This is a genomic window from Amycolatopsis sp. NPDC114478 (assembly GCF_055633805.1).
Window position 1 is genome coordinate 170,467 of sequence record NZ_JBVKDO010000010.1, and the last position, 55,979, is coordinate 226,445.

Here is a 55,979-nt window from a genome sequence, read left to right on the forward strand (position 1 = left end):
TTCGATCTTCGGATTGATCATCGGCGTCGTCTGCTGCTACAAGGGCCTGCATACCGGCGGCGGGCCGATCGGGGTGGGGCGGGCGGTCAACCAGGCCGTGGTGATCGCGTTCGCCGCGATCTGGATATTCAACGCGGTCTTCACCGCGATCATGCTCGGTCTCAACCCCGAGATGCAGATCTACAAGTGACGAGGCGGGGAGAAGACACCGTGACCCGAGCTGCGCAGAACGGCGGAGTCGGCGAAAAGAAGCTGCCAGGTGCGCCGAAGCCCGCCGACGTCGAGATTTCGTTGAAGGGCATGGCGACTTCGGTCAAGTCCGCGGTCGAAACCGGCGGCGACATCGCAAGGTTTTCCGGCCGGACGATCCGTGCGTTGCCCGATCTCCGGCACTACGCCACCGAAGTCTTCCATCAGTGCGGCGTGCTCATCCTGTCCAGCGGGCTCGTCATCTGGCTCATGCAGTTCGTGATCGGGTACGAGTGCGGCCTCGAAGGCAACTACACGCTCAAGCAGATCGGCGTTCCCCTCTATTCGGGGATCTTCAACGCCTGGTGCGCGATCCGCGAGATGGCGCCGTACATGTGGGGCTACATCTTCGCGGCGAAAGTCGGCTGTGGTCTGGTCGCCGAGATCGGCTCGATGCGCATCTCCGACGAGATCGACGCGATGGAGGTCATGGGTGTCAAGTCGAGGAGCTACCTGGTCGGCAGCCGCATCGTCGCGGCCTGGATCGCGATGCCGTTCCTCTACGTGGTGGGCCTCGGAATCATGTACATCGGGGAGTTCCTCACCACCGTGAAGATGCTCGGCGGGGTTTCCCCCGGTGGTTACAACTTCATCTTCTGGCTCTACCAGAACCCGCAGGACCTGTTCTTCTCCCTGTGCAAGGTGATGGCCATGGGAACGGCGATCATCTTCGTCGGATGTTATTACGGCTACAACGCCAGTGGTGGGTCCGTCGGCGTGGGACGAAGTACGGCGAAGTCGATGATGCTGAACATGGTGCTGATACATATCATCGGTGTATTGGGGACCCAGCTCTTCTGGGGTCTGGCGCCGAATGCACCGATCGCCAACTGACCGGCCCGCCGTCCCTTCGTCCCGCGAGGAGAAATCTGTGTCCACATCGAACACCGCCGACGCACCCACGCGGATCCACACCCGCAGCGGCCACCTCTTGGCCGGCCCGGCTGACCGGACGCACTCGATGGAAGTGCGGAACGTCTCGAAGGCCTTCGGGAACTTCCACGTCATGCGCGGCATGAACATCAACTTCGTCGACGACGCCATCACGACGGTGCTCGGGCCGTCGGGTACCGGTAAGAGCGTGCTCCTGAAGCACCTCGTCGGGCTCTTGGAGCCCGATGAGGGCGAGATCGTCATCTTCGGTCAGGACCTGTGGAAGATCACCGAGCAGGAGCGCTACGACCTCCGCAAGCGCTTCGGTGTCCTGTTCCAGGACGGCGCCTTGTTCGGCTCTATGAACATCTACGACAATACCGCCTTCCCGCTGCGCAAGCACACGGACATGAGCGAGGCGGAAATCGAGCACATCGTGATGACCCGGCTGACGGAAGTCGGCTTGGAGCGGTCGATCACGAAACTCCCGAACGAGGTGTCGGGTGGTATGCGGAAGCGCGCCGGGTTCGCGCGGGCGCTCGTGCTCAACCCGGACATCGTGTTGTTCGACGAGCCGGACTCCGGTCTGGACCCCGTCCGCACCAGCCTGCTGAACGACCTCATCCTGGACATGCACCGCGAGCACAAGGGCACCTACCTGCTCGTCACGCATGACATCCGCACCGCGCGCAAGGTCAGCGACTACGTCGGCCTCATTTGGCAAGGGCAGGTCGTGCACTACGGCGAAGCCGAGGAGGCGTTCGCGTCCGACGACCCGTTCGTGCGGCAGTTCCTGGCTGGCGAATCCGCGGGCCCGCTGGGGATGGACTGACTCATGAAACGTGTGTTGACGGTCGGCGTCATCGTGGTGGCGGCCCTGGGCGTCGGGGCCACTGCCGTCGCCGCGATGAGAAGCGACGACTACGAAGTCGGCGTGATCCTCGACTCCGCGACGAACGTGGTGTCCGGGGGAACGGTGCAGGTCAACGGTTTCGAGGTCGGCAAGGTGTCCGACATCTCGGTCGAGGGCGGCAAGGCGAAGCTGGTGCTCGCGCTCGAAGGGGACCACGTTCCCCTCCACGACGGCGCGCAGGTGCGGATCGAGTGGAAGGCGGCGCTCGGCGAGCGGATGGTGAACATCACCGACGGACCGAGCGGGAACGCGGAGATCCCCGACCACGGGATGATCAAGGGCGACATGCCGGTGCCGATGGAGTTCGACCAGGTGCTGAACGCTCTGGATCCGCCGACCCGGGCCAAGCTCAGCGCGTTGATCAACCGGCTCGACAGCACGGTCAAGGGCAACGAGACCGACGTGAACCGGACGGTGCGCTCGGCCGGCCCCGCCGTGCAAGCGCTCGGTGAAGTGCTGCGGGGGCTCGGCAGCGACGGGCCGGCGATCAAGCAGATGGTCACCCAGCTCGACACCATGGTCGGAACCCTCGCTGGTCGTGAGGCCGACCTGCGCACGGTGATCGACCAGCTGTCGAAGACGACGTCGCTCACCGCGCAGCAGCACGAGGCCCTTGCCTCGGCGCTCAAGAAGCTGCCCGGCACCTTGCAAACCGCGGGCAAGACCTTGGGCGACGTGCCCGACGCGGTGGGGCAGGCGGTGCCGCTGCTGAAGGATCTCGATCCGGCGACGGCGAAGCTGCCGGACGTGAGCCGGAACCTCCGGCCGTTGCTGACCGACCTGCGCCCGCTGGTCGCCGAGTTGCGGCCGACCCTGGCCGACGCGCAGACCCTGCTGAACTACACGCCGGGACTGCTGGACACCGCGCACGCGACGGCGCCCGGCTTGAACTCGGCCGTGAGCAGCCTGATGCCCGCGTTGAGCTTCCTGCGCCCGTTCACACCGGAGGCGGTGGGCCTACTGTCCAACTGGGGTTCGGCGAGCGGCAACTACGACGCCAACGGCCACTACAGCCGCATCTACGTACAGGCCGGGGCGTCGAGCGTGAACGTCAATCCGGGCATCGTCCCGCCGGGCTTCACCAGCGACCCGACGCCGTTGCCGGGATCGCCGGTCGGTCAGCCCTGGACCGACGCGTTCGGAAGTGGGATCCGATGAGCAAGCACACGTCCCGGCCGTCATATCCGGTGTCTTACCGGCTCCGAGGTCTCGCCGTGGTCGTCGTCGCGTGCGTCGGCGTGACCGCCGGCGCCGTGGGCGCGAAAGACAAAGGACAACCCGGCGAGATCACGATCGTCGCCAAGTTCACCGACGCCAGTCCACTGATCCCGGGCAACGAGGTGAAGGTCGACGGCGTCAACGTCGGCCAAGTCGCGGCCATGACGGTGGACAGCGACAAGCACGCCGCGGTGGCGCTGAGCCTGGATCCCGCGGCGCTGCCGGTGCACACCGACGCCAAGGTCACGCTCAAGCCGGTCAGCATCCTCGGCGAGCGGTACCTCGACCTGGACCGCGGGACGCCCTCGGCGCCCGCGCTCCAGGACGGCGACGTCCTGCCGGTGCAGCAGACCAGCGTCTACACCGACCTCGACCAGGTGCTCAACACCATCGACGACCCCACCGGACAGTCGCTGGCGGCCTTGGTGACGGTGCTCGGCGAAGGCATGCGGGAGAATGGCCAGAACGCCGACGCGACCATTCAGGCGCTCGCTTCGTCGATGAAGGACACCGACGGGCTGGCGAAGGTCCTCAAGGAACAGAACGGCCTGCTCACCAGCGTGGTCGACAAGATCGAACCGGTGGCCCAGGCCCTGGCCGTGGACAACGGGGCGACCCTCGACGTACTCCTCTCGTCCGCGCAGACCGCCACTGAAGCCACCGCGAAGAACCGTGCCGCGCTCGAGTCGACCCTAAGCCAGCTGCCGGACACCCTCTCCGCAGCCCGGAAGACGCTCGGGCAGCTGACCGGTACCGCGCAGGCCACGACACCCGTCCTGCAGTCGATCAGGCCGACCACGGACAACCTGAGCGCCATCAGCGACGAGCTCAAGAAGTTCTCCGAGTCGCTCGACCCGGCGCTGGCGAGCGCGAAGCCGGTCCTGGACAAGGCGCAGGGCCTGCTCGACGAGGCTCGTCCGGTGGTCGACCAGCTCAAGACCGCCGGCCCGGACCTGCGGACCACGGTCGGCTCCGCCCGCCCGGTCGTCACCGACCTGACGAACAACTTCGGGAACGTGCTGAACTTCATCCGCAACTGGGCTCTGACCACCAACGGCGGCGACGGTGTATCCCACTACTTCCGGGCCATGCTCATCGTTAACCCCGACTTGCTGACGGGCCTCGTACCCGGCCTTAACGCACCCAACGGGGCTCCGACGCCCCCGCAGCAGGGTCCTCCGCAGGGTGACACCGGCACGCCGGCTCAAGGGGCGCCGCCGCTGCCGCTGCCGAGCCTCCCGGGACTCACCGGCTCAGGCGGAGTCCTCGGCGGGCTGCTGGCCACGGGACAGCAATCCGACGGCGGCGTGACCGGGCTCAGCCAGCAGCAGGAAAGCGGCGTTCTGCAGTTCCTAATCGGTGGAGGTCAGTGATGGCGAGCACGGTCGGCCGCAAGAGGAGGTCCCTGTTCATCGGGTTCGTCGTCCTCGCCCTCTTCGTGGCCTCGGTCGGTATCGCGATCACGGCGAGCGACGGCCTGCCGGGCAAGCCGACGACGGTCGTGAAGGCAGCCTTCGGCGACGTCGGTGCCCTGCGCAGCGGCGACGACATCCGCATCGGCGGTGTGCGGGTAGGCCAGGTCGGCGACATCAACCTGGTCGACAACCAGGCCGTCGTCGAGCTGAAGTTCGACGGCGACAAGCCGATCTACCGCAATTCCAAGGCCGTGACCGCATCGGTCGGCGCGCGATCGGCGCTGGGTCAGAAGTACGTCGACTTCACTCCGGGAACGCCCGACGCGGGCGAGGTGGGCGAAAACGACGTCATCCCCTCGGCGAAGACCGAGGGCGCGCAGGAGCTTTCCGACGTGCTGGCCGTCTTCGACGAGCCGACGCGGAAGGCCCTACAGGACACACTGCGCGAGACCGGCGGCGGCGTCGTCGGACACCAGCAGGACCTCCGTGACGCGCTCGGGGCCTTGCCCGAGGAGCTGCCTGACCTCGGAACCGTGGCCGGCGCGCTGGCCACCGACGACGGGAAGGATCTGACCAGGACGCTGCGTGCGCTGGACAACCTCAGCGGCCGCTTCACCAACCGCCAGCAGGAGATCTCCGCGCTGGTCGGGCAACTGAAGACCACGTTGGACGCGGTCGGCGTCGATGGCGGCAAGCCGCTGGCGGACGTCGTCGACAAAGGGCCGGACACGCTGGGGAAGGCACGCGGCGCACTGCAGTCGCTGCAGGCGCCGCTGGCCGATGCCCAGGCGGCGATGTCGTCGCTGAAGCCGGGCGCGGACGCGCTGGGCCAGGCGACCCCGGACGTCCGTGGGGTGCTGCGCGAGGGCGTTCCGCCCCTCGACAAGGTGCCGGGCGTCGCCGGGCAGGCCGAGCCCGCGGTCGGGGCGCTCACGCAGACCTTCTCCGACGCGAGGCCGCTGGCACCGGCGGTGCGCTCGGCCGTGGGCTCGGCGCACGTGCCGCTCGAGATCCTCGCGCCGTACTCGCCGGAGATCGCGTCCTGGTTCTCCTACGCGGCCAACGCTCTCGGCCAAGGAGACGCGGCGGGCCACTGGCTGCGCATCTACCCGTTGTTCAACACCGAGTCGCTGTCCGGCGCCTTGAGCGCGCTGAAGGACCCGGTCACCGCGCGCAACGCCTATCCCGCACCGGGACAGGCACCGCAGGACAAGAAGAGCTCTCTGCTGGGGCCGAGGTGAGGAAGATGGCTTTGCGTATCAAGAACCGGCGCCGACGTCCGAAGAGCAAGGGATCGCTCTTCAAGCTGGGCGCGGTGTTCGTCGTCGTGGCGCTCGTCGCCGGTCTCGCTCTCTTCAACAAGGACCGGATCCTCACCACGCTGCGACCGGGCACTGAGTTGACCATCAACTTCGCGCGTGACTACCGGCTCCAGCCCTTTGCCACGGAGGTCAAGGTCGCCGGCATCCCGGTCGGCAAGGTCGTGGATGTCCGGGAGGCGCAGGACGGCTCCGCCGACGTCACGGTGAAGGTCGACGACGACGTGCCCACCAAGCTGCGCACCGCCCCCTCGGCGGTGATCCGGGCGGCCACCGTGCTGGGCGGCAGGTATTACGTGGACCTCGTTCCCGGCGGCGAGAAGGGCGCGCCGGCCGGCGAAATCCCCAAGGACCGTACGCGGGTGCCGGTCGAACTCGACAAGGTCGTCGACGCGCTGCCGCCGAACACCCTGAACTCGTTGCAGAAGACGGTCGGGAGCCTGGACGCCGCGCTGGACGACGAAGGCCGCGCCGCGATCGACCAGCTCCTGGCCGACGCGCCGGGCACGCTGGACCCGGCCGGTGACGTCCTGCGCGCCGCGCAGGGCACCCGGCCGCGCCAGGACCTCACCGACGTGGTGAGCGGGCTCGAATCGGCTTCCTCCGCGCTGACGAAGGAGCCAGGACAGCTCGACTCCATCGTCCGGAACCTAGGCAAGGTCAGCACCGTGTTGGGGGACCGCGCGTCGGACCTGTCCCGCACGGTCTCCGGCCTGCCCGAGGCGCTGGACTCGACGAACGCCGGGCTCTCCCGGCTGGACGGCACGCTGGCGAAGATCAAGGACGTCGCCGAACCGGCCCGTCCGGTGGCCCGCGAGCTCGACACGGCCCTGCAGCACGCCGACCCGGTGCTGGCGAAGGCACGTCCGTTGGTGAACGACCTGAAGAACCTGCTGACCGACGCTCGGCCCGTCGTCCGTGACCTCGTACCGACCGCGCAGGGCCTGACCACGGTGCTCGACGACGTGCGCGGACCGGTACTCGACCGGGTGAACGGTCCGATCAAGTCGACGATCCTCTCGCCTTACCGCGGCACGGGACCGTACGCCGGCACATCCGGTGACCGGCCGCTTTACCAGGAACTCGGATACATGTTGTCCAACGTGGACAGGGCGTCGTCGATGACCGACGGCAACGGCGCGTCGATCGCGTTCGAACCCGGGGTCGGGCCCGGCAGCATCGGCGGTCTGCCGATCAGCCTCGAACAGCTCTTCGGCAACCTCATGAGGCTCGGACAGCAGCAGGAGGGGCGATGACCCGCGAGCAAGGCCGGATCAAGAAGACCTGGGAACGCGTCCGCAGCGAGCCGAAGCTCGGCCGGAACGTGCTCACGCTAGTGGTGCTGGTAGTGCTCGGACTGGCGGTCGGGGGCTACATCGTCAGCCAGCAGGGGGCCGGGACCACGACCTGGCCGTGGCAGGACAGGTTCATCATGAAGGCGGAGTTCGACAACGCTCCCGCCGTCAGCCCGGGCAATGGCCAGGAGGTTCGGATCGCCGGGGTGAAGGTCGGCCAGATCGACTCGGCGTCCGTCTCGGACGACGGCAAGGCGCTGCTCACCCTCTCGATCGACCCGCAGTACAAGGTGTACGACAACGCACGCACGGTGCTGCGCCCGAAGAGCCCGCTCAACGAGATGTACGTCGAAATCGACCCTGGCGGGCCGCCGGGGAAAGAAATCCCGCAGGACGGGACACTCCCGGCGAGCCACTCGCAGCGGCCGATCCAGGTCGATGAGGTGCTCGGGCACCTGGACGACAACACGTTGAACGCCCTGACGTCCTTGGTCAACGAGTCCGACGCGGCCTTGGCCCACGCACCGCAGTCGCTCGCGAGCGGCCTCTCGGCGACCGACCAGGTGGCGACCGACCTCAAGCCGGTCGTGACGGCGCTGCAGACCCGGAAGGACACGCTGGCGAAGCTGGTGACCGCGCTCGCCCAGATCTCCAAGTCCGTCGGCGGGAACGACGCGCGGCTGTCGTCACTGGCCAAGAGCCTGCAGGAGACGCTCGGAGCCGCCGGCGCGCAAAGCGGCCCGCTCGACGCGTCGCTGGCGCAGCTGCCCGACCTCACCCGTCAGCTCGACGAGGCGACGAGAAGTGTGGTCGGGCTGAGCGACCAGCTCGATCCGACGCTGGAAAACCTGCGCAAGGCCTCGGGTGAGCTGCCCGATTCCCTGTCGAAGCTGACGAAGGCCGTGGACCAGGCCGGCAACACGGTGGACCAGGCGACCCCGGTCGTGGCGAAGGCCAAGCCCGTCGTCGACGACCTGCGCCCGCTCGTCGGTGACCTCAACGGGACGCTGCCCGACTTGCACGAGATCACCGGCCGGCTCAACCCGATCACCGCGGCCGTCCTGCCCTACCTGAACGACCTCTCGGCCTTCGTCTACCAGACGAATTCCCTGACCAGCCTGCACGACGCCAACGGAGGGATCCTGCGCGGCCTGCTCGAGTTCACGCCGAGCAGCCTGGGGATCCCCGGTGTGGGCGCCACGTCCGGCCAGACTCCCCGCTAGGTGGCTGCCATGAGGATCTCTCATTCCGCGATGCCGGTGATCCGGCTGATCGTGCTCGTCGTGTTCGCCACCGCCTGCGCCGTGTTCTTCGGCTACCTCTGGGTGAACTCCGGCGGCAAGCTTCCCTTCAGCAGCTCCCGCTACACGCTCACGGCGACCTTCCCGCGCGTGGCGAACCTCGTGCCCGACTCCGACGTGATGATCAGCGGCGTCGCCGTCGGCAAGGTGGCCGAGATCAAGAACGAGGGCGGTCGCGCGCACGTGACCATGGAGCTCGATCAGCAGTACCCGCTGCACGGTGGGGTTACGGTCCAGGTTCGGAACAAGACGCTCGTGGAGGAGACCTTCCTCCAGCTGACCGACGGCGACGGTCCGGCGCTGGACAGCGGAGTGGTCCTGCCGGAGAACGCGGGCAAGCCCGCTGTCGGCCTGAACGATGTGCTGGCCAGCATCGACCCCTCGACCAGGCAGGCGCTGGCGAGCACGGTCCGCTCGCTCGGTGCGTCCACGAAGGACAGCCAGGACAGCATCTCCCGCGCCTTGAGCGGTCTCGGTGACCTCGGCCGTGAAGGGCAGGGTGCGCTGGCCGCGCTGTCCGCGCAGAGTGAGGACCTGAAGAAGCTCAGCGGGAACGCGGCCGACCTTCTCGCCGCTCTCGACACCAGGCAGGGGCAGATCGCGCAGCTGGTGCGTGACGCCGACACCCTGACGAAAACCACCGCGGACGGCGGCCAAGACCTTCAGACCGTCATGCGGGAGCTGCCGGGCGTCATGGACAAGGCCAAGAGCGCGAGCGACGGCCTGAACGAGCTGTCCGGTTCGCTCGCGCCGGTTGCGAAGAACCTCAACACCGCCGCCCCAGACCTGAGCAAGGCGCTGGAACAGCTGCCGCAGACCGCCGGCGACCTGCGCGGTCTGCTGCCCTCGCTCAACGGCGTGCTCGACCACGCGCCGGACACACTGGCGCGGGTGCCGGTGGTGGCCGCCGACGCCCACCAGCTGCTGCCGACGCTGAACGTCGCGCTCGGCGACGTCAACCCGATGCTGTCCTACCTGCAGCCGTACGGGCACGACGTCGCGGCGATGTTCACCAACATGGGTCAAGCCCTGTCGAGGGGCGACGACAACGGTACGGCCTTGCGCGTCTTCATCATCCTCAACGAGCAGAGCCTGCGCGGGAACCCGCTCAACCTCAACGACATCCCGCCCCTCGACAAGAGCAACCCGTACCCGGCACCCGGCCAGGCCTCGAACCCGGGGCCGTACCAGGGCGGCTCGTACCCACGGGTGGAGAAGGGAACGAAGTGATGGTGCGTCGGCCGTCGTTGCGCAAGCTGTCCCCGAGGTCCCTCCTCCGCGGAGGGGCGCGAAGGGTGCGCGCCCTTTGGCGACGGCCGACCAAGCGTGGTCTCTTCGTAGTACTGGGCGTGCTCGCGACGGCGGGCTTCGTGCTCGGCGGGCTCACGAAGGTGCGGGTCGAGACGAGCGTGGACTCGTTCCTGCCCACCGACGACCCGGTGGTGCGCCAGTTCGAGGCGGAGTCGGGCTCCTTCGGCGGCGACCCGATCGTCGTCCTGCTGGAGTCCGGGCAGCCGCGCGCCCAGCTCGACCAGCAGCACCTGCCGACGCTGCTGAACCTCGAAGGCCGGCTGTCGCGTCTCCCGGACGTCGCGGCCGCCTACGGCCCCGGGACGACCCTGAACCAGATCGCCGGGCGGACACAGGACCTCCTCGCGGAGCTGTCCGGACGCCGCGACGGCGTCCGGGCCCAAGCCCAGCAGGGCAAGACCGGCAAGGACGCGGAGAAGGCCGGCGACGCCGCGGTCGCCGCGTTCGACGCCCGGTACGGGCCGCTGCTGGTGCAGGGCATGCCGGCCGGCCTCCCGACCTTGCACAATCCGTCCTTCGTGAACACGGTCGTGTACACCGGTGCAGGCCAGCCTCGCCCGCAGTGGCGGTTCGTCGTGCCCTCCGACCGGTCGGCGGCAATCCTCGTGCGCCCGCGTGAGGGCCTGGACCAGCAGGGCACGGAACGGCTGGTTCAGGCGGTTCGTGACGCCGTCGCGATGACCAAGCCGGACGCGCAGCGGATCACGGTGTCCGGCGTCCCGGTCATCGCCGTGTCCCTGGGCGACCAGGTGCAACGCGAAATCCCATGGATCGGGGGGACCGCCCTGCTCGCGGTGGGTGCGTGCTTCCTGTTGATTCCCTGGACCCGGAAGCTGCGCCGCAGGCTGGTGCCGGTCATGACGACCGTCGTCGCGATCGGGCTGACGCTCGCCGTCTTCGGCTGGCTCGGGCGGCCGTTGTCGCTCGGCGTCGTCGCCTTCCTCCCCGTCCTGCTCGGCGTCGGGAGCTACTACCCGACCTACTTCGCCCAGCAGGCCAGACGCCGGGTGGTGCTGGTGGTCGCCACCGCCACCGCCGCGGCGTTCGCGATGCTGCTGCTGTCGCCGCTGCCGTTCGTCCGCGAACTCGGCTTCGCGCTTTCGATGGGTGTGCTCATCGCTGCGCTGGTCGGCATGCTCCTCATCCGTGGCCTCTCGTTCACCGCCGAACCGGACCGGCCACTCGATGAGATGGTCTCCCCGTCGCGCGCTGTGACGTCGCCTCGATGGGCCCGGGTCGCCGCCGGCGTCGTCGCGGGTGCGGTGGCGCTGGCCGGCTGGATGGCGCTCCCCCGGATCGAGCTGGAAAGCAACTTCCAGAGCTTCGCCACCGGACTGGACGCGCTCACCGACGCCCAGCACATCGAATCCGTCATCGGGTCGTCGGGTGAGGTCGCCGTCGTCCTCAACGGTCCTGACGTGCTGTCGCCCGAGGCCATGAGCTGGACCAGTGCGGCGCAAGAAAGCATCGTCTCGCGACACGGCGACCAGATGCGCCCGGTGGTTTCGCCGCCGACCTTGCTGCAGTTCCTGGGCACCTCGCCCACTGCGAGCCAGATCGCAGCCGGGGTCCGGTTGCTGCCGCCGTACCTCACCGGCGCGGTCCTCCGCAACGACCGGACGTCCGCGCTGCTGAGCTTCGGTGTGCGGATGGAAGACCTGAGCGAGCTGCAGGTCCTCCGCGACGACGTGCTGCGGCACTTGCCGCCGCCACCGCAGGGCTATCACGTGGACCTGACGGGCTTGCCGATGGTCGCGGTCCGCGGGAACGAGCTCGTGTCCGCGGAACGCCTGCTCACCAACCTGGCCGGGATCCTGGCCGCGGGCGCGGTCCTGCTGATCGCGCTGCGGCGCCGGGCCGACGCGGCGCGCGCGGTCGCGGCGGCGGCCATGGCCACCGGTGCGGGCCTGTGCTTCCTGTGGCTGGCCGGGGTGCCGCTGAGCCCCGTCACCGCCGGCTTGGGATCGCTGACCGCCGCGGTCGGGTGCGAGTTCACGGTACTGCTGTCGGAAGCCGCCCGCCGTCGCAGCCGGGGACTTCGGCTGTCGATCCTGCTCGCCGCGTCCACCTCCACCGTGGGGTACGCGGTCCTGGTGCTGTCCAAGCTGGCCGCCGTCCGCGAGTTCGGCATCCTGCTGGCCGGCTCGGTCGTGCTGTCCTTGCTGTCCGCGGTCTGTGTGGTGTGGCTCTGGCCACCGGGTGACCGTGTTACCCGGGTGGCGACACCCGTTCCCGAACCTGTCGGACGAGTCGTGGTGGAGGTGGGTCGATGAGCCTGCGAGTTGAACGCGAGAAGAAGACTGACGACGAGGAGGCGACCGTGAAGACCTCGAACCTCAACACGATCGAAGACGAGGAAGCCGACGTCGTCGACCTCCCGGGTGGCCGTGACGAGGCGGAAGAACCGGCCGAAAGCAACGCCGCGGCCGGCTTGCCCGAATCGGACGGCGTCGACGAGCTCGACGAGGACGCCGAAGCCGGGCCGGAGAAACCGAAGACCGGGCTGAAGGACGTCATCCGGGCCAAACTGCCGAAAACCCGCAAGGTGCGCGTCATCCTGCTCGTGGTCCTGCTGCTCCTGGTGGGCGGGGGGGTAGGCGGGTACGTCTGGTATGACGTCCGGCGGCTGCCGGACGACGCGGCTTTCCGCGTCGCGGGCCGAACCGTCACCGCCGACCAGCTCAGCGGAGTCGTCGAGACTTGGCGGGCCATGTACGGGGTCCAGCCACCACAGGATGAAGCGACCCTCCGCAAGTTCCGCAAGGACTCCGCTAAGGCGTACGCGGTGAGCCTGATCCTGCAGAAAGCGGCGCAAGACCGAGGGATCGTGATCGGTGACAAGGTGGCGCAGGACGCTCTGGCCAGGTTGATCTCGCAGCAGCTCGGGGAGGGGACGGAAGCTCACGACAAGTTCGTTCAGCAGCTGGGCAACGTCGGCACGTCCGAGCCGGCCGTGATCGATGAAATCAAGCAGCAGCTGGCTCTCTCGCAGCTTTTTGACGCGGTGACCAAGGGATCCGGCGACGTCGGCGAGCAGGAAGTGAAGGACGCCTTCGCGACGCGAAAGGACCAGCTGGGCACCCCGGAGCGGCGCAAGATCGGCAACATCGTGGTCCGGACGAAGGAAGAGGCCGACCAGGTGATCGCCGACCTGTCGCACGGAGCCAAGTTCGAAACCGTGGCCCAGCAGCGGAGCATCGACACCGCGACGCGCGACAAGGGCGGTGACCTCGGCGCGATTTCCCGTAGCCAACTGCAGGACGACTACGGGAAAGCAGCTTTCGGCGCAGCGCCGGGGACGGTCTTCGGTCCGGTGCAGAACGAGTTCGGCTGGAACGTCGGGCGGGTCGCTGAAGTGACGGCTCCGGTGCCGGCGACCTTCGAAAAGGTGCACGACAGCCTCAAACAGCAGCTGCAGATGGAAAAGATGCTCGCATTGTGGCGTTCCTGGCTGGGAGACCAGATCAAGGGCGCCGGCGTGGAGTACGCGGACGAGTACCGGCCGGACAATCCCGACGCCGCACCGGACGTAAAGCCGGGCGAGAGCCCGGTGACGGGGCAGCAGGGCGCGGCGAGTCCGGGCCAGCCTTCACAAGGACAGCCGGTTCCTTCGCGATGAGCACGGCCGCACCGCTCCTCGTCTTGGCAGTTGTGCTTGTCCTTTTGGGACGGTGGGGCAGCACACGCTCACCGGATCTCGTTCCGGTGAACTTGCCGATGGCCGAGCGCGAGCGGCGCGCGAAAGTCGTCCGCCGAGGCGCCGTCAGCGCCTACGTAGTGGCGGCCGTCTTCGTCGTCGTGTCGGTTGCCGCGCTCTTCTAGCCGGCGGGCGCCGAGCCTTGTCAGCCCGGGCTCGGCGCCTGCTTACCAAGCAAGCCGTAGTGACCGGCCATGCCGGCGGCGACGATCCGGTTCGGGGCCCCCAGCTTGTTCAGGAGCGAGGCGACCAGGCGCTTCGCTGTCCGCTCGGAAACCAGCATGCGTTCGGCGATTTCTGTGGTCTCCAAGCCGCGGGACAGCAGTACCCACAGGCGAATCTCTTCCACCGCCAGCTGACCGAAGATCTCCTCCGGCGGGTGTCGCACCGCGTCGAGCAACGCGGTGAACAAGGTGTCCTCGACCACTCGGAAGCCGGCGGCCACGGACAGCAGGGGAGCGACCAGCACATCCGGATCAGCCGACTTCGGCAGGAAGCCGTCGGCGCCGGCCCTTAGCGCATCTTCGGCGAGCTTCAGGTCCGACGTGCCTGACAACGCGACGACTTTCGTATCGGGATGGCGGGACTTGATATGGCGGATTGCCGGAATCCCGTTGACGGGCGGCATGGCGAGATCGACTATCGCGATGTCGGCGCCGCACGATCCGACGAGCGAGGCCGCGTCCTCCGCGCGGTTCGTCGTACCACCGATCTCGAACCGGTCGCCGGCTTTCGCCTTCAGCAGCAGAGCTAGGCCCTGGGTGAAGAGGTCGTGATCATCGACCAGCACCAGGACGAGTTTGCGGTCTTGCATGGCTCTCCTCGTCGGAAGATGACAAAATCACTATACGAGCCCACCAGCAGAGGCGCTGGCGGCAGCGTCGTGGAGGCACCGATGTCGACCGTACCGTGGTGGCGTGCCGTCCGGTCAAGCACGATCCTCCAGACGGATACGCTGCGGGAGACCGACATCCGGATCGTGGAACGGGTGCCCGCCAGCGTCCGGGTCGGCGTCCTGGTGTCCGTCGGGCTGCTCCTCACGCTCGGCCCGGACTCCGTGCGGCACCACCTCGCGATCGGGTTGGTGTGGCTGGCTGTCGGCAGCGTCTACGCGCTCGTCGTCTTTTGGGATCCCACGATCGAGTTACGCAGCATCCGGTCCGCTTCGGTGGTGACAGGCCTGGACTCGGTCCTGTCGCTGGCCATCATCGCGTTGACCGGAGGTGCCAGCAGCGTCGCGGTGTCGCTGCTGTTCCTGGTCATCGCGGCCGCTGCGATGCGTCTGTCCTTCGTGGCCACTGTGGCCGTGTCGATGGCCCTCGGAGGTGCCTATTTCCTGGTCGCGCTGCTGATCGACGCCGGTCAGACGTCCCCGGCGATCCGCATGCAGTCCGGATTGTGGTGGCCGGTCTACCTGGTGTTCACCGCAGCCCTGACAGGCGGTTTCGCGCTGCTGACCGAACGGGCGACACGAGCACACAGCGCCGCCCGGGCACAGGCGATCGCGGAACGGGCGGCGGCGGAAGAGGAGCGGGACCTGCGTGCTCGCCTCCTGAAGTCCTACGAGGCCCAGGAGACCGGCCTGCACGTCATCCTGCACGAGTTCCGCACTCCCATCGCCTCTCTCAAGGCGCTGACCGACAACCTGGTCGAGCGAACCGGTACGGCGGCGGCCGAAGACGACGACAGCTGGACCAGCCTGCGGCTGCTGGCGGCCCACGCGGGCCACCTTTCGTCCATGATGGACGCGCTCGGCGACGTCGCCGCGAGCCGGCGGCCCAACTTCAGCACCGGGCGTCGCAGGGTCGTCGACATCAAGGAGTTTTTGTACGCGGCCGGAGACGCCGCCGGCCTGGCGGACTCCGAGCTGCAGATCACCGTCACGCCGCCGGGTGCACAGTCCCGCCTGGACGCACAACTGCTGCGACGCGTCATCACCAACCTCGTGGAAAACGCTGGACGGCACAGCCGGGGCACACCCGTCGAGGTCGTCGCGCGGCTGGGACGAGGACGGCTCCGGGTCATGATCCTCGACCGGGGGCCGGGTTTCCCGGCCGAACTCGCCCCCATCGTCACCGAGCGGTTCGTTTCCGTCGGCGAACGCCGTGGCACCGCGGGGCTCGGACTGTGGATCGCCGACCAGATCGTCCAGTCGCTCGACGGCCGGATCCGGTTCCGGCCACGTTCGGGCGGCGGCTTGGTCGTCTGCCTCGAAGTGCCGGTCGACTGAGCACGTCGCGCCGGTCCGGCCGAGTAATTCTCATTTTCTGACGTCTTTCGGGTCCGTTTCCGTGTGCGTGGCCCGCGCGGGTCGGCGGGGTTGGCACGCGCGGGCCACCGATGGCTCGCGCGATCGGTGTGCGCCGCGCCGGGTCTTGTGATGATGACCCGAGTCCTTCACCTGTGAGGAGTTGACGTCAATGAAGACGAAGGCTGCGGTCCTATGGGGACAGCACGAAAAGTGGCAGGTCGAGGAAATCGACCTGGATCCACCGAAGGCCGGCGAAGTCTTGGTCAAGCTGACCGCCAGCGGGCTGTGCCACTCCGACGAGCACCTCGTCACCGGAGACCTGCCCTTCCCCTACCCCCTGGTCGGCGGCCACGAAGGCGCCGGTGTGGTCGAGGCCGTCGGCCCCGGCGTCACGGACATCGCCGAGGGCGACCACGTGGTGATGACCTTCCTGCCCGCCTGCGGCCGGTGCTCGTACTGCGCGCGGGGTCTGGGCAACCTCTGTGACGCCGGCGCCGCCGTGATGCTCGGACCGCAGCTGGACAACACCTACCGCTTCCACGCCCGCGGCGAAGACGTCGGTCAGATGTGCCTGCTCGGCACATTCTCCGAATACACCGTCGTGCCGGCGGCGTCGGTCGTGAAGATCGACGACGGCATTCCGCTGGACAAGGCCGCGCTCGTCGGTTGCGGCGTGACGACCGGTTTCGGCAGCGCGGTCCGATCCGGCGAAGTGCGGGCCGGTGACGCGGTGGTCGTCGTCGGCGTCGGCGGAATCGGCGTCAACGCGATCCAGGGCGCCCGGATCGCCGGCGCCCGGCTCATCGTCGCGATCGACCCCGTCGAGTTCAAGCGCACCAAGGCTCTCGAGTTCGGGGCCACCCACACGGCCGCGTCGATGGACGAGGCGTGGAACACCGTCAGCGAGCTGACCCGCGGCCAGCTGGCCGACGTGTGCGTGATCACCACGGACGTCGCCGAGGGCGCGCACATCACGCCCGCCCTCTCGCTCGTCGGGAAGCGCGGCAGGGTCGTCGTCACGGCCATCGGCCACCCCGAGGAGACGTCGATCACAACCAGTCTCATCGAGCTGACGCTGTACGAAAAGCAGCTCCGTGGTTCGTTGTTCGGTTCGTCCAACGGCCAGCACGACGTGCCGCGGCTGCTCGAGCTCTACAACGCCGGGCTGCTGAAGCTCGATGAGCTCATCACCACCGAGTACTCCCTGGAGGACGTCAACCAGGGCTACGAAGACATGCGCAACGGCAAGAACATCCGCGGCCTCATCCGGTACTGATCCACCTAGGTCGCCCGCAACGGCCCAAATTCGTGATGTGAGGACAGTTTCATGGCTATCGAACGCAACATCGAGCACGGCAAGCGCACGGGATTCGGCAGTCTGAGCGAGGGTGGTCTCCGCATGGAGTCGTTCCCGATGCGCTTGTTCCGCAAGGGAAACAAGAAGTTCTGGAACCCCGAAGACATCGACTTCTCCCAGGACGCCGAGGACTTCGCGGCGATGAGCCCCGACGAGAAGCGGCTCACGTCGATCCTGGCCGCCCAGTTCATGGCCGGCGAGGAGTCGGTGACCCAGGACCTGCAGCCCTTCACGACGGCGATGGCCGTCGAAGGCCGGCTGGCCGACGAGGCCTACTTGACGCAGTTCACCTTCGAAGAGGCCAAGCACATGCAGGCGTTCCGCCTGTGGTTCGACGCGGTCGGTCTCGGCACCGACCTCCACGAATTCGTCGAGTACAGCGAGGCGTACTCGAAGATCTTCACCGAAGAGCTGCCGAAATCGTTGTACGCGCTGACGACTGACCCGTCTCCGGCAGCCCAGATCCGCGCGTCCGTGACCTACAACCACGTGGTCGAAGGTTGTCTCGCCCTCACCGGCTACTTCGTGTGGGCCAAGGTGTGCAAGAGCCGCAACATCCTGCCGGGCATGCAGCAGGTCGTGAAGTACATCGGCGACGACGAGCGGCGTCACATGGCGTGGGGCACCTTCACCTGCCGGCGCCACGTCGCCGCCGACGACCGCAACTGGGACGTCGTCGACGAGCGGATGCAGGAGCTGCTCCAGCCGGCGCTGCAGCTGATCGTCGGGCTGTTCGACGCCTTCGGGGACAACACGCCGTTCGGCATCAACATCGACGAGATGACCGACTACGCGCTGGACAAGGTCAACCGCAGGCTCGAGTCGATCGAGAGCGCGCGGGGCTGCCGCGTCGAGGAAATCGACGAGGACTACTCCCCGATGCAGCTCGAGGACAAGTTCGCCGCGGAAGACGAAGCGGCGGTCGAGCAGGCGCTGACGGCCGTCGGCTCCTGACCCATCGAGTTCTCACCGGTAACCAGGTCGACGCCGACCTCGAACCCAAGGAAATCACCGACATGCTGCAGGACACCTCTGCGCAAGAAGCGAACACGAACGTCGACCTGCTCTTCATCGGCGCCGGGCCGGTGGGTCTCTTCGGCGCTTACTACGCAGGATTCCGCGGCCTGAGCATGGCGGTGGTCGACGCCCTTCCCGAGGTCGGCGGCCAGGTCCAGGCGATCTACCCCGAGAAGAAGATCTACGACATCGCCGGCCTGCCGGGCGTGCCGGGGCAGGAACTGATCGGCAATCTCGTCCGGCAGGCCGCGCCGTTCAACCCGCAGTACCTGCTTTCGCAGCAGGTACTGCGGCTCGAGCGCCGGGACGGCGGGTGGCGGGCCACGACGTCGGCCGGCGTGGTGATCGACGCACGCGCGGTCGTGATCACCTCCGGCGTCGGGGCGGTCAGCCCGCGGCCCATCCCGGCAGGCGAGGACTTCCTCGGCCGCGGCCTGTGCTACTTCGTCCCGCGGCTGGACGTGCTCGAGGGCAAGGACGTGGTGGTGGTCGGCGGCGGGGACTCCGCGGTCGACTGGGCGCTGGCGGCGCTGCCGCGTGCGCGGTCGACGACGCTCGTGCACCGCCGACGGCAGTTCCGCGCGCACGAGCACTCGGTCCAGTTGCTCCACGAGTCCGCCTGCACCGTGCTGGTCGACGCGAACGTGACCGAACTGCGTGGACAGGACCGGGTGGAGAGCGTCGCCATCAAGGTGGCCGGTGAAGCCGAGGTCCGCGAGACCAAGGCGCAGGTCGTCGTCGCCGCGCTCGGGTTCCTGATGGACCTCGGCCCGATCAAGGATTGGGGGCTCGAACTCGAGGGCCGCGCGATCCGGGTCGACAGCAGGATGCGGACCAACCTGCCCGAGGTCTTCGCGGCCGGCGACGCCGCGACCTTCGACGGCAAGGTCAAGCTCATCGCGGTCGGCTTCGGCGAAGTGGCGACCGCGGTCAACAATGCGGCCGTGGCGCTCGACCCGCAGGCCGGGCTCGCGCCGGGGCACTCGAGTGACTTGACAATTCCCGCACAAGTCGGCGCCTGAAGCACACCGACATTCATCGAACGACCCGAGGAGGTGGAACTGATGGCTTTCGTCATCGGAGAACCGTGCGTGGACGTGAAAGACATGACCTGCATCGAGGAATGCCCGGTCGACTGCATCTACGAGGGCGAGCGCATGCTCTACATTCACCCCACCGAGTGCATCGACTGCGCGGCGTGCGAACCGGTCTGCCCGGTCGAGGCCATCAAGCCGGCCCAGCAGGTCGACGACCGCTGGCGGCCGTTCCAGGAATCGGCGAAGTCGGCGTTCGACGTACTCGGTAGCCCGGGCGGGTCCACCAAGGTCGACCCCCCGATCGAGGACACGGAGTACGTGAAGAACTTCGAAAAGAACTAGTCGCGAAACTGCGCGCTTCGGACCGGTTTCGGCCGTGAGCGGGTCACAAAGGAGTTCCGGATGACGTCAATGGCGACGATTGACTGCGAGCGTGTGGACGAGGCCAGAGGGCACGCCCAGGCATCCTTCGCGCCTTCCGAAACGGATCCATGGTCTTTGGTCCGTGCCTCGCAAGAGGGTGACCACCGGGCGTTCGGCCTGCTGTACAGCCGGTTCTCGGTGGACGTTTTCCGCTTCGCACGAGGACGGCTGCGCGACGAACACGCTGCCGAAGACGTCACCAGCGAGACGTTCCTCCGTGCGCTCCGCAGCATCGGCACGGTGCGGTACTTCGGGTCCAGCGTCCGCTCTTGGCTGCTGACGATCGCCAGGAACATCATCCTCGACCACGTGAAGTCGGGACGCTTCCGGCACGAGGTGATGGTCTCGGAGTTTTCCGAGCAGGAGCAGGCTGTCGTGCTTCCGGAGTTCAGCGTCTTCGCGCAGCCCTGCCGGGACGAAATCGCCCGGCAGATGTTCGAGTTGAGTGAGGACCAGCGGATCTGCCTGCGGCTGCGGTTCTTCGACGGTCTGTCCGTGTCGGAGACCGCGCAGGTCATGCAGCGGAAGAGCAGCGCCATACGCGCACTGCAGCACCGCGCCGTCCGACGGCTGGCAGAGCTGGTCGACCCGGTCGCGGTGGATTGAGACCCGAGGTGGGAACAAAAGTTGCTTCGTGAAGAACCCAGTCAGAAAGGCGTTCGCTGATGACGATGGTGTCAGTCGAGGTTCCGCCGGCGGTGCGTCCCTTCCTGGAGAACGCGGCCGCGAGCATCGTCATCGGTGCCGACAAGACGACGGCGGCCGGAGGGGGCGAGATCCCGACCACGGACCCCGCCACCGGCGCGCTGCTGGCCAACATCGCGGCGGGCGGCAAGACGGACGTCGACCGCGCCGTCGAGGCCGCGCACAAGGCCTTCGCCGGTTGGCGGCGCCTCAGCCCGGCTGCGCGCAGCCGGGTGCTGCTGGACGTCGCCGACGCGATCGACGAGTACGCCGATGAGCTGGCCATCCTCGAGACGCTGGACAACGGGAAGCCGCTCACCGAGTCGACCTACCTCGACGTCAGCCTCTCCGCGCAGATCTGGCGGTACTTCGGCGGGTGGACCACGAAGCTCGGCGGTCAGACACTGCCGGTGTCGCCCGCGGTGGGCGAGGCCCTGGTCTACACCCAGCGCGAGCCGCTCGGCGTGGTCGGCGCGATCGTCCCGTGGAACTTCCCGTTGATGATCGCGTCGTGGAAGGTGGCACCGGCGCTCGCCGCGGGGAACACCGCGGTGCTCAAGCCTTCCGAGTTCACGTCGTTGAGCGCACTGCGGCTGACCGAGGTCGCACTCGAAGCGGGGCTGCCCCCGGGCGTGCTGAACTTGGTGACGGGCCTGGGACCGGAAGCCGGCCAGGCTCTCATCGACCACCCGGGCGTCGCGAAGATCTCGTTCACCGGGTCGACCGAGACCGGGCGGCGGATCGTGACCGCCAGCGCCGGGAGCCTGAAGAAGCTCACGCTCGAACTGGGCGGGAAGTCCGCGAACATCGTCTTCCCGGACGCCGACGTCGAGGCGGCGGCGCAGGGCGCCCTCAACGCCATCTTCCTGAACCAGGGGCAGGTGTGCTGTGCGGGCTCGAGGTTGTTCGTCCACCGCGACATCCACGACGAGGTCGTGGCCGCCCTCGCCGCGGAGGCGCGCGGAATCCAGCTTGGCCACGGCCTCGACGACGACACCCAGATGGGTCCGTTGATCTCGGCACGGCAGCTGGACCGGGTGGAAGGCTTCGTCGGTGCGGGTGTTCGCGACGGCGCGACTCTGGTGTGCGGCGGCGAACGACCCGGAGGCGCGCTGGCCGGTGGGCACTTCCTCGAACCCACGATCTTCACCGACGTGCGGGACGAAATGTCAATCGCCACTGACGAGATCTTCGGCCCGGTGCTCTCGGTCCTGAAGTTCGACGACGAGGACGAGGCGGTGCGCCGCGCCAACTCCAGCGTCTACGGACTCGCAGCGGGCGTCTGGACCAACGACCTGAAACGAGCTCACCGCGTCGCGCGTGATCTGGAGGCCGGCACGGTCTGGGTGAACATGTACAACATGATCGACCCGGCGGCTCCCTTCGGTGGCTACAAGTCCTCGGGCTACGGCCGTGACCTCGGCGAGGAGTCGCTGCTGGGGTACACGCAGACGAAGTCGGTCTGGATCGGGATGGACTGAAACCGCCGTCCGTCCACATTCCACAGTTTTCCGCAAGAAACTCAGCGAGGAGTGCAAATGGGTGCGTTCAAGGACGACTCCGAGGTCTACAAGTACATCGGCGGTGTCTTCGAGAACGGTCTGGCCGACCCGGAGGTGGGTCCGAAGCTGAAGGGCTCCGGCGTCGTACTCCAGATCACCTACACCGACCCCGACTCGGTGCTGACGGTCGACTTCCCTTCCGGTGAGGTGCACACGGGCGCGAGCGACCTGACGCCGCACGTCGAACTGTTCATGACGGCCGACACCGGCAACCGGTTCTGGCTGGGCAAGGTGAACTTGTCCGTCGCGATGGCCAAGGGGCAGGTCCGGGCGAAGGGTCCGGTCTCGAAGATCCTGAAGCTCGTGCCGGCGGCGAAGTCGCTGTTTCCCGCCTACGAGTCGTTGCTCGAGCGTGACGGCCGTGACGACCTGCTGAAGGCGTGAGCGGCGGACAGAGTTCCGACGACGTCGTCGGCGTGACGGAGGTCAAGTAATGCGCAGCACCATGCAGGGCACGCCGCTCACGGTCGCGTCGATCCTGCGGCACGGCGTGGAGGTCCACGGCGACCGACAGGTGATCACCGCGACGGGTGACGGGTTCCGCCGGTCGAGCTACGAGCAGATGGGCCGGCGATGCGGTCAGCTCGCCAACGCGTTGCGCCGCCTCGGGATCGCCGGCGACGACCGGGTGGCCACGTTCCAGTGGAACAACCAGGAGCACCTGGAGGCGTACGCAGCGGTGCCCTCTATGGGCGCGGTGCTGCACACGCTCAACATCCGGTTGTCCGCCGAGCAGATTCGCTTCATCGCCGGGCACGCCGAAGACAAGGTCGTCATCGTCGACTCGTCGCTCGTGCCGCTGCTGGCCCGCGTCCTGCCCGGGCTCGATACGGTCAAGGTCGTGCTGGTCACCGGCGACGACGGTGACCTGGCACCGCTGGAGGGCAGCGGCAAGGCGGTACTCCGCTACGAAGAAGTCCTCGGCGCGGAGTCACCGGAGTTCGCGTGGACCGACGCGGACGAGGACGCCGGGGCAGCGATGTGCTACACCAGTGGCACGACGGGCGACCCGAAGGGTGTAGTGTACAGCCACCGTTCGCTGTACCTGCACTCGATGGCCGCCTGCACGGGCAACGGACTGGGCATCGCCGAGCAGGACCGGATCCTGCCGATCGTGCCGATGTTCCACGCCAACGCGTGGGGCCTGCCTTACGCGGCCTTGATGGCCGGTGCGGAACTGCTGATGCCGGACCGGTTCATGCAGGCGGCCCCGCTGGCCGGGATGGTCCACACGGAACGGCCCACCGTGGCCGGCGCGGTCCCGACGATCTGGAACGACGTCCTCCTGCACACGGAGAAGGACGCCGGCCTGGACTTCTCGTCGTTGAGGCTGGTCGTCTGCGGTGGGTCCGCCGTGCCGCGCTCTCTCATGGAGGCCTTCGAGAACCGGCTCGGCGTGACCATCCTGCAGGCGTGGGGAATGACCGAGACCTCCCCGATGGCGTCGGTGGCCCGCCCGGCGGTCACCGCCGGCCCGGCCGACGCGTGGCGGATGCGGGCGACGCAGGGACGCCCGGTCTGCGGTGTCGAGATGCGGATCGTCGGCGACGACGGCACGCCTCAGCCGCGGGACGGACAGGCCGTCGGCGAGCTGGAGGTGCGGGGGCCGTGGGTGACCGGTTCGTACTACCAGGTCGACGACGACGCGCGCTTCCACGACGGATGGCTGCGCACGGGCGACGTCGGGCACATCAGCGCGGAGGGCTTCCTGACGCTGACCGACCGGATGAAGGACGTCATCAAGTCCGGCGGCGAGTGGATCTCGTCGGTCGAGCTCGAGTCCGCCCTGGCGGGGCACCCCGACGTGTTCGAGGCGGCGGTCATCGCCGCACCGGACGAGCGCTGGCAGGAACGTCCGTTGGCGGCCGTCGTCCTTCGCGAGGGAGCGATCGTCTCACCGGGGGAACTCCGATCCTGGTTGTCGGACAAGCTGCCGCGGTGGTGGCTGCCCGAGCGGTGGACCTTCGTCGAGGAGATCCCCCGCACCAGCGTGGGGAAGTTCGACAAGAAGGTGCTGCGCGCGGACCACGCGGACGGCCGGTTGAAGGTGGAGACCCTCGACTGACCTTCCGCGCCATGAAGTTCCCGGTGTAGCCGACTGTGAGGAGGTGAGCGCATGGAGAGTGCCCCCAGCGCCTCGAAGATCGAATTCGACGGCGTGACGACGGTTCTCGGCGACGAGCCGGTGCTGCACCGGCTTCGGCTGTCGGTGCCGGACGGCCAGGTCACGGTGATCCTCGGACAGTCGGGCTGCGGCAAGACGACTCTCCTGCGGCACCTCGTGGGACTGCTGCCGCCGACGGGCGGCAGCGTCCGGCTGGACGGACGTGACGTCTGGTCGCTGACCTCGGCCGAGCTCGTCAGCGCTCGGGGCGGGATCGCGGCCGTGGTCGGCGGCTCACACCCGTTCGGCAGCCGGCTGTTCTCCTCGATGAACGTCTACGAGAACGTCGCTTGCATCCTGCGCCGTGCCGGTGCGACGGACGATGAGGTGCACGCGACCACCGCGCCGTTGATCCAGGAATTCGGCCTGGCGGCGTTCGCGGGTTCCTTCCCCGAGGAGATCCCCGCGCACGCGAGGCGCAGGGTGCTCCTCGCGCAGGCGTTGGTGTCCGGCATGCCGCTGATCGTCCTCGACGACGTCGACACCGCGTTCGATTCCCGCTACACGGGCGCCATCATCAGAGCGATCAAGTCGGTCAACGAGAAGGCGCGGGCCACGGTACTGATCACGACGCACGACCTGGACTTTGCGCGGGAAGTGGCTCACGAGGTCGCCGTCCTGTGGAACGGCAAGATCGTCTCCCACGGGCCACCGGACGTCCTCCTGCGCGGCGTGCGGACCGGCGAAGAGTTCGGCAGGCGGTTCTTCCGGACGGACCTCGCCGGGCCGCTGTGCAGGGACGTCGTCGAAGGCGGCTGGTCAGCCGGGGAGCGGAGGCGGTTCTTCGCGATCGATCCCGACCTGCCGGTGTGGTGCGTGGTCGCGCTCCTGCTGGTGGTGATCGTCTTCGTGTTCTGGTCCAGCGCGGGCACCGTCTTCGGCGGGCCGTGACAGTGGGTGATCCGTACCCGCGGAGCGTTCGCGCGGCAAAGCTCGCGGCCTTGGCCCAGGCGATCCGGATCGTCGACGACCACGGCGATCTCAACCACCGCTACCAGGCACTGATCGACGATTCGCAGGTCGTGCTGGACAGCAACCGGATCCGGTTGACGCAGGCACGGGGCCTGGCCAAGCGGCTGGTCGTCCTGGCCAGGGCGGCGGGAACCGAAATGTGGGCCGGCTGACGAGAACCGAACGAGATGTGCTGGACGCGGGCCTTGCCCAGGCTGACGGGCTCATCCGGACCGCCGATTCCGGCGCGTAGTGGCGAAGGGCCGGGATCGGCCGGAGTGTCGAGGAGTGGAAATGACGAATACCGAATGCCGGTGCCTGTGTGCCCCCGCGGGGCACCACGCGAGCAGCTGCGCGGGTCTGGCGCGCCCGGGCAAGTTCGTGCCGTTGGCCGGCGCACAGCCGTCGGTCCGCGTTCCCGCCTGTGGTCCGTGCCACCGGGCGACGGTGACCGCCGCTGTCGGCTTCATTCCGGTCCCCGCCCGGGGCCGGATGGTCGCCCGGCTGGGAATCCGGTCCAGCACCGCGCAGCGCCGGCCCGTAGCCGATGTCCGAATCCCCAGTATCGAAGGAGTCATGATGGACGAGAACACCGTGGGGCAGGCCACCGTCGCCGAGGATGTCGTGGTGGCCGAAGACCTGCTGGTCGAGGAAGTCTCGATCGACGGGATGTGCGGTGTCTACTGACGCCGGCACCTTCGATCTGGACACGGCGTGGCGGTTGGACGACCGGGTGTCGATCCGGCCCGAGCGGTTCGGGGCGCTGCTGTACCACTTCGGCACCCGCCGCCTGTCGTTCCTGAAGAACCCGGCGCTGCTGACCGTCGTCCGGTCCCTGGCCGACCACCCCAGCGCCCGCGCCGCCTGCGCGGGCGCCGGGGTGGGCCGGCTCGAGCTGCCGCGTTACCGCGCCGCGCTGGCCGCACTGGCCGCGTCGAGCATGATCCAGCCGAGGAGTCTCTGATGTCCCTTGTGGACGAATTCCAGTACGGGCTCGACGCCCCCATCTGCCTCACCTGGGAACTGACCTACGCCTGCAACCTTTCGTGCGTGCACTGCCTTTCCTCCTCGGGACGGCGTGACCCGCGCGAACTGTCCACAGCGGAATGCAAGGCGCTGATCGACGAGTTCGAACGAATGCAGGTCTTCTACGTCAACATCGGCGGCGGCGAACCCACCGTCCGGCCGGACTTCTGGGAACTCGTCGACTACGCCACCGAGCACCACGTCGGCGTGAAGTTCTCCACCAACGGCGTGAAGATCACGCCCGAGGTGGCGCGCCGACTGGCCGCGAGCGACTACGTCGACGTCCAGATCTCCCTCGACGGCGCCACCGCCGAAGTCAACGACCACGTCCGCGGCCCCGGCTCGTACGACACCGCGATCCGCGCCATGGAACACCTCGCCGACGCGGGCTTCGAGAACTTCAAGATCTCCGTGGTGATGACGCGCCACAATGTCAGCCAGCTCGACGCGTTCAAAGCGATCGCCGACCGCTACCGCGCCCAGTTGCGGATCACCCGCCTGCGCCCGTCCGGCCGCGGCGCCGACACCTGGGACGAGCTGCACCCGACCGCCGACCAGCAGCGGGAGTTGTACGACTGGCTGGTCGCCCACGGCGAGAACGTCCTCACCGGCGACTCGTTCTTCCACCTCGCCGGCTACGGCGACGGCGGCCTGCCCGGGCTGAACCTCTGCGGCGCCGGGCGGGTCGTGTGCCTGGTCGACCCGGTCGGCGACGTCTACGCGTGCCCGTTCGCCATCCACGACACGTTCCTGGCCGGCAACGTCCGCGGCGGCGGGTTCACATCGGTTTGGCGCGAATCGGAGCTGTTCACGTCGTTGCGTTCGCCGCAGAGTGGCGGCGCGTGCGAGTCGTGTTCGGCGTTCGACGCCTGCCGCGGCGGGTGCATGGCCGCGAAGTTCTTCACCGGCCTGCCGCTGGACGGCCCGGACCCGGAATGCGTGCGCGGCCACGGGGAGCTGGCCCTCGCGGGCGTTACGAGCGTGCCGAAGCCGTCGCTGGACCACTCGCACCGGCGGCGGCCGGTCCCGGTCACCATCGGGATGCGCCGCCCGCCGGAGCGCGCCTGCGACGAGAACCCCCTCGCCGGGTTCAGGCGCTGACCGTGCGGCTCGCGGATCTCACGTGGCCGGACGTCGCCGCGCGCGCGGCGGCCGGCGCGATCCTGGCCGTGCCGATCGGGGCGACCGAGCAGCACGGCCCGCACCTGCCGCTCTCGACCGACACGGACATCGCGCTCGCGCTGTGCGATCGGTTGTCGGAGAAGCGTCCGGACGTCCTGGTGGCGCCCGCGGTGGCCTACGGCTCCAGCGGCGAGCACGCGGGATTCGCCGGGACGCTCTCGATCGGCCAGGAAGCGACCGAGCTGCTCCTGCTGGAACTGGGCAGGTCCGCGTCGGAGACGTTCCCGCGGCTGTTGTTCGTCTCCGCGCACGGCGGCAACGCGGCGCCGGTCGCCCGGGCTGCCGCGCGGCTGCGGGCGGAGTCCCGGGACATCGAGGTGTTCCAGCCGCAGTGGACCGGGGACCCTCACGCCGGACGACCGGAAACGGCGCTGCAGCTGGCCTTGCGGGCGAACGCGGTGCGGATGGACCGGGCCGTCGCGGGGGATTGCAGGCCGCTGGGAGAGGTGTTGCCATTGCTGCTGAACGGTGGGGTGCGGGCGGTGACGGCGACCGGCGTGCTCGGCGACCCGACGCCCGCCACGGCGAGCGAAGGTGTGGTGCTGCTGGACCGCTTGGTCGTGGATCTCGCGTCCAGGGTGGACCGCTGGTGCTCCGCCACCGGAAGCGAACTGAGCACTCCCGGCAAGGTGGTGCCGCGATGACCGCGCGAACCGCCCTCGTCACCGGTGCGGCCCGGGGGATCGGCGCCGCGACCGTGCTGGACCTGGCCCGACGGGGCTACACGATTCTCGCGGTCGACGTTGCAACCGACGACCCGGCGCTGCCGTATCCGATGGGAAGCGGGGCCGAGCTGTCCGCCGTTGTCGAGCAGGCAGGCGGGAACGTCGAGCCCTTCGTCGCCGACGTCCGGGATCCCTCGGCGATGGCTGCCGCCGTCGCCGAGGCAGAACGCCGGTGGGGCGGGCTCGACGTGGCGATCGCGACCGCGGGCGTCGTCGCCGGCGGAGTGCCGGCGTGGGAAGTTCCACTCGAACAGGAACAGGCGGTCCTCGACGTCAACCTGAACGGCGTCGTCAACTTGGCTCGCGTCGCGGTGCCCGCGCTGCTGCGGCGGCCGCGGCCACGGTCCGGCCGGTTCCTGGCCGTCGCGTCGGCCGCCGCCACCCGCGGCCTGCCGATGCTCGCGGCCTACTGCGCCGCGAAGGCCGGGGTCGCCGGGCTCGTCCGCGCGCTCGGAGCCGAGCTGGGTGCGACCGGGGTGACCGCCAACGCCGTCAGTCCCGGGTCCACCGACACCCCGATCCTCACCGAAAGCGCCCGGCTCTACGCCCTGCCCGACGCCGCCGCCTTCGCTGCCCAGCAACCGGTCCACCGGCTCCTCGACCCTGCGGAGGTCGCCGCGGTGCTCGCGTTCCTCTCCGGGCCGGACAGCAGCGCGATGACCGGCGCAGTCGTACCGGTGGACGGAGGACTGGCTCTGTGATGCCCCTCCCGGCCGGCTTCCGGCTCGAACTCGATCAGGACACCCGCCGCCTGACCGCAGACCTGATCTTCGGCGGTTCGCCCGCGCGGGTGCTCCGGCTGACCGCGGCCGGACAAGCCGCCTGGCGAGAACTCGCCGAAGGACGGGTCTCGACGGCCACAGCCGGGACGCTCGCTCGACGGCTCACCGACGCGGGGCTCGCCCACCCTCTTCCGCCGGAACCGGACGCGCCCGCCGAACTCACGGTCGTGGTACCCGTTCGCGACCGCGCAGAGCTGCTGGACCGCTGCCTGGCCGGGCTCGACGGCCGGCACCCGGTACTGGTCGTCGACGACGGCTCCCGCGACTCCGCGGCCGTCGCCGCAGTGGCGGCCGCGCGCGGGGCGAAGCTTGTCCGCCGTTACGTCAACGGTGGCCCCGGCGCCGCGCGGAACACCGCCTTGGAGCACGTTTCCACCGAGTTGGCAGCTTTCCTGGACAGCGACTGCGTGCCGACCACGGGCTGGACCGACCGGCTCGCGGCGCACTTCGCCGACCCGTTGGTCGCCGCGGTCGCGCCCCGGGTGCGCGCCTTGGCGCCGGACACCTGGGCCGGCCGCTACACCCGGGTGGCGAGCAGCCTCGACCTGGGCGACCGCCCCGCGCGGGTCGCGCCCGGCACCCGGATGTCGTACGTGCCCACGGCCGCGCTCGTCGTTCGCCGGGCCGCGCTGATCGACGTGGCCGGCGACGGCGAGGTCTTCGATCCGGACCTGCGCGTCGGTGAGGACGTCGACCTCGTCTGGCGGCTTCACACCACAGGGTTCAGGGTTCGCTATGCGCCGGAGGTCTCGGTCGGCCACCACGAACCGGAAACCTGGCGCGGCCTGCTCGGCCGCCGGGCCCGCTACGGCACCTCTGCCGCCGCGCTCGCCAAGCGGCACCCGGACCTCGTGGCGCCGCTGGCGCTGCAGCCTTGGCCGGCGCTGGCCGTCGGGGCGTTGCTGGCCCGCCGTCCATGGCTCGCCGCGCTGGCGTTCGGTGGCTCGGTGGCCAGTACGGCCCGCACCGTACGCGCCCACGACGTGCCGACGGACGGCGTCGTGCTGGCGATGGCCACCGCCGTCCACCAGACGTGGCTCGGCTGCGGCCGCTATGGCACCCAGTTCGCGGCGCCCCTGCTCGCGGGACTGCTGGTACCGCGGGGACGAGGGCGCCGAGTCGCAGTGGCGTCTCTGCTTCTCGGGCCGCCGCTGACCGCGTGGGCGAAGAACAGGCGCGACCTCGACCCCGTCCGGTACACGGCGGCGGCGATCGTCGACGACATCGCCTACGGCGCCGGGGTTTGGGCCGGTTGCCTGAATAACCGCACTCTCAAGCCGGTTCGCCCGGTCCTCGTCCGGCGCACCCTGCGCTTCGATCAGAAGGGAAAACGATGAGCGCCACCTGGTTCGAGTCCATCGCCGAGGCACAGAGGCGCGCCAAGAAGCGGCTACCCGGCTCCGTGTACTCCGCGCTGATCGCCGGCTCGGAGAAGGGCCTGACGCTGGCCGACAACCTGAGCGCGTTCGACGAGCTGCGTTTCGCACCCCGGACCGCGGGCCTTTCCGGCACTCGCGACCTGGGTACGCACGTGCTCGGCCGGGACGTCGCGCTGCCGGTGCTGATCTCCCCGACGGGAGTGCAGGCCGTGCACCCGGACGGTGAGGTCGCCGTCGCCCGCGCCGCCGCGGCACGCGGGACGTCGATCGGGTTGTCTTCATTCGGCAGCAAGCCGATCGAAGAGGTCGTCGCCGCCAACCCGAACACGTACTTCCAGGTCTACTGGACCGGCACCCGCGACGACATCCGGCGCCGCTTAGACCGCGCCCGCGCCGCCGGGGCCGTCGGCATCATCCTCACGTTGGACTGGTCGTTCTCGCACAGCCGCGACTGGGGTAGCCCGCACATTCCGGAGAAGCTGAACTTCCGCGAACTGCTGCGGTTCGCGCCGGAAGGCATCACGCATCCGCGCTGGCTGCTGGACTACGTGCGCACTCGTCGGCTGCCGGACTTGGGCGTGCCGAATATGGTGGAGCCCGGAGAAAAGGTGTCCACGTTCTTCGGAGCGTACGGGCAGTGGATGCAGACGCCGCCGCCGACGTGGGACGACGTGGCTTGGCTGCGGTCGCAGTGGGACGGTCCGTTCCTGCTCAAGGGCGTGATCCGGGTCGACGAGGCCCGCCGCGCGATTGACGCCGGGGTGAGTGCGATCTCGGTGTCCAACCACGGCGGCAACAACCTCGACGGCACCCCGGCGACCATCCGCGCGCTTCCGGCGATCGCCGCAGCGGTCGGCGGGGAGGTGGAAGTCCTGCTGGACGGCGGGATCCGCCGCGGCAGCGACGTCGTGAAGGCGCTGTCGCTGGGTGCTCGTGCGGTGCTGATCGGCCGTGCGTACCTGTGGGGCCTGGCCGCAGGTGGGCAGACCGGTGTGGAGAACGTCCTCGACGTGTTGCGCAACGGGATCGACTCGACACTGCTGGCGTTGGGCAAGCGCTGCGTCCAGGATCTCGGCCCCGAGGACGTCGTTGTGCCGGATGGCTTCGAAGCCGAACTCGGCGGGAGCATGGCGGCTCGCGCCAAAGTAAGCGTGCCTATCGAGGACGACGAGGTGGAGGTCACGCACAGCACCTGTTAGTGGGTGCGAGTCCGAGCGTCCTGCTGGTGCCGGGCGGATTGCGGCGGGGCAGTGCTCATGCTGGGCATCACCGCGAGCTTGACCTCGACAAACGTTGATGTCAACACCGGTTGAGGTGACGGTGTAGCGTCAGATCATGTCCCCGACCACCGGAGAACGCACCGGCCGCCCCGTCGCAAGCGACGGCAGCAACAAGGAACAGATCCTGGCCTCCGCACGCACTGAATTCGCAGCCAAGGGTTTTCGTGGGGCCACGATGCGCTCGATCGCGGCCGGCGCCGGTTTCGACGTGGCGTTGGTCGCCCACTACTTCGGCAACAAAGACGGGCTCTTCGCCGCCACCATGGAACTCCCCGCCGGGACCAACGACACGCTGGCGGCAGCACTTTCCGAACCTTCACAGACGCAAGGCGACCGCCTCACCCGCGGATATCTCGCCCTCTGGGAAGAGCCGGCAACCAGGGCGCAAATGCGAGGATTGGCCCGGTCAGCCCTGAGCAACGAGACAGCCTCGGCCCGGCTCCACGACCTGTTGGCCGGCGCGACCGCCGATGCCGGCGAACTGCTGGACGGGCGCCGCACCGGGTTCAGTCTCGCGATGGCACACCTGCTCGGAGTCGCCATCGGCCGCCATCTCACCGCGATCCCCGACCTTGCCGGGATGGACTTCGGCACCCTCGTCGCCCGCACCGCACCCGCCGTCCAACTCCACCTGACCACGCCAGATCCGGGCCGGCCCCCGCGCCACGCACCCGACGGGCGACAGGCGACGCGGTAGGCCACACCACAATCGCTCAGCCATGGCATCTCGTCGATCACGGATGTCGGTCTCCTATGATCGGAGTTGCACCGTTGTTCAGTGCGGCCGGGCAGGGCGTCGTGCCCAGCTGGGCGCCTTCTCGGGTCGGGGGCCGATGCCGATGATGGTCGCGGGGAGTGCGGTCAGGACGGGTACACGGCGGAGCAACGTCAAAAGCGCGCGGGGGAGTTCGATCGTCTTGCCGTCGAGGACGGGGACCATGAGCCGGCTGTGCATGAGTCGTTGCACGGCTTGGATGACGATGGTGGGGAGGGCGCGGCGGCGCTGCACTTTGGCGAGGATGCGGTCCTCGGACTGGTGCAGAGCGCCGCGCCGCAGTGTCCCGGCGAGCAGGCGTGCGGTGGCGACGGCATCCTGCACTGCGAGGTTGATGCCGACTCCGCCGATGGGTGACATCGCGTGTGCGGCGTCGCCGATGCACAGCACCCCTGGGGCGTGCCATCGGTGCAGCCGGTCCATGCGGACGTCGAGGTGTTTGATGTCGTCCATCGCCGCGATGGCGGCGATGTCGTCTGCCAGTTCGGGAAGCAGCGCGGCGACCTCGGTCCGGAAGGCCTCGATGCCGCGTGCGCGGACCTGGCCGTCGGATCCCTTGCGGCCCAGGTAGGCGACCTGCAGGTAGCCCTCGCGGGGGATGGCGATCGCTGCGCGTCCGTTCGAGAACCGCGGCAGCAACGACTCGCCCACGTGCCGGGTGGTGGGAATGCGGAACCACCAGACATCGAGGGGGACGGGGTATTCCGTGGCGGGCAGTCCGACCTCCTGGCGAACGGTGGACCAACGGCCGTCGCAGGCGACGACGAGGTCCGCGAGAAGCCGTCCGCTTCCGGCGGGTGAGGTGTAGTCGACGCCGATGACCCGGTCGCCGTCACGCACCACTCCGGTCACGGCGTGCTCGGTCAGCAGTGTGTAGGTCGGCTCTTTCTTGCCTGCGTCGGCGAGCAGGTCCAGGAGATCCCATTGGGGCACCATGGCGATGTAGGGGTGCCGCAGGGGTAGGCGGCTGAAGTCGGCGACCACCACCGGGACATCGTCCGGCGTGGGGAACTCGGCTCGCGATATGCGGGATTGGGGCAACGCGTCGAACTGCTCGAACAGGCCGAGGTCGTCGAGCAGGTTGAGCGTGGTCGGGTGGACGGTGTCGCCACGGAAGTCGCGCAGGAAATCTGCGTGCTTCTCCAACACCGTCACATCGACACCCGCTCGGGCGAGCAGCAGTGCCAGGACGAGTCCGGCCGGGCCGCCTCCGACGATGGCGCATGTCGTCCTCGACGTTGCGGCTGGCGTCGTATCGGAGCGTGCCTCCGGCGCGGTGGGGGTCATGACGGTCCTTCCCGGTTCGATGGTCTCGCGTGCTGGTCACCCTGGTCGGCCAGCGTCAGGGGGATGCGGGCTCGCCCGGATCGTTCAGGTGAAGTTGGACGGCGGGTGCGGTGCGGGCGACGAGGGTGTCGAAGTCCATCCCGGCAAGGTCGGGGATCGCGGTGAGGTGGCGGCCGATCGCGACTCCGAGCAGGTGGGCCATGGCCAGCGCGAAGCCGGCTCGGTGGCCGTCGGGCAGCTCGTCGAAGCTCGTGGTCGCGACGGCTTCGGCCAGCAGCGTCTGCAGCCGGGCGAGCGCCGCGGCGTTGCTCAGCGCGGAACGCGCGAGCAGCTGCATCTGTGCGCTGGTCGCCGGGTCCTCCCACAGGTCGAGATAGCCGCGCGTGAGGCGCTTGCCCTGTGACGAGAGGGGGCCGGACAGCGCGGTCCTGAGCGTCCGCGTCGCCTCCTCGGGAAGGTCCATCGTCGCGACGAAGAGGCGGTCCTTGTTCTTGAAGTAGTGCCCGATCAGGGCGACGTCGAAGCCTGCTCGAGCTGCGATCGAGCGCAGCGTCGCCCCCCGGAAGCCCTTGGCCGCGAACTCGTGGCGCGCGGCGGCGAGGATGCGTGAGCTGTTCATGCCGGCGCTGTCGGCGGGGCGACCGGTCCGTAGCCCTGGGTCACTCATGGGTGAAGTCTAACATTCGATCTCAACAGCTGTTGACTTCAACGCCTGTTGAGATGACGATGGTGATGTCGGCAAATGACTCGAGCGGAGAAGGGACCGGCGGTGAGGTTCTTCATTCGTCACTGGTATGACGTCGGGGGAGTGCTGGTCGTCCCCGCTGTGTTGTGGGCGTGGCTGGGAGACTGGTCGACCGTGCAGCTGATCCTGTTGCTGAACTTCGCGGTGATCTTGATCCACCAGTTCGAGGAGTACCGGTTCCCAGGCGGTGAGCCGTGGATCCTCAACGAGGTCTTCAACCCCAAGGGCGGGCCAGTCGACCGGTACCCGCTCAACCAGCTCAACGCGACATTCATCAACGTGCTCGCGTGGCCGTTCTACTTGGTGCCGGTTTTTCTGCCAGATCAGGTTTGGCTCGGCCTGGCCCCGGTGCTGTTCGGCATGGTCGGGCAGCTGGTCGTGCACGGGATTCAGACGAACATCAAGCTCAAGTGGTTCTACAACCCGGGGCTGGCGGCGGTCGTTCTCGGACATGTCCCGCTGGGCATCTGGTACCTGATTGAGGTCTACCAGCAGAACATGATCAACGGATGGGACTGGGTGTTCGCTGTCCTCTACATTGCCTTCTTCATCGGCGTGATCATGATGCGCATCGGATACGGCCTGCTGTCGCCACGCAACTCCAAATACCCGTTCGACCGCGTCGAGATCGAGCGGTGGGAGCGCGAGCGGCGGCTGCGCCGGGCCGGTATCGCTCCGGAACCCTTGCCGGTGGCCGAACATGCGTGATGCAGCAGGGAGGCGCAGGCCGGGTCCGGTCGTGTGCGATGGGCGAACCGGCCCGACTGGCCGTCTGCGCTGAAGTACAGGCCGCGGTTCGCCCTTCCTGCGAGGAGTTGACACCGAGACGGTCGCCGAAGCCTTCGTTCGTGCGAGGACGTGCACGGCGTCCCAGCTGGAAGCTGCTGCCTGCCAACGAAACGCTAGGTGGCGATGGGATGGAGCGGCCATGGGCGCTCGTCCCGGCAGCCGCTCGATGAAATGTCACGTTGTAAGTGGATCAGCCATCGCAGGTGGCTGATCAGTGCCGGAGTCAACCACTCGCGCAACTTGTGCCTTATCTCCACGACGTTCGTGGATCTCGCGGGAGCTATCGCGACCGCGTGGACCCGGCTCTCACTCGTCTGCCGCGATGCCATGCAAAGGAGCACGCTCGTGATCGAAACCTGGGGCTTCTACTTCTTCACCTCGGGCCGGGTGAATACTCCGGACCACCCCGTTCCGCCCGCGGACTTGCAGGCGACCTTCGACCGGTACCTGGACCTGTGGGCCGCTTGCGAAGAGTTCGGGTTCGACGGACTGGCCTTCGCCGAGCACCATTTCAACCCGATCAGCCTGTCACCCTCCACGCACCTGCTGATCGCGGCGCTGGCGCGGGTGACGAGCAGGATGCGCTTGACCAGCCTGGGCAGCGTGCTGGCCCTGCACGACAGCCGTCGCTGGGTCGAGGAGGTCGGCATGCTCGACTACCTCACCGGCGGCCGGTTCGAGCCGGGCATCGCGCCCGGCGCCGGGGACGCCGAGGCGGTCATGGCCGGCATCCCGTCCGAGGAGGTCCGCCCCCGCTACTACAGTGGCGCCGAACTGCTGGCCAAAGCCGTCGAAGGGCCGACCGTGACCCATCACGACGCTTTCTACAACTTGGAGCGGGTCCCCCTGGTTCCGCGAATGCGTCCGGAGACAGGCCGCGCCCCGTGGGTGACGGTCATGTCGCCGGACTCGGCTGCGTGGACCGCCGAGCGCGGCTACAAGCTGTGCACGTCGTGGATGCCCACCCCGGCGGCCGCCGCGCTCGCCACTCGCTATCGGGAAGCTGCTGATGCCGCCGGGCGCACCGTGGTCCCTTCGATGCTGGGGCTGCGCCGGCGGGTGTTCGTCGCCGACTCCGACGCCGAGGCGCAGGACCGGTACGCGGCCGCGCTGGACTTCGTGCTGGCCAGCGTCGGCCAGGCCTTCGAGACCGCCGACAGCACCGTTCGATCTTTCATGATGAATCCGGACGACTTCGTCATCGGCTCGGCCGCGACCGTCACCGAGAAGCTCGTCGAACAATGCCGCGCCGGCGGCTACGGCGCGATCATGGCCTTCACCGACTTCGCCGACTTCGGGCACGAGGCCCTGGTCCGCTCGCACGAGCTGATCGGCCGCAAGGTCGCCCCAGTCTTGCGGACCGTCGACATCGGCGTGCCGGTCGCGGAGGTCTGATCGCGATGACTGCCGTACACGCGTTCGAGAGCGCCGTCTATAGCCAGACCGGCCCTTCCGAACTCGCTCTCGATGTCTTCCGGCCTGTGACGAACAGTCACCGCTGCGCCGTGCTCGTCCTGCACGGCGGGGGCTGGCGGGCCGGCGCCAAGGAGTTCGTGCACTCCCGGGCCGCCGCGCTCGCCGCCGCCGGGTTCACCGCAGTGGCCGTGCAGTACCGCCTGCTCGACGCCGCGCCCTGGCCCGCGTCGCTGGTCGACGCCACCGCGGCCCTCGACTGGGTGCGGGCCAATGCCGAGCACCTCGACGTCGAACCCGCACGGGTCGTCGTGCAGGGTCACTCCGCCGGTGCCCACATCGCCCTGATGACCGGCACCCTCGCACCGGAGGTGAGGCCGGCGGCGATCGTCGCCTACTACCCGCCGATCGGCTTCTACCCGGCCGCCGCGCCACCGCCCCTCGAGCCACCGCCCACGCTCCCGATCGAGCTCGACGCCCTCGGTCGCGTCCCCAGCTGGATGCTCTTTCCCGACGGCGCCACCACCGCCGAGCTCGACGCCGCGAGTCCGATCGCGTTGCTGCACACCGCGTTCCCGCCGACTGTCGTGTTTCACGGCACCGCCGACAAGGCGCTCAACCCGCGGTCGAGCGTCGCGCTGCACCAACGCCTGGTCGAGCTCGGTATTCCCAGCGACCTGCACGTCTACGCCGACCGCGATCACGAGTTCGACATGGCCCCTACGCTGACGACCGCGACCGTCGCCGCGACCGAGTCCTTCCTGCAGCGATTGGTCACTGACCGCGCGAACAGCGATGCGGAGGCGCGCCGCCACGGCTTTCCCCCGGCAGTCCCAGACAACCCTGGGCCTGAGGCATGACCGCCGACGCCGCTGCTCGGCGGCAGGCATGATCGAGACGATGGTCGTTGCGGCCGCAGCAGGTGAAGCGGCTTTCGCGGGGCGAGAGCTGACGGCCGATTCGGCCAGGACGTCTCCTCGGCGATTTCACGCCGGTCGGTGTCTTCAGGGCTTCTCGTCGGGGGCTTTGCCTCCACCAGGGAGTTCTCACGAGTGGTGATCGGAGTCGCCGGGGACTGCTCCACAGGCGACAGACGAGGGCCGCGTCCATCGTCTTGAGATCAGCGGCAACCAACCGCCGGCCGCGGTGGAGGTGATCCGGGTAGCCGTCGGTCAAGTCGAGCGTGCCTTGATGCTCGGATACAAGGAAGATCCGGCGCGAACGGCCGACGCGATGGGTGAACGTCCGGTGCGCGCCGGGGACGAGCTTGCGCCCGTACCCGGTCGACACCGTGCCCGAGAGATCCTGTTCGGACACACCGGCTTGCGCCAGGGCGGCGTCGACGGCCTTCTGCATCCCCTGCCTGCTGACGGCGCCCATCTGGACGACGCTCTGGCCCACAACGGACCCGTGATCGTCCACAACCACCACCTTCGCCGTGGTCGAGCCGAGGTCCACGCCCAGGTGGTGGCCGGTCACGAAACGGCCTACCGCTGGGAACCCGCGGGAGCGCCGGCCGGCGTCCTGCAGCTGACCCACGGGATGGGCGAGCACGTCCTGCGCGACGACCGGGTGGCGCGCGCGTTCGCCGAGCGCGGGTTCGTCGTCTACGGCCAGGACCACCGCGGTCACGGCGCGTCCATGGCGGCTGTGCCGGGTGACCTCGGGCCGGACGGGTGGGCGGCGCTGGTCGGCGACATCGGAGCCCTTAATGCCCGGATCCGCGACGAGCAGCCGGGGCTGCCGGTCGTGTTGCTCGCGCACAGCATGGGCTCGTTCGCCGCGCAGCAGCACCTGCTCGACCACTCCGCGGACGTGGACGCGGTGATCCTCACCGGCACGGCGGCGCTCGACGTCCTGGAGCCGGCGTTGGATCTCGACCAGCCGCTGGACCTGGCCATGTTCAACCGACCACGAGCATCGCGATGCCGAACGGAACAGAATCAAGCGGTCTCGTGATCCGCCGTGTCTCGTGTCAGCCGATGACGCGGAGGTTGCCTTGCTGATGACTGCTTTCGAGCGTTCCATTGCGGACACATTGAAACGAATGATATCGCTTGCCGACCACAGCCTCGACTGTGCTGTGGCGTCTCCGGTCGTCGGAGACGCCTCCGCCGAGCAGGTGGTCGCCGGGATCTGCGGTGTGTGGACGGCCCTGCGCCGGGTCCTGCGCCCGGAGGGCGCGGCGTTGCTCGTGTTCGGCGATCGCTGGGGTCGTGGCGGCCCGGGTTTGGCGTGGCGTGCCGCTCTCGAGCTGCAGAAGGAGCGGTGGTTGCTTCGAAACGCCCTCATCGGGCCCGTCACGAGCGGCGAGCCTGGGAACGGAATCGGATTCTTTTTCGCGCTGCGGTCGTCCTATCGCTTCGACATCGATGGTCTTCGCGTTAGGTACGGCACAAACCCCGGCGACGTCGTATCGGGTGGCGACGACATCATCTCTCGTTTCGCCGCGGCTGCTTGTCCTGGCGACGAGCCGGTGACGGAGCTGTTCGCCACCGGCTCGAGCCGGTGGGCGGCCGCGTGACGACTTTCTTCGACGACGGCCAGGTAGCGCTCCACGGCGGTGATGCCGCCGAGACGATCAGGAACTTGTCGCTGCGGTCCGTGGATTGCGTGGTGACCTCGCCGCCGTATTGGGGCTTGCGCGACTACCGGGTTGCCGGCCAAGCGGGCGCGGAGCCGACGGTCGAGCGGTACGTCGCGAGGCTTGCCTCGGTATTCGACGAGCTGGCTCCGGTGCTGGCTCGTGGGGGCTCCGTGTGGCTCAACCTCGGAGACAGCTACGGCGGCTCCTGGGGTCGATATGTGGCGGATGGCTCGAAAGCTCGTACCGCGGACGAGCGATCCCGCACCCGGTACGGGACGCACCGTCCGCCGCAGGCGTCGCACCGGGCAAAGGACCTCGTCGGTGTTCCCTGGCGGGTGGTGCTCCAGCTCCTGGACCGTGGTTGGTTGCTGGAGCGCGAGATCATCTGGCACAAGCCGAACGCCCGGCCCGAGAGCGTTCGGGACCGGTTCGCGCGCCGGTACGAGAACATCTTCGTGCTGACCCGAGACCGGCGAGACGTCACCGAGACTGGCGAGACGGCGGTGTGGAGTGTCTCGTCGGACCGCGGCCGGGTGGGCCATCCGGCCAAGGGAACCCTGGAGATCGCACGCCGCTGTGTACGGCTGGGCTGTCGTCCGGGTGGGACGGTTCTCGATCCGTTCTCGGGGAGCGGGACCACCGGGATCGCGGCGCGAGAGCACCGGTGCCGTTTCATCGGGATCGATCTCAACCCTGCTTGCCACGAGCTCGCACTGCGTCGATTGGGGTTGAGTGCATGACTGTCGAGGTGGGGCAAGCGATGACGCTGGCCGAGATAGCCGCCTTGCCGGCGGTGGTGGATTTGATGACAGCGGCGCGTGCCCTGGGAATCCGGCGCACGACGGCGTACGTCCTTGCCCGCGGTGACTCCTTTCCTTGCCCCGTCTTCCGGGCGGGTGCGTCCTACCGCGTGCCGACGTCGGGGTTGTTGCGATTGCTGGGACTGGCCACCTGATCCGGTGATCTTTCCCGGGCTCGGGCTTCCCCGAGTGGTAGTCGCAGCGCGAGTATCGGTCGGAGAGAAAGCCCCTGGTGGGTGCTTGACGAACGAGGGGAGAGGTCCTCAATGGCCGATGGGTCGGTCTACCGGCGGTGCTCGTGTCGGGACGAAGACAAGAAGTCGCTTGGCGACGGATGCCCGAAGCTGGCGAACAAGAGACACGGGCAGTGGTACTTCCGGATCGAGCTGCCCAAGGATGCGGCCGGCAATCGTCGGCCGCGGCGACGTGGTGGCTACGAGAGCGCGACCGAGGCCGAGAAAGGCCTGCAGCGGGTGCGAGACCTTCTCGGGATCGCCGAGGACGGCGACGAGGAGACGTCTCGCAAGATCGGAGACTTACTGGCGGGTTTGATCTCGCAGAAGGAGCCACTGCCCGAGACCGAGACCGTGCGCCGTCTCGTTCGCGCGGGATCGGCGGTGCTGGAGCAGCCGTTGATGGATGTGGTGTTCGACGAGTTCCTGGTGCGGAAGAAGCGCACGGTGAGCCGGAACATGTACCGTTCCTACGAGTCCCACGTTCGTCTCTACCTGCGGCCGCACCTGGCGAAGATCCGCCGCGACCGGCTGCGCGTAGGTCACCTGGATTCGATGTTCGAGGCGATCGTGGAGCGCAACGAGCTGATCGCCGAGTACCGGGCGAGCGGCGACCCAGGGAAGATCGCGGCGGTGAAGTGGCAGCGGCCAGTCGGCCCGACCTCGCTGCACCGGATCAAGGAGACGCTGCGTGCGGTCCTCCGGCCTGCCGTGGACCAGGGCCTGCTGACCCACAACGTCGCGAAGCTGGTCGAGTTGCCGCCGGCCGTGCGGCCGAAGCCGAAGCTGTGGACCCCAGAGCGGATCGTGAAGTGGCGGCGCACCGGCGAGGTGCCGTACCCGGTGATGGTGTGGACCGGCGACCTCACCGGGGCGTTCCTGGATTCCGCGGTGAACCACCGGCTGTACCCGCTGTTCCACCTGATCGCCCACACCGGCCTGCGCCGAGGCGAAGGCTGCGGCCAGCGTCGCTCGGACACCTACCTGGACGCGGCGTCACTGGAAGTGGCGAACCAGATCGTCCAGTACGGATGGGAGACCGGCCAGTGCAAGCCCAAGACCCCATCATCGGAGGGAATCGTCGCCCTCGACCCGAACACCGTGCTGGTGCTGCGGGCCCACCTGGCTCGTCAGGACCAGGCGAAGGCCCGGCTCGGCGACGATTGGGTGGATCACGACTTGCTCTTCACCGAGCCCGACGGCAGCCCGCTGCACCCGGCCGACGTCGCCGACGAGTTCGCCCGGCTGATCAAGCGGGCCGACTTGCCCCCGATCACGCTCCACGGTCTCCGTCATGGCGCCGCGACGCTAGCTCTTGGGGCTGGGGTGGACATGAAGACGATCCAGCACATGCTTCGGCACTCGTCGATCAAGGTGACGATGGACCTCTACACCAACGTTGGCGAGGAAGTGGCTGCGGATGCGGCCCGAAAGCTGGCTGGAGCGATCCCGCGGCGGGCGTTGCACCTGGACTGCGCTCTCGGGCTCCCCTCGGGCTCGCAGGAGACCACAAAGGACAGAGAGGAAGCGGACGAAACGCGTCCAGATACCACAAAACCCCAGGCCGAAGAGAATCAGACCTGGGGTGATGGGGGTGCGCCATCAGGGACTCGAACCCCGAACCCGCTGGTTAAGAGCCAGCTGCTCTGCCAATTGAGCTAATGGCGCCGGTGTCTGCCGGAGGTTTCCCTCGGCGACGTGGAAAAGATTAGCACCCGGTTCAGAGCCCGTTTCACGGGGGGTCCCCAACCCGGGTTCGGGCGTTGCCGCACCCCTGTCCGGGCTGGTCGGGCACACTGTAGTCGGACATCGACGGCGAAACAGGCAGGTGGGCATGACGAGTTCGGGGGTGCGGCTGCTCTTGGCCGCGGGGGTGATCGGCCTCACGGTGGCCGGCTGCAGCACTAGCCCTTCGAGTGAACCGCCGGCGTCCTCTCGAAGCGAAACGCCTGCCCCGGGGAAGCCGGCCGCGCTCACGCTGACCCCCGCCAAGGACGCTAAGGACGTCGCGCCCGCGGAGCCCGTCAGCGTTGCCGTTGCCGATGGGACGGTCGGGGCCGTGACGCTCACCGGGGCCGACGGCAAGGTCGTCGCCGGGACGGCGCGTGCCGATGGCTCCGGGTGGGACTCCGCCGAGCCGCTCGGTTACAACAAGACCTACAAGCTGACCGCGACCGCCACCGGCACCGACGGCAAGCCCGTGACGCAGGAGTCGTCCTTCAGCACCGTCAAGCCCGCGCGCCAGCTGGGTGTCTCGGTGAACCTCGACGAAGGCGAGACCGTCGGCGTCGGGATGCCGCTGATCTTCACCTTCAGCGGGAACGTCGCGGACAAGGCCGCCGCCGAAAAGGCGCTCAAGGTCACCGCCGAGCCGGCCACCGAAGGCGCTTTCCGCTGGTCCGGCGACAAGCAGGTGACCTGGCGGCCGAGGGACTACTGGAAGAGCGGCACCAAGATCAAGATCGACGCTGCCGTCTACGGCAAGGCGCTCGGCAAGGGCAGCTACGGCCGCGAAGACAAGACGATCACCGCCGCGGTCGGTGACAAGCTCGTCGCGGTCGCCGACGGCCAGACCCACCAGATGACCGTCTCGATCAACGACAAGGAGGTCAAGACCATGCCGACCTCCATGGGCAAGCCCGGCCACAACACCCCGGCCGGCACCTACACCGTCATGAGCGAGCACACCGGCTACACCATGAACTCCGCCACTTACGGCGTCCCCGAGGACGCGCCCGGGGGGTACAGCACCTTCGTGCAGTACGCGGTGCGCCTGTCCTACAGCGGCATCTTCTACCACTCCGCGCCGTGGTCGGTGCGGCAGCAGGGCCACAGCAACGTCAGCCACGGCTGCCTCAACCTCTCGACCGACAACACGAAGTGGCTGATGGACACGTCCAAGAAGGGCGACATCGTGACCGTCCGGAACAGCGGCGGCCCGAAGCTCGAGCCCACCGACGGCTGGAGCGTCTGGCAGCTGTCCTGGGACGAGTGGCGGACGGCGGCCAACTAACCCGAGTCGCGAACCAGCTGCCGTGCCTCGGCCTCCGTCGCGACCGACGGGCCCGAGCCCCACAGCGGCTGGTTCGCCGTCTCGCGGCTGAAGTACACCGCGACGGCGCCGATCACGCCGGCCGCCATCATGTACCAGGCGGGCCAGAAGTCGTGCTTGGTCGAGGAGATCAGCGCCTGCATCACCAGCGGCGTCGTGCCGCCGAACAGCGATACCGAGATGTTGAACGCGATCGACAGCGCGCCGTAGCGGATCGCCGTCGGGAAGAGCGCCGGCAGCGCCGCGGGCATCGACACCTCGAAGCAGAGCAACAGCAGGCCGAGGCCCATCAGGCCGAGGAAGGTGAGCACCAGGCCGCCGTCGTGCACCAGCAGCATGAGCGGCCACGAGAAGACGACGAACCCGATGCAGCCGGCCATCATGACGGGCTTGCGGCCGACGAGATCGGTGATCCGCCCGCCGACGAGGATGATCAGCATCATCACGACCATGACGACGATGATCAGCAGCAGACCGTGGGTGGCGTCGAGGTGCAGCTGCTCGGACAGGTACGTCGGCATGTACGACAGCAGCATGTAGTCGGTGACGTTGAACACGAGCACCAGGCCGACGCAGATCAGCAGCGCGGGCCAGTACTCGGTGAACATCTTCCAGAACGGCTCGCCGGCCCGGCCGCGCTTCTCCACCTCCTCGGCGTGCTTCTGGAACGCGGGGGTCTCCTCGAGCTTGAGCCGCAGGTAGAGGCCGATGATCCCGAGCGGCCCGGCGACCAGGAACGGGATCCGCCAGCCCCAGTCGAGCAGCGTCTCGTGCGGGACCCACGCCTTCATGCCGGTGACGACCGACGCGCCGAGCACGTACCCGGACAGCGTCCCGAACTCGAGCCAGGACCCCATGAACCCGCGCCGTTTGTCCGGCGAGTACTCGGCGATGAACGTGGTGGCGCCGCCGTATTCGCCGCCGGTGGAGAAGCCCTGCACCATCCGCGCGACCACGAGCAGGATCGGCGACCAGATGCCGATGCTCGAGTAGGACGGGATCAGCCCGATGCAGAGCGTCCCGATGGCCATCATGATCATCGTGACGGCGAGGACCTTCTGCCGTCCGATCCGGTCGCCGAGGGGTCCGAAGACCAGCCCGCCGAGGGGGCGCATGAGGAACGCGGCGGTGAAGGCCCCGAAGGTCCCGATCAGCCGCACACCAGGTGACACGGTGGTCGGGAAGAAGACCTCGGCGATGGTGTCGGCGATGTAGGCGTAGACGCCGAAGTCGAACCACTCCATGGCGTTGCCGAGCGCGGCGGCCCCCACCGCGCGCTTGAGCAACGACCGGTCGACGACGGTGATGTCCTCGTACCGCAGCTTCTTCTTCCGCCTGAGTTTCGGTCCTGAACGTGCCACCAGGACACGGTGCACCCGCATTCGGCGGCTCGCACGCTGAGCCATCCGGACGTGAGGGTTGCCACCGGCGGCGGAACGCAAAAAACCCCAGCTCGGACCGAAGATCCAAACTGGGGGTTGATGGGGTGAGCGACGGGTTTCGAACCCGCGACCTCCTGGACCACAACCAGGTGCTCTACCAGCTGAGCTACGCCCACCATCGCCAAGGGGATCCACTTGCGATCACCTTGCTGTCAGCAATCGTAGCGGGTGCCCTCAAGCGGATTGCAGGGGGTTACCTCTGGTGCTGTTCCTGCACTTCAGCGGCCGCGGCCTTGGCTTCGTCGCTGGTCGGGCCGGGTTGGGGCACGAACGCGACGCGCCGGTAGTAGTCGAGTTCGCCGATGGATTCCCGGATGTCGGCGAGCGCCCGGTGGGCGAGGCCCTTCTCCGGCTTGGCGTAGTAGATCCGCGGGTACCAGCGGCGGACGAGCTCCTTGACGGAGGAGACGTCGACCATCCGGTAGTGCAGGTGGGCATCGAGGGCCGGCATGTCGCGAGCGATGAAGCCGCGGTCGGTGGCGATCGAGTTGCCGGCGAGCGGTGCGGTGCCCGACTCGGGGACGTGCTCGCGGATGTACTCGAGGACGCGGCGTTCGGCTTCTTCGAGGGTCACGGTCGAGCGCCGGACCTCTTCGGTGAGGCCGGAGTGGGCGTGCATCTCGCGGACGACGTCGGGCATGCCGGCGAGTTTTTCCTCGTCGGCGTGGATGACGATGTCGACTCCGTCGCCGAGCACGTTCAGCTCCGCGTCGGTGACGAGGGCGGCGATTTCGATCAACGCTTCCTTGCCGAGGTCGAGCCCCGTCATCTCGCAGTCGATCCAGACTAGGCGGTCGGTCACCTGGTGACCCTAACCCGACACGGGGATATGAGCGGCGTTACCTGTGCGTACGGCGCGTTACGCTCCGAGTGTGGTGCAGGACACACGATCGGGGAGCTGCGAGTGACCGAACAGGGGTCGCCGGCGAGTGAGATCGCCGCCGGTTATGCGAGTGAGGGTGCCGCGCTGGAGCTGGGCGCGGTGGTGATCGACGGCCAGGTCGACGCCGCGGCCGCGGTGCGGCTGCCGTTGGCGACGCTGAACCGGCACGGCCTGGTGGCCGGCGCGACCGGGACGGGCAAGACGAAGACGTTGCAGCTGGTCGCAGAGCAGCTGTCGGCAGCCGGCGTGCCGGTGGTGCTCGCCGACGTGAAGGGCGACCTGTCCGGGCTGGCCGCGGCCGGCGAGGCGAACGACAAGGTCGTGAAACGCTCGCAGGAGCTGGGCGACGACTGGGCCGGCGCGGCGTTCCCCGTGCAGTTCCTGTCGCTGGGGACCGGTGGGAAGGGCTCGCCGATCCGCGCGACGATCACGAGCTTCGGGCCGGTGCTGCTGTCGAAGGTGCTCGGGCTGAACGAGACGCAGGAGTCGACGCTCGGGCTGATCTTCCACTGGGCCGACCAGCGCGGTCTCGCGCTGCTGGACACCAAGGACCTCCGGTCGGTGATCACGCACCTGACCAGCGACGAGGGCAAGGCGGACCTGAAGGGCATCGGCGGGGTCTCGGCCGCGACGGCCGGCGTGATCCTGCGTTCGCTGTCCAACTTGGAGGCTCAGGGCGGCGAGGACTTCTTCGGCGAGCCCGAGCTGGACGTCCACGACCTGATGCGCGCCCGCGACGGCAAGGGCGTCGTCACGCTGCTGGAGCTGGACAACCTGCAGTCGAAGCCGGCGCTGTTCTCGACGTTCCTGATGTGGTTGCTCGCCGAGCTGTTCGAGGAGCTGCCGGAGGAAGGCGACCTCGACAAGCCGAAGCTCGTGTTCTTCTTCGACGAGGCGCACCTGCTGTTCAACGACGCGTCGAAGGCGTTCCTCGAGCGCATCGAGCAGACCGTGAAGCTGATCCGCTCGAAGGGCGTCGGTGTGTTCTTCTGCACGCAGCTGCCCACGGACATCCCGAACAACGTGCTTTCGCAGCTCGGCGCGCGGATCCAGCACGCGCTGCGGGCGTTCACCCCGGACAACCAGGCGGCGCTGGCCAAGACCGTGAAGACCTACCCGAAGACGAAGTTCTACGAGCTCGACACGGCGTTGACGTCGCTGGGCATCGGCGAAGCGATCGTCACGGTGCTGTCGGAGCGGGGCGCACCGACGCCGGTGGCGTGGACGCGGCTGCGGGCGCCGCGGTCGAAGATGGGCGCGATCGGCGACGAGGCCGTCGCCGCTTCGGTTTCTTCGTCCGACCTGCACGCGAAGTACGCCGAGACGATCGACCGGGAGTCCGCCTACGAGAAGCTGGCGGCCAAGGTCGCCGACGCGCCCGCCCCTGCGCCCGACGCTCCGGCCGCGCCGGCTCCGGCTCCCGACAAGGACGAGCCGGGGTTCATCGAGTCGGCGATGAAGAACCCGGCCGTGAAGTCGTTCATGAGGTCCGCGGCGAGCGCGTTGGGCCGGGAGATCACACGTGGGCTGTTCGGCAACCGGAGGCGCTGACAAACCTGACGCAACCTGTCAGGTATGGCTGCCAAGCTGGCTCCACCAACGAGACAGGGGAAAGCCATGACCAGCACCGCGACCGCGTCGTTCGTCCTCGACAAGTGGGAGCCGCAGGCGACCGACGAGGCCGGCGGCACCGAGTTCGCCCGGGTGGCCATCGCCAAGACGTTCACCGGGGCGGTCGAGGGGACCAGCACCGTCGAGCTGCTCTCGGCGTCCAACGCGACTTCGCGCGCGTACGTCGCCTTCGAACGTCTCGAGGTCTCGGTCGACGGCCGCAAGGGCGGCTTCGTCCTGCACCACACCGCCGACGACTCGGGCCTGACGCTCAAGATCCTCACCGGCTCGGGCTTCGGCGAGCTGGCCGGGATCTCCGGCACGGCGAACATCGAAATGGACGCCGAGCAAAACCACACGCTGATCCTCAGTTACGACCTGTAGACGGCGTGAAGGCCGTTTCGAGAGCCCCCGATTGACTCTCGAAACGGCCTTCACGGTGTCCACCGCTCCCCGAAAGCGGGTGGACCAGGATGGACCGCCCCGACCACGGCCCATCGCGTCCTAGTTCTTCACGATCTGGTCGACGATCTTCTTGGCGTCGTTGATCGGGATGGCGAAGCCGATCCCGACGCTGCCCGCCGAGCCGTTGGCCGAGGCCGTCGGGCTGTAGAGGGCGGAGTTGATGCCGATGACGTTGCCCTGGGCGTCGACCAGCGCGCCGCCGGAGTTGCCCTGGTTGATCGAGGCGTCGGTCTGGATCGCGGTGTAGCTGGGCGAGCTCTCGGACTGGTTCGACGTGCGGCTGAAGGGCGACTGCTGTTGCTGCTGGCCCTGGCCGATGTCGGACAGGTTCCGGTTGAGCGCGCTGACGATGCCGGTGGTGACGGTGTTCTGCAGGCCGCCCGGCGAGCCGATCGCGATCACCTGCTGGCCGACGACCAGCTTGCTCGAGTCGCCCAGCGTCGCCGCGGTCAAGCCGCTGGCGTTCTGGGCCTGGACCACGGCGATGTCCGCCTTGGTGTCCGCGCCGACCACGCTGGCCTGGTACTTCTTGCCATCGGACGTTGTGATCACGACGTTCTGGGCACCGTCCACGACGTGCGCGTTCGTCAGGATCCGGCCATTCGAGGTGAGGATGACGCCGGAACCGATGGCCTCGCCTTGGCCGGTGGTCACGTTGATCTGGACGACGCTGGGCGTCACCTTCGCCGCGACGCCGCTGACGTCGCCGGAAGCCGTCGAGTTCGCGACCGTCTGGCCGCTCGCGGCCGGCGTGCTGACCGACGTCGTCGTGCCGTCGGCCGAGTTCGTGGTGAGCCCGACGATCGCTGCGCCGCCGACGCCGCCGACCAGCGCGGCGCCGAGGGCGGTCGCGCTGACGATCATCGCGACGCGGCCGCCCTTGCGCGGCTTGGTCTTCAGCGCCGTGGGCGCTTGCCCCGCCGGGGGCTGGTGCGTGAACAGAGGGTTCGGCGCGGCCTGGTGCTGGTAGCCGTAGTGCGGCGGCTGCTGCGCGAACGGCCCGTACTGCTGGGTGCTCTGGTGCGGCTGGTGCCCACCGGGTGAGGCGGGGCCGGGCCGACTCTCGTTCTCGGTCATGGCACTAGATTCGCGCCCGCGCTTGTGAGCAACCTGTGGAAATACCTCAGGCTTTGCTGAGAAGAATCAGCTGAGAAAACTCAGGTGATTCTCAGGCGTCAGGCGAAGAACGACGGTACGTCCAACGCTCCTCCCGCCGCCTCGAACTCGTCGTGCACCGCTTGCCGCAGCTCGGCGTCGCCGAGGTAGTCGGCGGCGGTCAGGGCCAGGCCCAGCGCGCCGTCCCGGACGCCGGCGTCACCGGTCTCCGAACCGGCCGCGGCCGCGAACTCCTTGGTGTGCAACGCGACCGTCGGCCCCGAAACGGCGAGCATCGGGTGCAGCGCGGGCATCCGGTAGGACAGGTTGCCCAGGTCTGTCGAGCCGGTGAGCGACTCCGGCACGATGCCCGGCGGGAGGGGCTTGCGGCCGGTGCCCGCCTGGTTGACCGACCAGCGCCCGGCGAGCGCGGTGTTGAACCGGATCGGCAGGTAGGCGGCTTGGGCGTCCCAGATCAGCTCGACCCCGCAGCCGGTCATCGCCGCCGCGCCTTCGGCGATCGACGTCATGCGGGCGGCGAGGTCGCGCAGGGTGTCGGGGGATTGGGAGCGCAGGTAGAACAGCAGCGCCGCGCGCGCCGGGATGACGTTCGGCCGCGCGCCGCCGTCGGTGAACACGCCGTGGACGCGGTCGCTCTGCGGGAGTTGCTGGCGCAGCGCGGAAACGCCTTGGTAGGCCGCGACGGCGGCGTCGAGCGCGTTGCGGCCCATGAACGGCTGCGCGCTCGCGTGGGCGCCGACGCCGTGGAAGACCATTTCCAGCTGGCGGCGGCCGAGGAACGGGTGCAGCGCGATGTCGTGGCTGAACGGGTGCAGCATGATCACGGCGTCGACGTCGTCGAACACGCCCGCACGGGCGAGGATCTCCTTGCCACCCCCGCCTTCTTCGGCCGGCGTGCCGATCAGGCTGACGCGGCCGCCGAGCCGCTCGGCGACGGTGGCGGCGCCGAGGAAGCCGCCCGCGGCGGTGGTGCAGATGACGTTGTGACCGCACGCGTGGCCGAGCCCGGGCAGCGCGTCGTACTCGGCGAGGACGGCGATGTGCGGGCCGTCTCGCTCCGGGGTGCTGACACGCAACGCCGTGTCGAGCCCGCCGACGCCGACGGTCGCTTCGTGGCCGTGGCGCTTCAGGAGGTCCGCCAGGGCTTGCACCGACCGGTGCTCGGCGAACCCTTCCTCGGGATGGGCGTGCAGATCTTGGCTCAACGCCACCAGATCAGGTGAACTGCGCTCGACGGCGGCGGTCACTTCGGCCCGCGTCGCCTCGTCCGCGCCGGTGTGCGGCGAGGACAGCGGTTCGGCGGCCGCGACGGCGTCGGCGGTGGCCTCGACCAGGGAACGCAGGTAGCTGTCGTCGGGCGGGACGGGCTCGTGGTGGGTCATGGGGCGATGCTAACCGGCGCTACCGACAATCCGCGGTGCTCAGCTCAGCCGGCCCGCCACGATCTGCGCGACGCCCGCGTACCGCTCGGTGATCCCGGTGAAGCCGCGGGCGCGCAGGGCCGCCGCGATCTCGCCGCGGTCGAACATCCGCTGCCCGCTCAGGATCCCGCCGATGGATTCCGCGACTCGCGCGGGTTGCCAGCCGCGCCGGGCGCTGGTGAGCAGCACGATCCGGCCACCGGGCTTCAGCACGCGCGTGAAGGAGTCCAACGCGGTCTCGGGCTCGGCGAACATGTGGAGGGCGGCGAAGCAGCAGACGCCGTCCACAGTGGACTCATTGAGCGGGAGGTGCACGGCGTCCGCGCGCAGGTAGGCGACGGAGTCCGGGCCGCCCTCGGCGACGGCTTTGTCGAGCATCGTGCGGGCGCCGTCGAGGCCGACGGCGAGTCCATTCGGGCCGACGGCCGTGCCGAACGCGCGGATGAACCGACCGGTTCCGCAAGCGACGTCGAGCGCGGTTTCGCCGGGCTGCAGGGCGAGGAGCTTCGTCGCGAGCCGTACTTCGCCCGCCATGCTCGGGCCGAGCGGGCCCTTGAGCGCGCGCCCGAGCGCGGGGCGCCAGTACCGCTCGTAGACCTGCGGCAGGAGGGTGGTGCGCATCAAGCGTTGGGTGAGTCCGGTCGGCGGACCGGCTTGGGACGCGGTGCCCAGCAGGTCGAGGTAGCCGCCGCTGGTCTGCGCGGGCGTTTCGAGCAGGGCTTCGAGGCGTTCGGTGGCGGTCTTCGTCGGCATGGGACTCCTCTCGGATACCGGCAGTATGTCAAATCTGCTGCACTCGATCGAGTGAACACTGCGCGGGCTCAGGCGTTCGAGCCCCGGAATTGTCGGTGCCCCGGCCTAGCGTCGCAGGCGAGGTCCCGATCCGAGGAGGAGAGATGACGATTTCCATGCTGGCCAACGAGATCACGGTGCAGGGCGAGTTCGACCTGGCCGCGGCGGCGAGGTTCTTGACCGGCTTCGCGCCGGCTGGGCAGCCGGACGCGGAACCCGGCGCGCTCCGGGTGGCGTTCCCGCTCGACGGCGAGTGGACACCGGTGGGAGCGGTGCTGCGCCAGAGATCGCCGGGCGAGGTGGCGGTCGAGGTGCACGGCCCGCCGTCGTCGGCGGAAGCGGTGGTGACGCAGGTGCGGAGGATGTGCTCACTGGACGTCGACGGCACCGGCTTCGGCGAGGTAGCCGACCGCGACCCGGTGGTGTCCCTGCTGCAGGGGCTGCACCCGGGGTTGCGCCCGGTGCTGTTCGCGTCCCCGTACGAAGCGGCGTGCTGGGCGGTGCTGAGTCACCGCATCTGGATGACGCAGGCGGTCCGCTTGCGCCGTCGCCTGGCCGAGCGCCACGGAACGGAGGTCGAGGTCGGCGGCAGCGTCCTGACGTCGTTCCCGGCGCCGGCGGTGCTGGCGAAGCTGGAGTACCTGCCGGGCCTGTCGGGCGCGAAGATGCAGCGCTTGCGAGCGATCGCGGAAGCGGCCGCCGACGGCCTCCTCGACGCGGCATCCCTGCGCTCGATGCCGGCGGACGAGGCGCTGAAACAGCTGCAAGTCCTGCCGGGAGTGGGCAGGTTCAGCGCGGAGCTGATCTTGATCCGCGGAGCCGGTCACCCGGACGTGTTCCCGAGAGCAGAAACGCGCCTGCACGAGATCATGCGCGAGGCGTACCACCTCCCGGACGCGGGAGTGGAGGAGCTGACGGACATCGCCGAGGCGTGGGCGCCGTTCCGGAGCTGGGCGTCGTTCCTGTTCAGGGTGGAGGGAGAGGCCCGGCTGAGGGAGTCCCGATGAGCGGCCGCCCCGCCCGGCGGCGCTGAATCACGGAGCTGCCCGGCCGGGTCCCTCGGTGGCCGGGCCGGCGTCGGCGGGCTCGAGTCGGTCGAGTGGGCTGCGACCGAGTGTGGCCGCCGGCCTGTGCCTGCCCGTCGGCTGGGTGCCTCGGTGGCCGGGACGGCGTCGGCAGGCTTGAGTCGGTCGAGTGGGCTGCGACCGAGTGTGGCCGCCGGCCTGCGCCCGTCCGTCGGCTGGGTGCCTGGGCGACCGGGCAGGCGTCGGCAGGTTCGAGCCGGTCGAGTGGGCCGCGACCCAGTGCGGCTACCGGCCTGCGGCCGCCTGCCGGCTGGGTGCCTTGGTGGCCGGGCAGGCGTCGGCAGGTTCGAGTCGGTCGAGTGGGCGGCGACCGAGTGCGGCTACCGGCCTGCGCCCGCCCGCTGGCTGGGTGCCTCGGTGGCCGGGCCGTCGTCGGCGGGCTCGAGCCGGTCGAGTCGGCTGCGACCCAGTGCGGCCACCGGCCTGCGCTCGCCTGCAGCCTGCGCTCGCCAGGGCGGCGGCTCACCGGCGGCGAGGGGTCCCGAGCCCCGCGCTCCGGGTCCGCGAGGGCCGCCGCTCAGTCGCCGGGGAGCCGAGCCCGCCGTCCGCGCACCGCGGAAACCCGTCGCGCCAACCAACCCCGAGGAAGGAGACCGGAACGACCCCTTACCCGAAGCCGCGGAACCGCCAGCCGTGGGGACTCACAGTAGCCAGATGTCGCCTGTGGTGAGGTGTTCGGGTGAGCTCGCCCGTTCAACTCGCGCTCGGTGACCCGGCCCGCGCCGGTGCTGCCCTCCGTGCGGTCGCCACCACTCCGTCGCTGCTCGAGCAGGCCCAGACACCTGCCGTGATCACGCTGGTCGCCGGTGGGGTGGCGCTGCTGGTCGTGCTTGTCGGCGGCAGGCTGTGGCGGACGGCGCGCAACGGCGTCACCATCGTGCACGAGGCCGGCCACGCGCTGGCCGCCGTGCTGGTCGGGCGGCGGCTGCAGGGCATCAAGCTGCACTCGGACACCTCGGGCGTCACCGTCTCGCGCGGTAAGCCCGAAGGGCCGGGCATGGCCTTCACCGCGCTGGCCGGGTACATGGCGCCGTCCGTGCTGGGGCTGCTGTTCGCGAGCCTGCTGGGCGCCGACCTGGTCGGCACGGTCCTCGTCCTGATCGCGCTGCTGCTGCTCGGCGTACTGGTGATGGTGCGCAACGCCTACGGGGTGTTCACCGTGGTCGTCAGCGCCCTCGTGCTCGCGCTGGTGGCGTTCGTCGCGCCGGTCGAGGTGCAGGCTCCGTTCAGCTACCTCGTGACGTGGTTCCTGCTGTTCGGCGGTGTGCGGCCGGTGGTCGAGCTGCAGGTCAAGCGGCGGCGCGGCCAGGCCCGCGACTCCGACGCCGACCAGCTGGGCCGGCTCACGGCGGTGCCGCCGGTGCTGTGGGTGCTGGTCTTCGCCGTCGCGACGATCAGCTGCCTGATCGCCGGTGGGCTGTGGCTACTGGAGCCCGTGGCCGCCTAGCCACGCCCATGCGGCAAACTGGTCTCTCGCTGGTCCGCGCGGAGGGAGACGAACGATGGACGAGGTCGCCAAGGCCGTGGAGGAGTGCGCACGGGCGGCGAAGCTGGCCGCGCCGTCGCTCGCCGCCGCTTCCGCCGAAGCCGTCGACGCCGCGCTGACCGGGATGGCGGAGCGGCTGCTCGCGCACCGCGACGAGATCCTCGACGCGAACCAGGCCGACGTCGAGCGCGCGAAGGCCGACGGGATGAGCGCCGGTCTGCTCGACCGGCTCACCATCACCCCGGAACGCCTGACCGGCATGGCCGAGCAGCTGCGGCTGCTCGCCGGCGCCCCGCACCAGGAGCGCTCGGTCGACGTGTCCACGCTGGACGGCGGGCTGAAGCTGGTCGAGCGGCGACGCCCGGTCGGCGTCATCGGCGCGAACTACGAGGCGCGGCCGAACGTGACCGTCGACGTGGCGTCCCAGCTGGTCAAGTCGCGCAACGCGGGCGTGCTGCGCACCGGCTCGGCCGCGCTCGGCTCGGCGCAGCGGCTGCGCGAGGTCGTCATCGCCCCGGCGCTGACCGAGGCGGGCATCGACGCCGACTGCGTCCAGCTGGTGCCGCGGGTGGAGCGCGAGGCGGCGTCCGCGCTGGTGCGGCTGCCGAACCTGGTCCCGCTGGTGATCCTGCGCGGCAGCGGCGACAGCACCCGGGCGCTGGCCACCGAGGCGGCCGTCCACGGCGTGCGCACGCTGGCCCACGCCGATGGCGGCGGCGTCCTGTACGTCGACCGCGGCGCGGACGCCGAAAAGGTGCGTGACCTCGTCTTCGCGAGCCTCGACCGGCTGGGTGTGTGCAACCGGCTGAACCTGCTGCTGATCCACGAGGGCATCCACGACGAGGTCTGGCCCGGCATCGCCGACGCGCTGGCCGAGCGCGGGGTCACGCCGTCGCTGGCCCCGCACGAGCACGCGATCGGCTACGAGTGGGCGCTGGACTCCGACCGCGAGGCGACGGTGACGGTGGCCAAGGTCGGCGCGCTCGCGGACGCGGTCGAGATCGCCAACGAGCGGACATCGGGCCTGGCGGCGGGCATCGCGACCGAGGACACCTCGGCCGCCGACGCGTTCTTCGACGGCTACACCGGCACGGGCGTGTTCTGGAACGCCCCGACCCGCCTCCTCGACGGCTTCAAGCTGCTCGCGGTCCCGGAAACCGGCATCAACCTGGACAAGGTCCCGGGGCCCCGCGGCCCGGTGACGTACACGGACCTGTACGTCCGCCAGTACGCGGTCCTGCCCGCCTGACCCGAGCGCTGGGCGCGGGGCCGGCGGCCTGCAGGGTCGGCGGCCCGGCGACTTGGTGGTGGAGGTGGCTTGGCTCGGCCGACGCCTCTCGGCCGGACCGCCCAAAGGGACCCACGGCTGGCGACCCGTGGCCGGCCAGTCGCGGGCGATCCCGGCGGCCGGCTACCCAGGTTGCGTGAGCTGGCGCCGCGAACGCCGCCCCCGGGCTAGATCGTCGGCCCCATGCTTGCCAGCCGGCGGAGTTCCTTCACCGTGTCCGCCGTGTTCGTCACCAGCTCCGTTCCCTCTCCTACCTCCCCCGCGTAGCGGTAGATCGCCGTCGGGCCGTCGCTGATTGCTATGGCCGCCACCAGGCGCCCCTCCGGGTCTCGGGTGAGTCCGGTCGTCACCGACACCTCCCGGCCGACCGTGTCGACCGTGGTCAGCGTCCGCTCCTTGTACCAGCCTCGCGTTGTCATGTTCAGAAAGCTCCGGGGGATGGGCTCGACAGGGATACGTCGTGAGACGCCCGGATCACCGAAGGCGTTACGGCATACTGGGCTGGGTGATCACCCGGCCGCACGTCCTGCTGTCCGCCGCGCAGTCGCTCGACGGCTTCCTCGACGACACCTCGCCCGAGCGGCTCGTGCTGTCCACTGAGGACGACCTCGCCGTCGTGGACCGGTTGCGGGCCGAGGCCGACGCGATCTTCGTCGGCGCCGGGACCGTGCGGGCCGACAACCCGCGGCTGCTCGTGCGGTCGCCGGACCTGCGGCGACAGCGGCTCGCGCGCGGGAAGCCCGAACAACCCGTCAAAGTCACCGTGACGACCCGCGGCCTCGACCCGGGCGCGCAGTTCTTCACCGTCGGGGACACCGAAAAGATCGTCTACGCCCCGCCCGGGGCCGCCGATGCGCTGAAGGACGTCGCCACCGTTGTCGATGCCGGGAATCCGCCCGACTTCGGGCGCGTCCTGGACGATCTCGGCGCGCGCGGCATCGAAAACCTGCTGGTCGAAGGCGGCGGCGGGATCCACACCCGGTTCCTCGCCGACGGTCTCGCCGACGAGCTGCGGCTCGCGATCGCGCCGTTCTTCGTCGGGCAGCCCGACGCGCCACGGTTCGTCGGGCCTGGGCTCTATCCGCGTCCGCTGGTTCTCACCGGTGTGGAGGAACTACAGGGGATGGCGATCCTCCGGTACCGCGCGGCCGACGAACCGACCGGCCGGGACGTCGCGCGCCTGCGGGAAGCCATCGCGCTCGCCGCCGAATGCCCGCCGAGCCACACCTTCCGGGTCGGCGCCGTCATCACCGACGCCGATGGCGAAGTCGTCGCGACCGGGCATTCCGGCGAGGGCG

55 protein-coding genes, 2 tRNA genes and 1 pseudogene (2 of these 58 only partly in view) are annotated in these 55,979 nt (G+C 69.1%); 45 read left to right on the forward strand and 13 right to left on the reverse strand.

Features of this window, described 5'->3' with window-relative positions; genetic code table 11:
* The 11 genes from ACZ7OH_RS26960 to ACZ7OH_RS27010 all read left to right on the forward strand — a co-directional run.
* Positions 1-190, forward strand: partial view of an MlaE family ABC transporter permease gene (locus tag ACZ7OH_RS26960; RefSeq protein ID WP_285458409.1) — the end only. The gene continues 668 nt to the left of window position 1, outside the view; the window shows 190 of its 858 coding nt (coding positions 669-858); its start codon lies off the left edge, out of view; the stop codon is at positions 188-190.
* A gap of 20 nt (positions 191-210) precedes the next feature.
* Positions 211-1,083, forward strand: a complete 873-nt coding sequence (locus ACZ7OH_RS26965) for an ABC transporter permease (protein WP_470283334.1) — start codon at positions 211-213, stop codon at positions 1,081-1,083.
* Positions 1,084-1,120: 37 nt separating this feature from the next.
* The gene (locus tag ACZ7OH_RS26970) at positions 1,121-1,954 is read left to right on the forward strand and encodes an ABC transporter ATP-binding protein (RefSeq protein WP_183127995.1); all 834 of its coding nucleotides are present in this window, start codon (positions 1,121-1,123) and stop codon (positions 1,952-1,954) included.
* A gap of 3 nt (positions 1,955-1,957) precedes the next feature.
* On the forward strand, positions 1,958-3,193 hold the full coding sequence (locus ACZ7OH_RS26975) for an MlaD family protein (protein ID WP_470283335.1): 1,236 nt from the start codon (positions 1,958-1,960) through the stop codon (positions 3,191-3,193).
* Entirely contained in the window at positions 3,190-4,626 is a 1,437-nt protein-coding gene (locus ACZ7OH_RS26980) for an MlaD family protein (protein ID WP_470283336.1), read from the forward strand. The genes ACZ7OH_RS26975 and ACZ7OH_RS26980 overlap by 4 nt, the downstream gene beginning before the upstream one ends.
* On the forward strand, positions 4,626-5,909 hold the full coding sequence (locus ACZ7OH_RS26985) for an MlaD family protein (RefSeq protein ID WP_470283337.1): 1,284 nt from the start codon (positions 4,626-4,628) through the stop codon (positions 5,907-5,909). Before ACZ7OH_RS26980 ends, ACZ7OH_RS26985 begins: the two co-directional genes overlap by 1 nt.
* A 5-nt stretch (positions 5,910-5,914) precedes the next feature.
* The gene (locus tag ACZ7OH_RS26990; protein WP_470283338.1) at positions 5,915-7,243 is read left to right on the forward strand and encodes an MlaD family protein; all 1,329 of its coding nucleotides are present in this window, start codon (positions 5,915-5,917) and stop codon (positions 7,241-7,243) included.
* Positions 7,240-8,505: an MlaD family protein gene (locus tag ACZ7OH_RS26995; protein WP_470283339.1), complete on the forward strand. Its 1,266-nt coding sequence runs from the start codon at positions 7,240-7,242 to the stop codon at positions 8,503-8,505. Before ACZ7OH_RS26990 ends, ACZ7OH_RS26995 begins: the two co-directional genes overlap by 4 nt.
* 9 nt (positions 8,506-8,514) lie before the next feature.
* The gene (locus tag ACZ7OH_RS27000; RefSeq protein ID WP_470283340.1) at positions 8,515-9,813 is read left to right on the forward strand and encodes an MlaD family protein; all 1,299 of its coding nucleotides are present in this window, start codon (positions 8,515-8,517) and stop codon (positions 9,811-9,813) included.
* A gap of 65 nt (positions 9,814-9,878) precedes the next feature.
* Complete coding sequence (locus ACZ7OH_RS27005) at positions 9,879-12,167, forward strand: MMPL family transporter (RefSeq protein ID WP_470283341.1); 2,289 nt, start codon at positions 9,879-9,881, stop codon at positions 12,165-12,167.
* Positions 12,164-13,513, forward strand: a complete 1,350-nt coding sequence (locus tag ACZ7OH_RS27010) for a peptidylprolyl isomerase (protein WP_470283342.1) — start codon at positions 12,164-12,166, stop codon at positions 13,511-13,513. The genes ACZ7OH_RS27005 and ACZ7OH_RS27010 overlap by 4 nt, the downstream gene beginning before the upstream one ends.
* A gap of 223 nt (positions 13,514-13,736) precedes the next feature.
* Here ACZ7OH_RS27010 and ACZ7OH_RS27015 read toward each other — a convergent pair whose 3' ends face one another.
* Positions 13,737-14,381, reverse strand: a complete 645-nt coding sequence (locus tag ACZ7OH_RS27015; RefSeq protein WP_470283343.1) for a response regulator — start codon at positions 14,379-14,381, stop codon at positions 13,737-13,739.
* On the opposite strand from ACZ7OH_RS27015, the gene ACZ7OH_RS27020 reads away from it, so the two are divergent.
* The 19 genes from ACZ7OH_RS27020 to ACZ7OH_RS27110 all read left to right on the forward strand — a co-directional run bounded on the left by ACZ7OH_RS27020 (position 14,364) and on the right by ACZ7OH_RS27110 (position 32,108).
* On the forward strand, positions 14,364-15,821 hold the full coding sequence (locus tag ACZ7OH_RS27020) for a sensor histidine kinase (RefSeq protein ID WP_470283344.1): 1,458 nt from the start codon (positions 14,364-14,366) through the stop codon (positions 15,819-15,821). The genes ACZ7OH_RS27015 and ACZ7OH_RS27020 overlap by 18 nt on opposite strands.
* Positions 15,822-16,011: 190 nt before the next feature.
* Positions 16,012-17,118: an NDMA-dependent alcohol dehydrogenase gene (locus tag ACZ7OH_RS27025; protein WP_470283345.1), complete on the forward strand. Its 1,107-nt coding sequence runs from the start codon at positions 16,012-16,014 to the stop codon at positions 17,116-17,118.
* A 51-nt stretch (positions 17,119-17,169) separates the two neighbouring features.
* Positions 17,170-18,153, forward strand: coding sequence for a R2-like ligand-binding oxidase (locus ACZ7OH_RS27030; protein ID WP_470283346.1), 984 nt, complete (start codon positions 17,170-17,172; stop codon positions 18,151-18,153).
* 62 nt (positions 18,154-18,215) lie between these two features.
* A complete protein-coding gene (locus tag ACZ7OH_RS27035; RefSeq protein WP_470283347.1) occupies positions 18,216-19,238 on the forward strand; it encodes an NAD(P)/FAD-dependent oxidoreductase in 1,023 nt (340 codons plus the stop codon).
* A gap of 42 nt (positions 19,239-19,280) precedes the next feature.
* Entirely contained in the window at positions 19,281-19,595 is a 315-nt protein-coding gene (fdxA, locus tag ACZ7OH_RS27040) for a ferredoxin (RefSeq protein ID WP_470283348.1), read from the forward strand.
* Positions 19,596-19,664: 69 nt separating this feature from the next.
* Positions 19,665-20,282 carry an RNA polymerase sigma factor gene (locus ACZ7OH_RS27045; RefSeq protein ID WP_470283477.1) on the forward strand — a complete coding sequence of 206 codons (618 nt, stop codon included), beginning with the start codon at positions 19,665-19,667 and terminating at the stop codon, positions 20,280-20,282.
* Positions 20,283-20,341: 59 nt separating this feature from the next.
* On the forward strand, positions 20,342-21,841 hold the full coding sequence (locus tag ACZ7OH_RS27050) for an aldehyde dehydrogenase family protein (RefSeq protein ID WP_470283349.1): 1,500 nt from the start codon (positions 20,342-20,344) through the stop codon (positions 21,839-21,841).
* A 57-nt stretch (positions 21,842-21,898) separates the two neighbouring features.
* A complete protein-coding gene (locus ACZ7OH_RS27055; RefSeq protein WP_183127630.1) occupies positions 21,899-22,306 on the forward strand; it encodes an SCP2 sterol-binding domain-containing protein in 408 nt (135 codons plus the stop codon).
* A 49-nt stretch (positions 22,307-22,355) separates the two neighbouring features.
* Positions 22,356-23,987, forward strand: a complete 1,632-nt coding sequence (locus ACZ7OH_RS27060) for a long-chain fatty acid--CoA ligase (protein WP_470283350.1) — start codon at positions 22,356-22,358, stop codon at positions 23,985-23,987.
* A gap of 51 nt (positions 23,988-24,038) precedes the next feature.
* Complete coding sequence (locus ACZ7OH_RS27065) at positions 24,039-24,977, forward strand: ATP-binding cassette domain-containing protein (protein WP_470283351.1); 939 nt, start codon at positions 24,039-24,041, stop codon at positions 24,975-24,977.
* A gap of 50 nt (positions 24,978-25,027) precedes the next feature.
* Positions 25,028-25,210, forward strand: coding sequence for a hypothetical protein (locus tag ACZ7OH_RS27070; RefSeq protein WP_470283352.1), 183 nt, complete (start codon positions 25,028-25,030; stop codon positions 25,208-25,210).
* 406 nt (positions 25,211-25,616) lie between these two features.
* A complete protein-coding gene (gene mftA / locus ACZ7OH_RS27075) occupies positions 25,617-25,724 on the forward strand; it encodes a mycofactocin precursor MftA (RefSeq protein ID WP_470283353.1) in 108 nt (35 codons plus the stop codon).
* A complete protein-coding gene (gene mftB / locus ACZ7OH_RS27080; RefSeq protein WP_470283354.1) occupies positions 25,714-26,001 on the forward strand; it encodes a mycofactocin biosynthesis chaperone MftB in 288 nt (95 codons plus the stop codon). Before mftA ends, mftB begins: the two co-directional genes overlap by 11 nt.
* Positions 26,001-27,164: a mycofactocin radical SAM maturase gene (gene mftC / locus ACZ7OH_RS27085; protein ID WP_470283355.1), complete on the forward strand. Its 1,164-nt coding sequence runs from the start codon at positions 26,001-26,003 to the stop codon at positions 27,162-27,164. Before mftB ends, mftC begins: the two co-directional genes overlap by 1 nt.
* A gap of 2 nt (positions 27,165-27,166) precedes the next feature.
* Positions 27,167-27,889, forward strand: coding sequence for a mycofactocin biosynthesis peptidyl-dipeptidase MftE (gene mftE, locus ACZ7OH_RS27090; protein ID WP_470283356.1), 723 nt, complete (start codon positions 27,167-27,169; stop codon positions 27,887-27,889).
* Positions 27,886-28,671 carry a mycofactocin-coupled SDR family oxidoreductase gene (locus ACZ7OH_RS27095; protein WP_470283357.1) on the forward strand — a complete coding sequence of 262 codons (786 nt, stop codon included), beginning with the start codon at positions 27,886-27,888 and terminating at the stop codon, positions 28,669-28,671. The genes mftE and ACZ7OH_RS27095 overlap by 4 nt, the downstream gene beginning before the upstream one ends.
* On the forward strand, positions 28,671-30,089 hold the full coding sequence (gene mftF, locus ACZ7OH_RS27100; RefSeq protein ID WP_470283358.1) for a mycofactocin biosynthesis glycosyltransferase MftF: 1,419 nt from the start codon (positions 28,671-28,673) through the stop codon (positions 30,087-30,089). Before ACZ7OH_RS27095 ends, mftF begins: the two co-directional genes overlap by 1 nt.
* Entirely contained in the window at positions 30,086-31,330 is a 1,245-nt protein-coding gene (mftD, locus tag ACZ7OH_RS27105) for a pre-mycofactocin synthase MftD (RefSeq protein WP_470283359.1), read from the forward strand. The genes mftF and mftD overlap by 4 nt, the downstream gene beginning before the upstream one ends.
* Before the next feature lie 136 nt (positions 31,331-31,466).
* Positions 31,467-32,108, forward strand: coding sequence for a TetR/AcrR family transcriptional regulator (locus ACZ7OH_RS27110; RefSeq protein ID WP_470283360.1), 642 nt, complete (start codon positions 31,467-31,469; stop codon positions 32,106-32,108).
* Positions 32,109-32,186: 78 nt separating this feature from the next.
* Here ACZ7OH_RS27110 and ACZ7OH_RS27115 read toward each other — a convergent pair whose 3' ends face one another.
* On the reverse strand, positions 32,187-33,473 hold the full coding sequence (locus ACZ7OH_RS27115) for an FAD-dependent oxidoreductase (protein ID WP_470283361.1): 1,287 nt from the start codon (positions 33,471-33,473) through the stop codon (positions 32,187-32,189).
* A gap of 55 nt (positions 33,474-33,528) precedes the next feature.
* Positions 33,529-34,140, reverse strand: coding sequence for a TetR/AcrR family transcriptional regulator (locus tag ACZ7OH_RS27120; protein ID WP_470283362.1), 612 nt, complete (start codon positions 34,138-34,140; stop codon positions 33,529-33,531).
* Between the two features lie 102 nt (positions 34,141-34,242).
* Between ACZ7OH_RS27120 and ACZ7OH_RS27125 the strand changes: the two genes are divergently transcribed.
* The 3 genes from ACZ7OH_RS27125 to ACZ7OH_RS27135 all read left to right on the forward strand — a co-directional run bounded on the left by ACZ7OH_RS27125 (position 34,243) and on the right by ACZ7OH_RS27135 (position 37,280).
* Positions 34,243-34,926 (forward strand): HXXEE domain-containing protein, encoded by a 684-nt coding sequence (locus tag ACZ7OH_RS27125; protein WP_470283363.1) that lies wholly within the window; start codon positions 34,243-34,245, stop codon positions 34,924-34,926.
* 204 nt (positions 34,927-35,130) lie between these two features.
* A complete protein-coding gene (locus ACZ7OH_RS27130; RefSeq protein WP_470283478.1) occupies positions 35,131-36,402 on the forward strand; it encodes an LLM class flavin-dependent oxidoreductase in 1,272 nt (423 codons plus the stop codon).
* Positions 36,403-36,407: 5 nt separating this feature from the next.
* Positions 36,408-37,280: an alpha/beta hydrolase gene (locus ACZ7OH_RS27135; protein ID WP_470283364.1), complete on the forward strand. Its 873-nt coding sequence runs from the start codon at positions 36,408-36,410 to the stop codon at positions 37,278-37,280.
* On the opposite strand, the gene ACZ7OH_RS27140 is transcribed toward ACZ7OH_RS27135, so the two are convergent.
* Complete coding sequence (locus ACZ7OH_RS27140) at positions 37,195-37,974, reverse strand: BadF/BadG/BcrA/BcrD ATPase family protein (RefSeq protein WP_470283365.1); 780 nt, start codon at positions 37,972-37,974, stop codon at positions 37,195-37,197. The two genes, ACZ7OH_RS27135 and ACZ7OH_RS27140, sit on opposite strands and share 86 nt — an antisense overlap.
* Here ACZ7OH_RS27140 and ACZ7OH_RS27145 point away from each other — a divergent pair.
* The 4 genes from ACZ7OH_RS27145 to ACZ7OH_RS27160 are packed head-to-tail and all read left to right on the forward strand — an operon-like array spanning position 37,888 to position 39,962.
* Complete coding sequence (locus tag ACZ7OH_RS27145; protein ID WP_470283366.1) at positions 37,888-38,379, forward strand: alpha/beta fold hydrolase; 492 nt, start codon at positions 37,888-37,890, stop codon at positions 38,377-38,379. The genes ACZ7OH_RS27140 and ACZ7OH_RS27145 overlap by 87 nt on opposite strands.
* A 46-nt stretch (positions 38,380-38,425) precedes the next feature.
* Complete coding sequence (locus ACZ7OH_RS27150) at positions 38,426-38,944, forward strand: hypothetical protein (RefSeq protein ID WP_470283367.1); 519 nt, start codon at positions 38,426-38,428, stop codon at positions 38,942-38,944.
* A complete protein-coding gene (locus tag ACZ7OH_RS27155; RefSeq protein WP_470283368.1) occupies positions 38,941-39,747 on the forward strand; it encodes a DNA-methyltransferase in 807 nt (268 codons plus the stop codon). The genes ACZ7OH_RS27150 and ACZ7OH_RS27155 overlap by 4 nt, the downstream gene beginning before the upstream one ends.
* On the forward strand, positions 39,744-39,962 hold the full coding sequence (locus tag ACZ7OH_RS27160) for a DNA-binding protein (protein WP_470283369.1): 219 nt from the start codon (positions 39,744-39,746) through the stop codon (positions 39,960-39,962). Before ACZ7OH_RS27155 ends, ACZ7OH_RS27160 begins: the two co-directional genes overlap by 4 nt.
* Positions 39,963-40,582: 620 nt before the next feature.
* Here the strand turns inward: ACZ7OH_RS27160 and ACZ7OH_RS27165 are convergent.
* Positions 40,583-40,909: a hypothetical protein gene (locus ACZ7OH_RS27165; RefSeq protein ID WP_470283370.1), complete on the reverse strand. Its 327-nt coding sequence runs from the start codon at positions 40,907-40,909 to the stop codon at positions 40,583-40,585.
* On the opposite strand from ACZ7OH_RS27165, the pseudogene ACZ7OH_RS27170 reads away from it, so the two are divergent.
* Positions 40,887-41,381, forward strand: a pseudogene (locus ACZ7OH_RS27170) (site-specific integrase); the annotation flags it as partial. The gene ACZ7OH_RS27165 and the pseudogene ACZ7OH_RS27170 overlap by 23 nt on opposite strands.
* 254 nt (positions 41,382-41,635) lie before the next feature.
* Here the strand turns inward: ACZ7OH_RS27170 and ACZ7OH_RS27175 are convergent.
* A tRNA-Lys gene (locus ACZ7OH_RS27175) sits at positions 41,636-41,708 on the reverse strand.
* Between the two features lie 166 nt (positions 41,709-41,874).
* Here ACZ7OH_RS27175 and ACZ7OH_RS27180 point away from each other — a divergent pair.
* Positions 41,875-43,053: a L,D-transpeptidase gene (locus ACZ7OH_RS27180; protein WP_470283371.1), complete on the forward strand. Its 1,179-nt coding sequence runs from the start codon at positions 41,875-41,877 to the stop codon at positions 43,051-43,053.
* On the opposite strand, the gene proP is transcribed toward ACZ7OH_RS27180, so the two are convergent.
* The 3 genes from proP to orn all read right to left on the reverse strand — a co-directional run bounded on the left by proP (position 43,050) and on the right by orn (position 45,336).
* Complete coding sequence (proP, locus tag ACZ7OH_RS27185; RefSeq protein ID WP_470283372.1) at positions 43,050-44,453, reverse strand: glycine betaine/L-proline transporter ProP; 1,404 nt, start codon at positions 44,451-44,453, stop codon at positions 43,050-43,052. The two genes, ACZ7OH_RS27180 and proP, sit on opposite strands and share 4 nt — an antisense overlap.
* A gap of 121 nt (positions 44,454-44,574) precedes the next feature.
* Positions 44,575-44,650, reverse strand: a tRNA-His gene (locus ACZ7OH_RS27190).
* A gap of 77 nt (positions 44,651-44,727) precedes the next feature.
* Positions 44,728-45,336: an oligoribonuclease gene (gene orn / locus ACZ7OH_RS27195; protein WP_400908325.1), complete on the reverse strand. Its 609-nt coding sequence runs from the start codon at positions 45,334-45,336 to the stop codon at positions 44,728-44,730.
* Between the two features lie 102 nt (positions 45,337-45,438).
* Between orn and ACZ7OH_RS27200 the strand changes: the two genes are divergently transcribed.
* Positions 45,439-46,968 (forward strand): helicase HerA-like domain-containing protein, encoded by a 1,530-nt coding sequence (locus tag ACZ7OH_RS27200; RefSeq protein WP_470283373.1) that lies wholly within the window; start codon positions 45,439-45,441, stop codon positions 46,966-46,968.
* 66 nt (positions 46,969-47,034) lie between these two features.
* Positions 47,035-47,412, forward strand: a complete 378-nt coding sequence (locus tag ACZ7OH_RS27205) for a DUF3224 domain-containing protein (protein WP_470283374.1) — start codon at positions 47,035-47,037, stop codon at positions 47,410-47,412.
* A 120-nt stretch (positions 47,413-47,532) separates the two neighbouring features.
* Here the strand turns inward: ACZ7OH_RS27205 and ACZ7OH_RS27210 are convergent, their stop codons facing one another.
* The 3 genes from ACZ7OH_RS27210 to ACZ7OH_RS27220 all read right to left on the reverse strand — a co-directional run bounded on the left by ACZ7OH_RS27210 (position 47,533) and on the right by ACZ7OH_RS27220 (position 50,783).
* Positions 47,533-48,570, reverse strand: coding sequence for a S1C family serine protease (locus tag ACZ7OH_RS27210; protein ID WP_470283375.1), 1,038 nt, complete (start codon positions 48,568-48,570; stop codon positions 47,533-47,535).
* Positions 48,571-48,668: 98 nt separating this feature from the next.
* On the reverse strand, positions 48,669-49,991 hold the full coding sequence (locus ACZ7OH_RS27215) for a M20 family metallopeptidase (RefSeq protein WP_470283376.1): 1,323 nt from the start codon (positions 49,989-49,991) through the stop codon (positions 48,669-48,671).
* Between the two features lie 39 nt (positions 49,992-50,030).
* A complete protein-coding gene (locus tag ACZ7OH_RS27220) occupies positions 50,031-50,783 on the reverse strand; it encodes a methyltransferase domain-containing protein (protein WP_470283377.1) in 753 nt (250 codons plus the stop codon).
* A gap of 143 nt (positions 50,784-50,926) precedes the next feature.
* Between ACZ7OH_RS27220 and ACZ7OH_RS27225 the strand changes: the two genes are divergently transcribed.
* The 3 genes from ACZ7OH_RS27225 to ACZ7OH_RS27235 all read left to right on the forward strand — a co-directional run bounded on the left by ACZ7OH_RS27225 (position 50,927) and on the right by ACZ7OH_RS27235 (position 54,642).
* On the forward strand, positions 50,927-51,829 hold the full coding sequence (locus ACZ7OH_RS27225) for a DNA-3-methyladenine glycosylase family protein (protein ID WP_470283378.1): 903 nt from the start codon (positions 50,927-50,929) through the stop codon (positions 51,827-51,829).
* A gap of 757 nt (positions 51,830-52,586) precedes the next feature.
* Positions 52,587-53,354 carry a M50 family metallopeptidase gene (locus ACZ7OH_RS27230; protein ID WP_470283379.1) on the forward strand — a complete coding sequence of 256 codons (768 nt, stop codon included), beginning with the start codon at positions 52,587-52,589 and terminating at the stop codon, positions 53,352-53,354.
* Between the two features lie 55 nt (positions 53,355-53,409).
* Positions 53,410-54,642, forward strand: a complete 1,233-nt coding sequence (locus tag ACZ7OH_RS27235; protein ID WP_400908302.1) for an aldehyde dehydrogenase family protein — start codon at positions 53,410-53,412, stop codon at positions 54,640-54,642.
* Between the two features lie 206 nt (positions 54,643-54,848).
* Here ACZ7OH_RS27235 and ACZ7OH_RS27240 read toward each other — a convergent pair whose 3' ends face one another.
* On the reverse strand, positions 54,849-55,100 hold the full coding sequence (locus ACZ7OH_RS27240) for a hypothetical protein (RefSeq protein WP_400908299.1): 252 nt from the start codon (positions 55,098-55,100) through the stop codon (positions 54,849-54,851).
* Positions 55,101-55,186: 86 nt separating this feature from the next.
* Here ACZ7OH_RS27240 and ACZ7OH_RS27245 point away from each other — a divergent pair, with 86 nt between their 5' ends.
* Positions 55,187-55,979 carry the 5' portion of a dihydrofolate reductase family protein gene (locus tag ACZ7OH_RS27245; protein WP_470283380.1) on the forward strand. It continues 299 nt past the right edge of the window, so the window shows 793 of its 1,092 coding nt (coding positions 1-793); its start codon is at positions 55,187-55,189; its stop codon lies beyond the right edge, outside the window.

Coding starts and splice junctions, on each gene's coding strand:
- ACZ7OH_RS27095 (WP_470283357.1), top strand. CDS start 27,886: ATGACCGCGCGAACCGCCCTCGTCACCGGTGCGGCCCGGGGGATCGGC.
- ACZ7OH_RS27115 (WP_470283361.1), bottom strand. CDS start 33,473: ATGACCCCCACCGCGCCGGAGGCACGCTCCGATACGACGCCAGCCGCA.
- ACZ7OH_RS27035 (WP_470283347.1), top strand. CDS start 18,216: ATGCTGCAGGACACCTCTGCGCAAGAAGCGAACACGAACGTCGACCTG.
- mftC (WP_470283355.1), top strand. CDS start 26,001: ATGTCCCTTGTGGACGAATTCCAGTACGGGCTCGACGCCCCCATCTGC.
- ACZ7OH_RS27055 (WP_183127630.1), top strand. CDS start 21,899: ATGGGTGCGTTCAAGGACGACTCCGAGGTCTACAAGTACATCGGCGGT.
- ACZ7OH_RS27060 (WP_470283350.1), top strand. CDS start 22,356: ATGCGCAGCACCATGCAGGGCACGCCGCTCACGGTCGCGTCGATCCTG.
- ACZ7OH_RS26990 (WP_470283338.1), top strand. CDS start 5,915: ATGGCTTTGCGTATCAAGAACCGGCGCCGACGTCCGAAGAGCAAGGGA.
- ACZ7OH_RS27235 (WP_400908302.1), top strand. CDS start 53,410: ATGGACGAGGTCGCCAAGGCCGTGGAGGAGTGCGCACGGGCGGCGAAG.
- ACZ7OH_RS27110 (WP_470283360.1), top strand. CDS start 31,467: ATGTCCCCGACCACCGGAGAACGCACCGGCCGCCCCGTCGCAAGCGAC.
- ACZ7OH_RS27215 (WP_470283376.1), bottom strand. CDS start 49,991: ATGACCCACCACGAGCCCGTCCCGCCCGACGACAGCTACCTGCGTTCC.
- ACZ7OH_RS26995 (WP_470283339.1), top strand. CDS start 7,240: ATGACCCGCGAGCAAGGCCGGATCAAGAAGACCTGGGAACGCGTCCGC.
- ACZ7OH_RS27210 (WP_470283375.1), bottom strand. CDS start 48,570: ATGACCGAGAACGAGAGTCGGCCCGGCCCCGCCTCACCCGGTGGGCAC.
- ACZ7OH_RS27120 (WP_470283362.1), bottom strand. CDS start 34,140: ATGAGTGACCCAGGGCTACGGACCGGTCGCCCCGCCGACAGCGCCGGC.
- ACZ7OH_RS27045 (WP_470283477.1), top strand. CDS start 19,665: ATGGCGACGATTGACTGCGAGCGTGTGGACGAGGCCAGAGGGCACGCC.
- ACZ7OH_RS27030 (WP_470283346.1), top strand. CDS start 17,170: ATGGCTATCGAACGCAACATCGAGCACGGCAAGCGCACGGGATTCGGC.
- ACZ7OH_RS27010 (WP_470283342.1), top strand. CDS start 12,164: ATGAGCCTGCGAGTTGAACGCGAGAAGAAGACTGACGACGAGGAGGCG.
- ACZ7OH_RS27025 (WP_470283345.1), top strand. CDS start 16,012: ATGAAGACGAAGGCTGCGGTCCTATGGGGACAGCACGAAAAGTGGCAG.
- ACZ7OH_RS27050 (WP_470283349.1), top strand. CDS start 20,342: ATGACGATGGTGTCAGTCGAGGTTCCGCCGGCGGTGCGTCCCTTCCTG.
- ACZ7OH_RS27180 (WP_470283371.1), top strand. CDS start 41,875: ATGACGAGTTCGGGGGTGCGGCTGCTCTTGGCCGCGGGGGTGATCGGC.
- ACZ7OH_RS27150 (WP_470283367.1), top strand. CDS start 38,426: ATGACTGCTTTCGAGCGTTCCATTGCGGACACATTGAAACGAATGATA.
- ACZ7OH_RS26975 (WP_470283335.1), top strand. CDS start 1,958: ATGAAACGTGTGTTGACGGTCGGCGTCATCGTGGTGGCGGCCCTGGGC.
- ACZ7OH_RS27130 (WP_470283478.1), top strand. CDS start 35,131: ATGGGATGGAGCGGCCATGGGCGCTCGTCCCGGCAGCCGCTCGATGAA.
- ACZ7OH_RS27000 (WP_470283340.1), top strand. CDS start 8,515: ATGAGGATCTCTCATTCCGCGATGCCGGTGATCCGGCTGATCGTGCTC.
- mftF (WP_470283358.1), top strand. CDS start 28,671: ATGCCCCTCCCGGCCGGCTTCCGGCTCGAACTCGATCAGGACACCCGC.
- ACZ7OH_RS26985 (WP_470283337.1), top strand. CDS start 4,626: ATGGCGAGCACGGTCGGCCGCAAGAGGAGGTCCCTGTTCATCGGGTTC.
- ACZ7OH_RS27135 (WP_470283364.1), top strand. CDS start 36,408: ATGACTGCCGTACACGCGTTCGAGAGCGCCGTCTATAGCCAGACCGGC.
- ACZ7OH_RS27065 (WP_470283351.1), top strand. CDS start 24,039: ATGGAGAGTGCCCCCAGCGCCTCGAAGATCGAATTCGACGGCGTGACG.
- ACZ7OH_RS26980 (WP_470283336.1), top strand. CDS start 3,190: ATGAGCAAGCACACGTCCCGGCCGTCATATCCGGTGTCTTACCGGCTC.
- ACZ7OH_RS27220 (WP_470283377.1), bottom strand. CDS start 50,783: ATGCCGACGAAGACCGCCACCGAACGCCTCGAAGCCCTGCTCGAAACG.
- fdxA (WP_470283348.1), top strand. CDS start 19,281: ATGGCTTTCGTCATCGGAGAACCGTGCGTGGACGTGAAAGACATGACC.
- mftA (WP_470283353.1), top strand. CDS start 25,617: ATGGACGAGAACACCGTGGGGCAGGCCACCGTCGCCGAGGATGTCGTG.
- mftD (WP_470283359.1), top strand. CDS start 30,086: ATGAGCGCCACCTGGTTCGAGTCCATCGCCGAGGCACAGAGGCGCGCC.
- ACZ7OH_RS27205 (WP_470283374.1), top strand. CDS start 47,035: ATGACCAGCACCGCGACCGCGTCGTTCGTCCTCGACAAGTGGGAGCCG.
- ACZ7OH_RS27240 (WP_400908299.1), bottom strand. CDS start 55,100: ATGACAACGCGAGGCTGGTACAAGGAGCGGACGCTGACCACGGTCGAC.
- ACZ7OH_RS27225 (WP_470283378.1), top strand. CDS start 50,927: ATGACGATTTCCATGCTGGCCAACGAGATCACGGTGCAGGGCGAGTTC.
- ACZ7OH_RS27160 (WP_470283369.1), top strand. CDS start 39,744: ATGACTGTCGAGGTGGGGCAAGCGATGACGCTGGCCGAGATAGCCGCC.